Raw genomic sequence first — 42,369 nt, forward strand, 5'->3', positions numbered from 1 at the left:
GCAGATGGATCCGCAAGTGGATCATCTAACAACCTAACTATATTCGGTAATTCTCTTATGTACTGATCCTGTGTTACATTTATTTGTATATTTTCTATTCCAAGTCTGTCTGCAGTTTCTTTAGCTATATCAAGCTCATCATAGCCATCTATCCCAAATCCTATTGAAAATGATTTTATATCTGGATTTATTTTAGATGCTATTGCTGCTATTATAGAAGAATCTACACCTCCTGATAGAAACGTCCCTACCTCTACATCCGATACCATATGGCTTTTTATTGAATTATATATTACATTATATACATCCTCTTTTGTCACGCTTTCATTAGATTTATAATTAATATCATAATACTTTTCTATAATCATCTTGTTGTCTTTTATTTTGAAATAATGCCCAGGCATTATTTTCTTTATATCCTTAAACATAGTGTTCTCACCTACTGGGTACTGAAATGATAGGTATTGTTGCAAACTAAGTTTATTTAAGTTTCTATTGTCCAGCAAATTCACCAAAGACTTATACTCAGATGCAAAAGCTATAAAATCTTCTGTCTCTATATAATATAAAGGCTTTATACCAAATATATCTCTTGCACCGAATAAACTTTTATCTTCTTCATCCCATATTAAAAAAGAATACATACCCACAAGCTTATCTAACATTTCTTCTTTCATATCAATATAAGCTGATAATAAAACTTCCGTGTCTGAATCTGTATAAAATAAATACCCTTTGTTTTTTAATTCCTGTCTCAACTTTAGATAATTGTATATTTCACCATTAAATACCATTGTTGTGTTACCTTTATTAAAAGGTTGTTTTCCATTATCCACATCTATTATACTAAGTCTCCTAAAGCCCAAACTAACCTTTTCACTAATAAAATACCCAACATCATCCGGTCCTCTATGAAATATCTTGTTATTTATATCTTCTATAACATCCTCTTTTAATGAAGCGTATTTATTATTTTTATAATATATAGAAACATATCCACACATAATCACTTATTCCTCCTAAATAGATCTAATCACTTATTCTTATATGATTTTGTCCATATTTGGAATATAAATACATTTTAAGAAGAATAAAAATACCCAAACTAGATAACTTTATAGTAAGTTTCCTAATTTGGGCATTTTATTATTTATTCTATAAGGTGTTTTTTAATTTATTTTATAACATCTCTATAAATGCAGCCATTCTAGTATTTAATTGACCTATATCTGAAGTTGAGTAGTCAGTTTCTACACTCATATATGGTATTTTCTTTTCTTCATTTACAAATCTCTTAATTTTTAATGTTTCCACACTGTAAGTATGGCAAGCTGTAAGTATTACATCTATAACTGCATCTGCTTGATATTCGTCTACCATTTTGCTTAACATGTCTATTCTGTTAGGGTTTGGTGTCATTACAGAACATCCTATATTAAGATATTTATCTGCTAGTGCATCATAAACATCTTCTACATCTTCATCAACTAATCTTTCAATCGCTTTAGAACCCATACAGTTTTCAAACGCAACAACATATGCACCGTTATCCTCTATGGCTTTTACAACTTTCTCAGTTGCACCTCCTATTGGACATCCAGTAATTATTATTCTTGGTCTATCATCAAGTCTCTTTCCTTCATCGTATTCTTTTTTAATTCTTTCTGCAAGTTCAGTTACTTCTTTTATTGTATCTTCTTTATTAAATTTGAACGTACTTCCATATAATACCTTTAGTATATCTTGACCACTAATAGCTGCTGGCTTCAACTTTCCTAAATGATATAAAGATTTTAAAGCTTCTCTTTCTCTATTTTTTAATTTTATAGCTTCTTTTATTTGATCTTCTGTTATTGTTACTCCAAATTGTTTTTCAAGAACTTCTTTAAGTTTTATTATTTCACTTCTCCATAAATCTTTTGACTCTTGTTTTACCTGACTATTTGGTAATTCCATTACATGAACAGGTTTAAACTCTGCCATATATTCATACATCTTTTTCTTTCCATCGCAAGTAGTTTCCCCTACTACTATATCTGAGAAATAGAAAAATGGACATTTGTCAGTTTTACCAAATCCATAACTTGATTTTATAAGTGGGCAAAGGTTTCTTGGTAAATCTACCTCTGCATCTGGAATAGTTTCATCTGAAGTAGCACAAAGAGATACTACTGATGCCCCCATAGCTAAAGGAATTTCAGATGGCATATAAGTACAGAATGTACCTACCAATGGCACGTTTTTCTCTTTTAGATTTTTCGCTGATATAAATCCATTTCTTCTAGCTTCACCAAATTCTTCAAATATTTCTGGAAGTTCTTTTCTAAGTTCCATATCTACTTTCTCCCCTTTTGTGTATTTTGAGTTTACTATGCAATTTCTTGCACGTCGTTGTTAATTTTTTCGGGCAAATATTGTCTAAATGCCTACTATTCGACAATTTAATTCTATTCGGTTTTAGGTCTATAGTCCAATAGTTTGTATCTATATCTGTATAAATGAAATAGTTTTTTTCTATATACATAGATAATAGTCTTTTTTTATTTTATATAAAAATAAATTTTCCATTTAAATATCTAAATACAAAATAAGACTGGTCAATTTGACCAGTCTTACTTATAAAAGTTAATTATATTTTTTAATATTATTGTTGTTCAGATAATCTCTTGTAGTTGTTGTATCTTTCTTTAGCATTTTCTTCAGCCATATTAAATAATTCATCAGCTATATCTGGGAATTGTTTAGCTATTGCTGAGTATCTTACTTGATTTAATAAGAAATCTCTGAAGCTTTCACTTGGTTCTTTAGAGTCTAAGCTAAATGGATTCTTACCTTCATCTTTTAATTGTGGGTTGTGTCTGTATAAATGCCAGTATCCAGCTTTAACAGCTTGATCTTCATTTGCTATAGTTCTACCCATACCTTCTTTTAATCCGTGACTTATACATGGAGCATAAGCTATTATGATAGATGGTCCATCATATTTTTCAGCTTCTATTATAGCTTTTAAGAATTGGTTCTTATCAGCACCCATACTAACTTGAGCTACATATACGTTTCCGTAAGACATAGCCATCATACCTAAGTCTTTTTTCTTAGATCTCTTACCTGCAGCAGCAAACTTAGCCATAGCAGCAACTGGAGTAGCTTTAGATGCTTGACCACCAGTATTTGAGTAAACCTCTGTATCAAATACAAGTACGTTTACATTTTCTCCTGAAGCAAGAACATGGTCAAGTCCACCGTATCCGATGTCATATGCCCAACCGTCTCCTCCAACGATCCATTGAGATCTCTTAACTAGGTAATCTTTTCTTTCATCTATAGCTTTTACTAATTCTTGTACTTTAGCATCATCTGATTTAAAGTTAGCAAGAGCTTCAACTACTTTAGCACTTGGCTCTTTAGAAGCTTCTCCTTCGTTCTTAACTTCTAACCATTTAGTGAATGCATCTTTAAGCTCATCAGATATATTCATAGTTAATAATTCTTCCATAGCTTCAACTATTCTATTTCTCATTTGCTTAACAGCTAAATACATTCCGTATCCGTACTCAGCATTGTCTTCGAATAATGAGTTTGCCCAAGATGGACCTTTACCTTCATGGTTTATTGTGTATGGAGTTGATGGTGCAGAAGCTCCCCATATAGAAGAACATCCTGTAGCATTAGATATCATCATTCTATCTCCAAATAATTGAGTTACAACCTTGATGTATGGAGTTTCTCCACATCCTGCACATGCACCTGAGAACTCTATTAATGGTTGTCTAAATTGACTTCCCTTAACAGTTGTAGCAGGCATTACATCTACTTTTGGAGCAACTTTTTCTGTATCTACTGCAAATGCCCAGTTATCTACTTCGTTATCAAGTTGAGTGTCAAGAGGTTTCATAACTAAAGCTTTTCCTTTTGCTGGACAAACGTCAGCACAGTTTCCACATCCTGTACAGTCTAGAGGACTTACTTGTATTCTATATTGTAATCCTTCTAATCCTTTACCTAATGCTTTCTTAGTATTGAATCCTTCTGGTGCATTAGCTGCTTCTTCTTCAGTAACTAATACTGGTCTTATACATGCATGAGGACAGATATAAGCACATTGGTTACATTGGATACAGTTTTCTAATATCCACTCTGGAACATTAACAGCTATACCACGTTTTTCATAAGCTGCTGTACCATGAGGGAATGTACCATCTTCTATTCCATTAAATGCACTTACTGGTAAATCATTACCTTCTTGTGCTGTCATTGGTCTTAATATATTTTTGATGAAGTCTGGTTCTTTAACTTCTGCTTTCTTTTCATCAGTAGCATTTGCCCAAGAAGCTGGAACTTCAACTTCAACTATAGCATCTATACCTGCTTCAACAGCTTTATAGTTCATGTTAACTATTTTTTCACCTTTTTTACCGTAAGCTTTGTTTATAGAATCTTTTAAGTATTCTACAGCTTGCTCTACTGGTATTATTTCAGCTAATTTGAAGAATACAGATTGCATTATCATGTTTATTCTGTTTCCAAGTCCGATTTCTTGTCCTAATTTAGTAGCATTAACAGTGTAGAACTTGATTTCATTATCAGCTATGAATTTTTTAAGGTTAGCTGGTAAGTTCTCTTCTAATCCTTGTTGATCCCATATAGTATTTAATACAAATGTTCCACCTTTTTTAAGTCCTTTTAATAGGTTATTGTATTGGTAAACATAAGATTGGTTGTGACATGCTATATAGTCAGCTTCATCTATTAAATATGTTGATCTTATTGGCTCATCTCCAAATCTTAAGTGAGACATTGTTACCCCACCTGATTTTTTAGAGTCATAGTCAAAGTAAGCTTGAACATATTTTTCAGTATGGTCACCTATTATTTTTATAGCTTGTTTATTAGCTCCAACAGTTCCGTCTGATCCTAATCCCCAGAACTTACATCTTATAGTTCCTTTTTGAGCTATTCTTAACTCTTCTGATGGAGTTAATGATGTGTTAGTTACATCATCTTCTATACTTAAAGTAAATCTATTTCTAGGCTTTTCAGAAACTAAATTATCGAAAGCAGTTTTTATATCTGTAGGAGTAGTATCTTTTGATCCTAATCCGTATCTTCCACCTATTACCATTGGTGCATTTTCTTTTTCATAGAATGCTCCACGTACGTCTAAGTATAAAGGCTCACCAACTGAACCATTTTCCTTAGTTCTATCAAGTACACATATTCTTTCAACAGTTGATGGAACTGCATCTAAGAAATGTTTGATAGAGAATGGTCTAAATAAATGTACTTTAACTAAACCGAATTTTTCTCCATTAGCATTTAATGCATCTATTGTTTCTTCTATTGTTTCTGTTACAGAACCCATAGCTACTATTATGTGTTTAGCATCTTGAGCACCATAGTAGTCAAATAAACTGTGTTTTCTTCCTGTTAATTGACTCATTTTATCCATGTATTTTTCAACTATTCCAACTATATCATCATAGTATTTGTTAGATGCTTCTCTAGTTTGGAAGTATATATCAGGGTTTTGAGCAGTACCACGAGTAACTGGGTGGTTTGGAGATAAAGCTCTATCTCTAAATTCTTTAACTGCTTCAAAGTTTAATAAACTTGCATAGTCTTCATTTTCAAGTAATTCTACTTTTTGTATTTCATGAGAAGTTCTGAAACCATCAAAGAAATGTATAAATGGTAATCTTCCTTCTATAGCAGCATAGTGAGCTACTGGAGCTATATCAGCAACCTCTTGAACTGAACCAGAAGCTAACATTACACATCCAGTTTGTCTAGCAGCCATAACGTCTTGGTGGTCACCAAATATTGATAAGGCTTGTGATGCTAAAGCACGAGCTGTTACATGGAATACTCCTGGCAACAATTCTCCTGCAACTTTATACATATTAGGTATCATTAATAATAGACCTTGTGATGCTGTAAATGTTGATGTTAAAGCACCACCTTGTAAAGAACCGTGGAATGCACCTGAAGCACCTGCTTCTGATTGCATTTCTACAACACTAACTTTTTGTCCAAATATGTTTTTTCTTCCTTGAGCCGCCCATTCATCTACTACTTCAGCCATAGTTGAAGATGGAGTGATTGGATATATAGCAGCTACATCTGTAAATGCATAAGCTACATGAGCAGCAGCTGTGTTACCATCAACTGTTTTCATAAATTTAGCCATAATTATGTATCCTCCTTATATAACAACAATTGTACTTATTTAATTATAAGTCAATAGTTTTAATTATTTAGTCTATTTATGTATAGAGTACACAATGAACATCAAAATACATAAATATATACCTTTTATATATAATTCTACACCTTTTTCAAAAAACCTTCAAATTTTAAAATAAATTGGAATTTTATGAAAATTCTACAATTCTACGTTATTCAAGGTTTTTAACCATTACGTGTAGATTATACCCATAATTTGAATTTCAAAACCACCTTAGCCCCGATAAATTTTATTGTAGATAAAGTGGTTTATTTTTAAAAATTTTTAATAATAATCTATATTTCATCAATCATTAATATCAATCATTAATATCAATCATTAATATTAACATTAATCGTTAATATCTCTTTTAATAATCGCCTTTAAAATCGTTTTTCCCATTTACAATCGATACTGATGCACTAGCACCTATTCTCGATGCACCTGCATCTATTACTGCTATAGCATCTTCTCTATTTCTTACTCCTCCTGATGCTTTTACTCCAATGTTTTTGCCTACTACTTCTCTCATAAGCTTTATATCTTCTGGAGTAGAACCACCTGTTCCAAATCCTGTAGAAGTTTTTACATAATCAGTTCCTGCCTCTACAGCTAATTGACAAGCCTTAGTTTTTTCCTCATCAGTAAGGTAACAAGTTTCTATTATAACCTTTACAAGTGCCTCTTTATTGGCAGCATCAACTACAGCCTTTATATCTTTTAATACTAATTCATAGTTTTTTTCTTTTAAGGCTCCTATATTTATAACCATATCTACTTCATCAGCACCTTTGGCTATAGCATCCTTAGTTTCAAATGCTTTTACTTCTGGTGTGTTTGCCCCTAAAGGAAATCCTATTACTGTACATACTTTAACATTTGATCCCTTTAATTCGTTTTTTGCAAATTCTATATGTGTTGGGTTTATACATACTGAGAAAAATCCATTTTCCTTCGCCTCAGTACATATTTTTCTAACATCCTCTTTTGTAGCGAATGCTTTTAATATCGTATGGTCAATCATATTAGATATTTTATATTCCATATCTTATCTCCTTCTTAAATTCATATATTATATTCTCTAAATTTTTAAGTTAATATATCTTAGGTATAGTTTTATCAAATCATAATATAATTATTGTTTTTTACCTCAAATTCCATATCTTACCTCGATGTTAGTCTAGTGGTAATACAAAGAAGGCTATTATTTTCTAAATATTTTATCTAATTCGTTATACCTCCATTATGATATACCCTACTAATTTCTTTAGCAAGTAGGCACTTTTTATATATATAGTATATAAAAAGATACTGTAAAATGAAAGCCATATACCCTAATATTATTATTGTTGTTTGATGGTTTTATACCTAAATAAGTACCATATATATTTATTTTTTATGTACTCCATATTCTTATACTACGTATATTTTTTATAGATTTTTACTATTAAATAAATATATTTATGATATCATAGTATAGGAATAAAATTTCCGATTATCTATTGTATTGCATATATGCAATATAGTATTTAAACTATAATCATTTTAATGCGAGGTGTACACAATGGACAAAGCCATAGTATCACACGACAAATGCCGTATGAATGAGCGTTGTGCTAAAAATAAAACTTGTCCCATGGTACTAGTTCATAAACTAGTCTTTGGGAAATGGAAAATATTAATATTGTGGTACTTAAGTGGTGGTTGTTTAAGGTTTAGTGAAATCAAAAGAAAACTACCTGAGGTTACTCAAAAGATGCTTACAAATCAACTAAGAAGTCTTGAGGAAGATGGTCTAATAAGTAGGAAGGTGTTTCCTGTGGTTCCCCCTAAGGTAGAATATAGCCTAACTGAGATAGGGAAAAAAATGCTACCTCTTCTTGAAGAAATGTATTCATATGGAATCGAATACCAAAACAATAAAAAAGAAGAATAATAGTCTTACTATTACTACAAAAAGGGCTGTCTCAATATAAAAATTCGAGTCAGCTCTTTTTTATAGCAATAAAAACTTATTACTCTGCTATTAATTCTACTAATTCACCATTTCTAACCCCTGCTGCGTTTCCTTCTTCTATGTCAACGTGCATTTCTAGTGCGAATTTTTCATTAGCTCTTACTAATACATTTTCAAACACTATAGCTCTTGGTCCAAAAGTTTTAACTTTTACTATTTGTTTGTCTTGAACACCGAACTTAGCAGCATCGTCAAGACTCATATGTATATGTCTAGATGCAACTATAACACCTTTTTCTAATTCAACTTCTCCTGCTGGTCCTACTAATTTTAAACCAGGAGTTCCTTCTATATCTCCAGATTCTTTTATAGGAGCTTTTACACCTAAAGCAAATCCATCAGCTAAAGATATTTCTACTTGTGTAGCTGGTCTTGCTGGTCCTAAAACTCTAACTCCTTTTATAGTTCCCTTTGGTCCTACTAAATCTACTTTTTCTTCACAAGCGAATTGTCCTGGTTGAGATAATGGCTTGAAATGAGTTAATTGATGACCTGCTCCGAATAATGTTTCTATATCTCCTTGGCTTAAATGCACATGTTTATTTGATAATGCTATTGGTAATTTCATAAATTTTTCCTCCTCTTGTTACTTAATATATAATACATTTTTTAAATAGCAATACAATTATACATAATATCTGTTTTAAAATCAAATTATATTGAACTATATTATCCACACTAGATTGTAGAATTATAAACTATTTATTTTTATAAACTATTTATTTTTGCACATAGTTATTATTTCTATGATATCTTTTTCTATGCTATCATAATCCTGAATAAATTCTTCCACTTTGCCTAATCCTGTTGGCAAAATTAAATTCAACTTTCCAAATCCGTTTTTCTTATCATTTTTCATAATATTAAAAACTTCTTTTTCATTGGGTCCACTAAATCTTAGTGGTAAGCCATATTTTTGACATACATCTATAAACTTACTGTAGTAATCATTGTCAACAAACCCCTTTTTCAAGGATAAATTAAAAGCCATATTAATTCCTATACAAACAGCTTCTCCATGACTAATTCCACATAACTTTTCAACACCATGACCAAATGTATGACCTAAGTTTAGTATCTTTCTAAGTCCAGACTCTTTCTCGTCTTTACTTACTATTTCAGATTTTATTGTTGCACACTGTCTGACTATATGATTTAGCTTATCTGTGTCCCTATCTAGTATTTGCTGACTATTTATTATCAAATAATCTAAAATTTCATAGTCATAAATTAGACCATACTTTATGACCTCTGCCATGCCACTTATAAATTCTCTATCTGGTAATGTCTTAAGTGCATTTACATTTATATATGTAAGCTTCGGCTGATAAAAAGTACCTATAATATTTTTTAGTTTACCCAAATTTATTCCCGTTTTACCACCTATAGAAGAATCCACTTGAGATAGTAAAGTAGTAGGCACCTGTATAACATCAATCCCTCTCATATATGTAGATGCTATAAATCCAGATAAGTCGCCTACTACACCACCTCCTAAAGCTATTATTGCCGATCTTCTAGATAAATTTATCTGTATGCAGTATTTCATTATTTCCTCATATACATCAATAGACTTACTTTCCTCTCCAGCTTCTATAACGTATTTATATAGATTACTTTTATCTAAGTTTTCTATAAATCTATTTAGTTGAGTATCACACACATTTTGATCTGTTATAACCAAAATAGAATCGTATATACTGCTTATATCAAATTTTTGTACTGTAGACATTCCGCTCTTGTATATATTTTTTGTTTTTAACTTAGTTTCATATAAATCTTTATTAAAGTTTTCAAACCCGTTTTCTATAAATATGTTACAAACTTTACCCTCTACTCTAAATCCTTCTTCCATTTCTCCCCCGACCTTCTGTACTAATTTTTTTAACTAATCTATTGTTTTCTGTTCTTCATTTTCTTTATCTTCTTTATACCTTATACTATTTACACTGTTTATATAGTCCTTAATAGTATTATCAAGGTTACTTTTAAACCCATTATTTTCTAAAAAAGATAATCTATCTGTATTATTTATATATAAATTATATAAAAGTTTTGTATTTATACTTTTAAAGAAGAAGTCCATCACTATCTGACCACCTTTGAACTGAGTATTATATGGGTCACTTCCTCCAACTGAAATATACATACCTATACGCTTTTTACTTCTATCTATAGATGGTTTGTTTAAAATATACTTACTCGCATATATAGCCTGTGTCCTATCAACAAGTGTTTTTAGCTTTGCAGATACACAGTCAAAGTGTACCGGGCTTATAACTATACATCCAATAGACTTATCAAACATATCATACATAGGAGTCATATCGTCCTTAAACTTACAATATCCTGTCTTTTCACAAAACCCACAAGCAGTACAATACTCTATATACATGTCATATATATTAAATAATTTAAAACTTATATTATTTTCTGTTAGCTTTTTTATTACTTCATTAGCGATAGAAGCACAGTTTTTATTTTTTCTAGGGCTTCCGTTTATTATTAGAATTTCTGGACTTTTTTCCTCCATAAACACCCACCTATCTATCTTTTAACATGACTACTAAAATATCGTCATCATAGCTATCTTTAGCCGAGAATTCTTTTAGTTCTAATTTGAGATTTTCCACTATTTCTTTTTGATCTAATTTAAAGTTATCTTGTAAGAATTTTTCAAATCTAGCTATACCGTATTCTTCTTTATCTTTATTTTTTAATTCTAATATTCCATCAGTATACATACAGATCATAGAATAGTTATTTATCTTGTGGACATTGCCTAGATAATTAGCATCTTCAATAACTCCTAGTGGAATCCCCTTCTTGCAATTAAGACTCTTTTCTAATGATCCATCCTTTTTTACGATTATAGGACTATAATGGCCTGCATTTGATATATCTATAGTATTTTCTTTTGTGTCGACAATACACACTAAGCAAGTAGTAAATACCCCCATCTTATCAAATTCATCATATAAAATCTTATTTAAGTTTGTCATTATATCTCCAGATGTTTTGTACTGATAACTCAAAACTTTAAAGGCACCTTTAAGCATTGCGACTACATAGTTCGATACTATACCGTGCCCCATAACATCTGCCACTATATAGGCAACTTTATTTTTATCTATTTTCACTGCATAATAGAAGTCTCCTCCTACTACCTTTGCTGCTCTATGATAAAAATATAGTTCCTTTCCTTCGTTAAGTTCCATCTTTCCTTTATCCATTATAAGCTTCTGCTGTTTATTTAGTATATTCAACTCGTTTGCTAGCACTTTATGTTTTACCTCTTGTGTATTGTATTCATAAAGTTGCATAGCAACAGAAACCTGCTTAGCCAGTATGCTAAGTATATTTAAATCATCATCAGTATAGTTTTGGCTATTTGCGCAAACTATCCCTCCTACAATCTCATTTTTATTTTTTAATTTATAATAAATATAACTGTCTATTCTAACAGTACTGCTAATTTTATCTTTTACATTATTTAAATAAGAACCCATGCTTTCTTTTTTTAAGATTTTATTGGCAACGGGATATAAGTTGCTCTTTTTCTTTTGCTCACTATTGTAACAGTTAAACATTCTATTGTTGTTATTTACATCGTCTATTACTATTACAGATTCTTTGCTGTTAGTAATACTACATGCTTGTCTACTTAAATGTTCTAAAAATCCATTTATATTGTTATTAAGGTATAACCTCTTAGTCGCCTGATTTATAGAAGATATAGCTCCTCTTAATTTGCGAACTAATATTTGAGTGTTGTTGTTCTTGGTTGTTATTTCTATAGATAAACTTATTAACGATGCTACTGATGATATAAAATCTATATCTTGTTCTGTTAAAAAATCATCTTCATCTAAAAAACAAGTCATAAATCCTACAACAGTATTGTTTATTATAAATGGGAAAATAGCTCTGCCTATATATCCCTCTAACTTAGCTAAATCTCTCTCTTCTTCTGCTCTATCATCTTCAAATATATTTTTTACATATACTATTTTTCTTTCTTTTACAGCCTCGTGTATATACTTTGGATAAGTACTAAAGTCAATTTTTACCCCTCTCATATTGGTAATTGGAAATACCTTTGGCACATATTCTAAAGTCTCTGAACATACTAAGTATGCATGTTCATAATTGTTCTTATAAAATAAATTCACACAAGCTTTAGTTGGATGAACAACCTCTAGCATTTTATCTATTATTCTATCTTTTATACTAAAAAAGTCAGTTGACTCTGTCACCATAGTTGATATATCTACTAAATTTTTCATCTTATAATTGTCACTTGTCATATTATGTCATCTCCTCCCCCTGAATAGTTAATTTACTTTATATTACTATATATATCTTTCATAGTAAACAAGAAAACAACTATAAAGCAAGATACTATTGACCAGTTAAAACTCGTTATTATTCCTATAATCAACAATATAAACAATACATTTAAACCTGTTTTTGCGCTCTCTCCAACAAAGTTAATTTTTGATACTTCAATATTGTTTTTAAAGTTTTCTATTTGTTTTTTTATTTCTTTCTCCATATTTCTTTTGTATGCTATATAAGCAAACTCTATTAAGAAAATCCCTAATCCAAGTATTGTACTTATCTTAAATGAGAAAATTAATATAAGAAAAGCAAGCATAAGCTTCATAAATTTAAGTAGTATACTATCTATTTTTAAAGTTACGTTTTGTAAATCCTTATATTCGTCTCTAAGTGCATATTCACCAGACGGCAAATTTCTCATTTTCACTTTTACTACTTCTGAATAAAACAATTTAATTATTCCATCAATCATTTCTTCACATCCTAACAAATATTTATAAAATATAACTATATATTGGTAAAATTATAAGATTATATAGCTATATCCATATATTTGTAATTTTTACAATTATAATATTTTTTATACTTGTCAATAATAAAAAGTATACCTCTATAATTTATTTTATAAATTTATAGATTCATAAATTTAAGCAAAAGGAGTGTTTTATTTGGAAATAGAGCAGCTGGACTTAGAGACTCGAAGTAAAATATATAGCCAAACCAAAAAAATTTTGAGGAAATATCAAAAAGGAATAACAACAGGTAAACTTACTTCAGACAAATTTGCCGACAATCTTCTCACAAACGAATACATAAAAGACATCTTACCTGAGTCAATTTTAAACGAACAAAGCTTCAAGCAATCCTACATGCAATATATAGACACCTTAATTAATATTCAAAATAAAAATTTATCAGAAAGCAAAAAGAGAAAATACAGAGGGTTAGATACAAGCGATAAACCTAATATTTCTCAAAAAATCGAACTTCAAAAGCTACTAAAAAACAAAGGGTATACCTTGTCTATACCATATAAATATCTGACATTATCTGATGTTGAAGGTTTACTTAAGTATATGTCTACCGGCTATATAGATATAGGAAATGAAAGGATTTATAATTATGTTAGCAAGGATAATTTGCACTAATTAATTTGTTTTAATTTTTAACATAAAATAAGAGGATGACTTAGTTCATCCTCTTATTTTATGTAGATATATTATAAAATATATATTATTTATCCTAAAGCTTTTTCTAATTTAGATAAGTATTGTATAGGATAGTATCTAAGTAGCTCTTTAAATTGCTCTACTGTCAAACCTTCTGTAGTAGTGTAAATACGTATTTTTTCATCTAAGTCACTATTTATAAATCTAGTTTTTACTTCTTCAAAGTTTACTGAACTCATCATATCACTCCTCATATAAGTTGTATATTTCTTTATTATTCTATCCATCAATTTATAAAAATATTACAGTTATTTTGATTATTAATCGATTCTATGTTTATAAATGTTAATTTAATTAGAAAAAAGCAAAAAAAGAGTACCTTAAACTTAGTTTAAAGTACTCTCCTAACTATATAATCTAGTTATTCTATAGTTTTACTTCTATACTTTTCTATTGTTGTTGTTTTCCTGCCATTTGTTGTTCTGCCATTTCAACTAATTTTTTAGTCATGTATCCACCTACATAACCATTTTCTCTAGCTGTAAGGTTTCCTTTATCAACTTGTTGATAGTTACTCATACCAAGTTCATTAGCTATCTCTAATTTCATTTGGTTTAATGCTGCCTTTGCCTCTGGAACTACTGTTCTGTTACTGTTATTGTTGTTATTACTTGCCATGTTGATTACCCTCTTTCTGTTGATATTTTTGTTTCTTGGTAGTATTATGTGAAGTTATAACTATTTCAATTCAGGTAATTTTTGTAATAACTATAATAAAAGCCATCAGTTCCATTTTTTCTAATTTTTTAATATAATCTAAACCCTGTGTTAACAATTGTTTGCTAACAGTTTAAACCTGCTAAATAAGCCGTTGAAAATGCTATTTGAAGATTAAATCCTCCTGTATAAGCATCTACATCTATAACTTCTCCGGCAAAAAATAAACCTTGTACTAATTTAGATTCCATTGTACTTGAATTAATTTCGTTTACTTTTACTCCACCAGAAGTTATTATAGCTTCGTCAATCGGTCTATATCTTTTAATATTAAAAGTAAAGTTCTTTATTAAATGAACTAAATTCTTTCTCTCTTCTCTTGATATTTGATGTACAACTGTATCAGGATCTATTTCACTTAATCTTATTATTATAGGAATAAGCTTTTTAGGAAATAAATCATCTAGTGCATTCTCAAATTTTTTATTTGTATACTTTTTAAAATCTTTTTGAATTCTTTTATCTAATTTTTCTTCATCTAGAGCTGGTTTTAAATCTACTATAACCTTATAGTTGTCCTTGGTAGTATCTTTCATCCTACAGCTTGCTGATTTAATTATAGGTCCATCTATCCCAACCTTTGTAAACTCCATCTCTCCAAAATCATCGTACACTTTCTTATTTTTGCTATTTAATACTGATATAGAAACATTTCTAAGCGATAGTTTTTCTAATTCACAAACAAACTTTTCCTGAACTTCCATACCTATTAGTGATGGTTTTATATCTGTAACAGTGTGCCCTTGTGACTTTGCAAATTTATACCCATCTCCAGTTGATCCTGTTAGTGGATAGCTTACTCCTCCAGTTGCAACTATTACAGAGTCACATTTTATCTCACTCTTATCATTTAAAATAACTTTTTCTATCTTATTATTTTTAGAGACTATATCTATGACTTTTGAATTTAAAACTATCTTTACCTTTTTAGATTTAACTTGCTTTTCTAATGCCTTTACAACGTCTATAGCCTTATCACTATCTGGGAAAACTCTTTTTCCTCTTTCAGTCTTAGTTTTTACTCCTAAAGTTTCAAACATATCTATAACATCTGTATTTGTAAAAGTATAAAATGCACTATACAAAAACTTACCATTTTTATTTACATTTTCTATTAATTCCTCTATTTCGCAATTGTTGGTTATATTACATCTACCTTTTCCTGTTATAAGTAATTTCCTTCCAACTCTTTGATTTTTTTCAATAAGAGTCACATCAAGTCCTCTATCTGCTGCAACTGATGCTGCAATCATTCCTGCTGCTCCCGCTCCTATAACTACTACTTTTCTCAAACAATCACCCTTCCATCTATCTAAAACAAATAACTATTATAATCTCTAGGGATTTTAATAATACATTCTAAAACTCTAATTTTAAAATTTTAAACAATGCTGGGACACCTGCCACAGCATAAAATACTACTAAGAAGTACCTAAAATAATTAATAACAGTACTTAGTATAACATCATTTTCTAAAGCAAAATACATTAAAGTTAAAGAACCTAAATACTTAATAGCAATATAGACAAATCCCAATGTTATCATTCCCACCAAAAGTCTCAGTGCAAATACTGTTGGTTTACTAAATTTCTTGTTCCTATTGTTCGTTAAACTAAAATTGATTTTACCTCTTTTTTTATCATTAATCGTACTAAATCTTATAAATTTGTCTTCAACTATATAGCCAATCACAAATCCTGTTATAACCCCTAATACTTTTATGTAAAATCTACTCTTAAGTAAAACACCGAACACTAAAAATAACATCCATACTATTAATAACAATTTATAATTTTTTGTTTTATCTACATATTTAAATATCTCATCCAAAATAATAGTAAACACAACCCCAAATATAAACCCGCATATCACATCTATTGGCCAATGTACAGCTAAATACAGCCTAGATACCACTACCCCGATTATCATTATTGATCCTAATAAGTAAATCCATGCACTTTTAAATATTCTCATTAAGCTAACCCAAAAGGCTGTTGCACTCTGTGTATGCCCACTTGGAAAAGAATATCCCGTAGCAGTGTATACTCTAAGAGATTTTAATCCTTCTTTTCCAATCGGTCTAGGAGCCTTTACAAACTCCTTTATGCCTGTATTTATCATGGAATTGCCAATTAATGCAAAAATAATCCTTTGACCTTGTTTTTTATTTATACACCAGTACATAATAACTATAAATAACATCAACATTGGTAATTCCGCACTTTTTGTAAACGTCAAAAATATAGAATTTAATATAGGCGTTCTCATACTCTGAAAAAACTTCAATATTTCTAATTGAAAGTCCATAACTACTGTCCTCCTCAAATATCTTATATAAATGCAATTATACATAACTTTGTTGTATAAATACACTTATTTGTTAATATTATTGCACTTATTGCTAATATTTAACTGTATTAATGATAAATTAGTTAAAATTATATTGTTAACAACTTAATAAACATCAAAATAGGATGTAAATAATTTGACTGAACAAATTTACCTACACCCTAAATAAAAAGTTATGTTGTATTTTACTTCAATATTTTTACCTCGTATATTTTTGCACTATCAACATTTTTCTTGGTTTTTTTTATACAATTCTGACCTACCAAATTAACACCTTTAGATGGAAGTTTTAATAAAGCTTCTCCATATAAAGCATCCTCACAAAATCCAATCTCATTTATCTCTATCAATCCCAGATTTAATAAAGAAGATGTAGTCCTTCCACAAACATGGATTAAAGCTCTATCTCCTACTTTATCTTTTAATTCATTAATTATCTTTAAAGTTATTTCACTGTTTAGTTTAGAGTATGTTCTTTCTCCTAATATATCCATATTTCCCGTTGGATCTGCATAGGAAATAATCTTTGCTCCAGATTTCACACCCTCTACTCCATAATCTATAATAAAATCTTTTATAAACTCCAATATATCATCTAGCTTATCTTTTTCTTTTCTTATCGCCTTTATGACTTTTGTTAGGTCTATTAAACTCGTCAGTATAGTTATAGGGCCTTCAATATTTAAAACTATATCTTCACCTTCATCCGATAGTTTAGATACTGCTTTTAAAACCTCATTTACTAGACTAGAGCTTAAATCTAAATTTTTGATTTCCATTAATTCATCTATAGTTTTGTACTTATAGTCCTTCGCCCTTGGAGTGCTTATTTCATCAATTACAATATTTGCTCCTAAGCTTTGAGCTTCTACAGTATTGCATAAAGGTAAAGTGCAAACACAATCATTTTTATACTTTTTTAGAATTCTCGATGCATCAGCCATCTTATCAGACTTTAAATATGCATTTTCTATATTTTGTGTGCTTGATTTTATTATATCCATCTCTTCTAAGCTATCTTTATCATAAGTACACTTAAATATATAATTCCCTTTAATTTTAATCATCCCTTATTTTGATTTATTTTATAATTTTTATTTACTTTATAAAAGTTTGTTTATATCAAAACTCAAGCATTTAGCAAATAAACCTTCATAATTATCAAGCAATGAAAGCTCTAAATACCCGCAATTATCTAAAACATCCTTTACTTCTTCTCTTTTAGATTTGTCTAATAAGCACAATACAGCACCGCTTTTTGAAGAGTTTCCAATATAATTTACCTTATCCTCAAACTCTTTTGGCAACATTCCAATTCCTACTAAACTCTCTACTTTTAAATGTGCACCAAATTGCCCTGCGATTATCACCTTGTCTATATCCTTAGCAGTTAAATTTAAGTGGTTTGATAAAGATATAATCCCCGATAAAATAGCCCCTTTTGCTAATTGAACTTGCCTTATATCATTTTGAGTGATAATTATATCATCTACCAAAACTACACTTCTTTTCTTACCATCTTCTATTATTATGCTTTTTAAAAAATCATCTTCTAAGTCTTCTTTTTTCTTTATTCTACCCGACTTATTCACTAAATTCCTTCTATTAAGTTCTGATATAGCCTCTAATATACCACTTCCACATATTCCATTTGGATATTTATCCCCTATTACTTCAATACTTACACTATCATTTTCAATAGTAATTCCTTCAATAGCTCCAACCCCAGCGCGTACTCCACAGGTAATATTCATTCCCTCTAGGGCAGGTCCTGCTGCACAAGAACAGGCTATCATTTTGCCGTTATCAGATAAAATCATCTCTCCGTTTGTTCCTATATCAATAAACAGTACTCTTTCTTTTGTAGTATTTAGTTTTGAAACTATGGCACCTGCTGTAATATCTGCACCAATAAAAGCAGATACACTTGGCAAACAATAAACTCTAGTTTTATTAGATATTTTAAGATCTAAGTCTTCGCTCAAATAAGTTCTACCCTCTTTAAATATAGGTCTATAAGGATTTACCCCTAGACTCTTCGGATTTACCCCTAATAAAAGATGTAGCATAGTGGTGTTTGCAGCAATAGTTATATCGTAAATATTCTCCGTTGATATATTATTATTTATACACAATTCCTCAAACAATCCATTCAAACAGTCAATTACAGACTTACTTAATTCATAAGTGCCATTCTCTTCTTTACACGCATAGTTAATTCTGGATAACACATCCAAGCCATAGTTTTTTTGAGGATTTATAGATGATGCGTTATCTAGTTCTACTCCAGTATTCAAATCAATTAAAGACGCTACTATCGTTGTTGTCCCTATATCCACTGCAAAACCATATAAAGACCCTGTTGTATCTCCGTCTTCTATACAAATTATCTCTTTATCATATTTTACTAATGTGTATATATCTCCCTCTTCTAAATCTGACAATTTTCTAATTATATCAATTGGTAATGCTCTTTTCTCACTTTTTAAAATAGCTTCTATATCACTGGATGTTGCCAAACTATCATAAGAAAGCTTTTTACACTCCTTTTTAACCAAAGGATCAATTTTAAAATCAGGTAAATATCCTTTATCTAATATTTTTACTTTTTCTTCATTATCAATTAACTCTATACTAATATCATTTTTTGGAACATACAAACAAGACAATCTTATCCCTTTTTTAATTTCCTCTTCGCTTAAAAACTTTCTATGTTCTTGTAAATTATCATCATTTAAGCCCTCTAAAATTTGTACTTTACACTTACCGCAGTATCCCTTCCCCGCACAAGGATTTTCAATCATTATCCCATTTTTCTTGAGTATACTTAATAAGTTTTTTCCTACTTCAAAATCGAAACTTCCTCTTCCCCTGACACTTAAAATACTCATATTATCACCCACTAAATTATCCTAGGCATTGGTTTCCTTAGCTCCATTTACCATTGCCTGTATATTTTTAATTGAAGTTCTTGCCCCTATACCACATGCTGGTGATAAAATATCCACTCCATTTTTTATGCAGTTCTTGCCTATCGCTTTAACTTTTTCATTTGTTCCATATTCAAGAGCATAAGTACTCACGTTTCCCATTATAGCCTTGTCACTAACATTTTGAATAACCTGCTTTTCATCCGTTATAGAATCAAAACTTATTGATGAACTATTAATTTTATTCAATTGTGGATATATACTTTTTAGCCTTCCACAAATATGTACAATACTTAAAACTTTGTTATCTTCATTTAATTTATCGAGAATTCTATTTATATACGGAACTACAAACTCATCAAACTTCTTAGGACCTAAAATTTCCCCCGTAGCACTAGGGTCTGCAATAGCTATCAAATCAGCCCCTGCATCAATCTGGGCTCTCGCAAACTCTAAAATTCCATCAGTTACAAATTCTAAAAACTCATGAACAGTTTTTTTGTTCTTAGTCAAAGCCTTATAAAATATCGTAGGCTCAATAAGAGATGTTGCAACACTTATAGGACCAACCACATTGGCAATAACAGGTACATTTTCATCCTTATCTTTTAAATATCTAATTGCATCTAAAACAACCTTTGCCCTGCCCGTACTCACATCCATCTTCTTTAATTTTTTATAATCCTCAATACAATTCATAGGATAAAAATTAACCCTTGGCTCTGTTACTTTAGTTCCAAAATCCACTCTGGCCCCCATAGACTCCGCCTCTATAGTCATACAAAAAGGCACCCCACAATTTTCAAATCCACCATTTTCATATACACCATAAGTCAATTCTGCCATTTGATTAGGACTAAAGTGAGCATCCGGCCAACTAATACCCTTTATATCCATTACATCTTCTACAACCATATTCATCATTCCACCTGGACAAATACATGGTGGTCTATCCACTTTTTCTCTATTAAGTACCTTTATCAATCTCTCTTTACACGTGTCCAAAATATCCCTCCCATCTTCTACCTTCTTTATCTTTTTTGCTGATGATCCAGCCTATTAGCTTACACATACCATCTCTATTCTCGTACTTTTTCCCCATAAATCTATCTATAAATATAGTGTCCTAAATTAACTAACTAATTTTTTAGCAAGTTCTACAGCAGTTGTGGCTGAAGCAGAATATCCATCAGCACCTATTTTCTTGGCATAACTTTCAGAAATAGGTCCTCCTCCAATCATAACTTTGAATTTTTCTCTAATTCCCTGGGCTTTTAAATCTTCTATCAAAACTTGCATGTTGTCCATGGTAGTAGTCATCAAAGTAGACATAGCTATTATATCAGCATCTACCCTCTTAGCCTCCTCAATAAAACTACTCATAGGAACATCTCTTCCTAAATCATATACTTCAAATCCAGCAGTTTCTAACATTATTTTAACTATATTTTTACCTATATCATGGGTATCCCCTTGTACTACACCCATAACAACCTTACCTCTTTTATCTTCATCATTCTTTTTGATATGTGGCTTTAAGATATCAATTCCCGTCGTCATTGCATCAGAACATAGAAGAATCTCAGGTATGTAGTATTCTTCTTCCTCATATAACTCTCCAGCACGTTGCATCCCAACAGAAAGACCTTTTTCTATACCCTCTAGTGGATCAAATTCTTCTTTTAAATACTCATTTGCTACTTCTACCACTAAATCTTCTTCCATATCTACAACATTTTCTGCCAAACTATTTAATAACTCTTTTTTTCTATCGCACATATTTTATCCCCCTTAGATTTAGTTAAAACTGTTTAGTTTATATCAATTATATATCCAAATATATCTATTCAAAGTTTTTAGGATCTATCGGCCATTTACCGCACTTTCTACCTACTTCCATAAATTTGTAGATATTTTCAATAGGAGCTCCAAGAGGTATGTCACACCCCGGCCCTAATTGATAACCCAACTTACTATCATATGCCTTTTTAAAGCAAGTCTTTATAGCTTCTTCTACATCTTTTTCTGTACCAGAATGTACAACCTTCACAGGTTCAACATTTCCTACTATTATAACTCTATCACCTATTTCTTTTTTAGCTACTTCTAAATCAACTGCATTATCTAAGCTAACAGCAGGCATCCCAGCATCAGCCATACTAGACAATATAGAAGTAGTGTCCCCACATATATGGTAGCAAATTCCAGGACCATTAATTTCTTTTAACTTTTCAACAATTCTTTTTGTTGTAGGCAAAACAAACTTATCAAATTTCTTTTTGCCTAAAACAATTCCTGAAGCAACAGGATCTGGTATACATACTGATAGTCCTAAATCTTTGAAGTTTGTTGCTACCTGTATAATTGCCTTTTCACAAAAATCAAGAAGCTTAAATACACCTTCTTCATCCTTTCGAACAGCTTTTAATAATTTTTCAGTACCTATAAGCCCTGAAGCAACAGTAAATGGCCCAGTAAAACTTATACTAACAGATACCTCATCTCCTACTTTATCTTGAATAAAGTTAATTCCATCATATGTTTTTCTTAGTCCTTTATCATACTTAATATCTAATAAAGACAAGTCTATATTATCTATTTCATTTATTTCTTTTAAAGGTGGAACTAATATGGCCGGTATGCTTGTCTCTGGATCTGATACTTGTGCCCCCAAAGCTATTGGTATACTTCTTAAGTTAAAATCTGTAGAAAGACTATCATGCCCAAACAGTTCATATGCCTTTATTTGACTTTGTGCAAATACTTTAGCTGAGCTACGTAGCTCACGATTTGTAACCCCTATAAGATCTCCCCCATACACAGCTAAACTAAGGTCTATAGGTAATCTATCTATATCCTTTCCTTCAGATAAGGCCTTTGATCTTTCCTTTGGTGTCATCTGGTCATCTTTGTGCATATTGAATCATCCCCCAATAAATTATTTTTGATATTTGACAAATTTCTAGCCTAATTTTAACATTCTAATTAACCCCATTCAAATTCATTATATATATATGTGTGTGGATAGTTATAGGAATTATCTATATTCATTATAAAAAACACTAACCTTTTATAAAGATTAGTGTTTTCTAAAATATAATGTTCTCTTATTCACCAACAATACCTATATAAGGTAGGTTTCTATATTTCTCTGCATAGTCAATTCCGTATCCTACTATAAACTTGTCCTCTATAACAAATCCAATATAATCAACCTTTATATCTACTTTTCTTCTTTCTGGCTTGTCTAATAATGTACATAATTTTAGTGACTTAGGATTTCTTGTTTTTAAAGCTGCAACTAAATTGCTTAAAGTTAAACCAGAATCTATTATATCTTCTACTATTAATACATTTTTTCCCTCTATGTCAACATCTAAGTCTTTTAATATCTTTACAGTTCCTGAAGATTTAGTTGAGTTTCCGTAACTTGAAACACTCATAAAGTCTATATTTACATCTAAGTCTATACATCTTATTAAATCAGAAACAAATACACTCGCCCCTTTAAGTATACCTACTACCAATAATTCCTCACCTTTAAAGTCTCTTTCTATTTGTTTTGCTAGTTCATACACTTTTACTTTAATTTGGTCTTCCGATAGCATAACGTCTGTAACTTTAAACATATTAATCCTCCTGTTTGGTTATTATTATAATTAAGTATATCATACAAGCATACTAATTAGAATGTTTTTAATAAATCTTATAAAAATAGTTCGCTATTTATTTTAAATTTGGAATAACTTTCTGTTTGTATTATAATCTATTATAGGTATATTATTATACCCTATTTTCTTTTTGGAGGTATTTTTATGAGCGCAAATCATGGTGCCAATTTATACGATTTATCTAGTAAGTATGGTTTTTCAAAAGAGGAATTTATGGACTTTAGCTCTAATATAAATCCCTTTGGTTCATCTAAACTTGCTAAGGAATATATTATAAACAACATTGATATGGTTTCTATGTATCCAGACCCGGACTACACAAAATTAAAGGATTCTATATCTACTTACTGTAATTGCCTACAGGAAAATATAGTTCTTGGAAGTGGTGCAACTGAATTAATTTCGTCTTTTATAGAAAGTATCAACCCGAATGAAGCTTTGCTACTTTCACCTGCATACTCTGAATATGAAAAAGAACTCTCTAAAATTGGTTGCAAAATCACAAAGTACTTTGCTTTGAGTGAAGATAATTTCAAAATAAATGTCAAAGAACTTATTAAATCTATTAACGAAAATAATTACGATTTAATAGTTATATGTAACCCTAATAACCCTACAGGATTTACCTTCTCTGCAGATGAGATAAAGGAAATTTTAGAAAACACTAATAGCTTCGTTATGATTGACGAAACATACATAGAATTTACAGATAGAGAACTTTTCTCTTCTACTAAGTTAGTTGACAATTATAAAAATATATTCGTGATAAGGGGAACATCAAAATTCTTCTCAACACCAGGAATTAGACTTGGATATGGACTTATATCAAATGTTGAGGTAAGAAATAAAATAAACTCTCATCTAGATCTATGGAATATAAATATAATCGCATCTACAATGGGTGAAATTATGTTTGTAGATAATGAATTTATATCTAAAACTGAGGATTTAATGACTAAGGAAAGAAATTATCTCTATTCGGAACTCAACAAATTAAAGGAAATAAAAGTGTATGAAACTCAGGGCAACTTTATACTATGTGAAATTAAATCTAAGAAATTGACAGGAAAGCTACTTCGTGAAAAGTTAATACCTAATAAAATCATAATAAGAGATTGTTTTTCTTTTGATGGATTAGACGAATATTTCTTTAGGGTTTGTATATTAAAACCTGAAGAAAATAAATTATTAATAGAAAATCTAAATAAAATATTTGATTAGTCTTGTTGTTTAATTAGATCTTATTATAAATATAAAGCAAGCTATATTTAGATGGTTTTATCTCTCTAAATATAGCTCGCTTTAGGTATATACTATTTTCTCTTTTACTTTATTAATTATTCTTCGTCTCTTACTGAGTAGTTTACATCATCTATTATTCTTGGATCCTTACTTTCATTTATCATACGTTTATATTTCTCGATTTCTTCACTGACAATACCCAAACTCCAAATCAATACAAGGATATCATCTATAAATCCAAATGCTCCTATAATTATTTCTGGTATTAAATCTACACTAGATACTATATATAAAATAGATACTATAACCGCAAATATCAACCTAAGTTTGCTGAATATACTTACTCTTATATCTGTTAGAAAATCTGGTATTTTAAATATATTTATAAAAAAAAGTAGTCCAAACTTAGCATTTTTAAATCTGACTAAGATTTTTTTCAATTGATCTAATAGTACATTTATCACATTTAATAGAGTTTTCATATTTATCACCTCTCTACCTATTTTATCCCATAGGTATGTATAAGTCGAGATAATATCAATATAAAATTATAATAATTCAACTCCCATACTACTACATTCTCTTATCATATCCTCAGGCCAAATTCCAACTTGAACTTCTCCTATATGAGCTTTTCTTAAAAAATACATACATATTCTAGATTGACCTATTCCTCCACCAACTGTATAAGGCAACTCTCCATTTAAAAGCATCTTGTGATAATCAAATTTTTTCCTATCTTCGCAGTTTGATAGCTTAAGTTGTCTTTCAAGACTTTCTTCATCTACTCTTATACCCATTGAAGATAGTTCTAATGTATTACCTAAAACTGGGTTATAGAAAAGTATATCTCCGTTTAATTCCCAGTCATCATAATCTGGACTTCTACCATCATGCTTTTCACCAGAACTTAATACCTTTCCTATTTTCATTAAGAATACTGCACCTTTTGCTTTAACAATTCTATCTTCTCTCTCCTTAGGGGTTAACTCTGGATACATGTCCTCAAGTTCTTGAGAAGTTATAAATGTAATTTTTTCTGGAAGTATTCTCTCTATACTAGGATAAGTACTGCATACAAATTCCTCTGTATCTTTAAATACCTTATATAACTTGTTTACAACATCAATTAAAGTTTTTTCATTTCTACTTTCTTTATCTATAACTAATTCCCAGTCCCATTGATCTACATATAGAGAATGTATATTGTCTAAGTCTTCATTTTTTCTTATAGCATTCATATCTGTATACAGACCTTTACCTACATTGAATCTATATTTTTTAAGTGCTAATCTTTTCCATTTAGCTAAAGATTGAACTATTTCAGCATACTTATCCATGCATGGAATATCAAACGACACTGCTTTTTCTCCGTTTAAGTTGTCATTAGCACCTGTTTCAGGTAGTACAAATAATGGTGAAGAAACTCTTATAAGGTTTAATTCCTCACCCAATCTATGTTCAAAGTAATCTTTTAATTTTTTAATTGCGACTTGTGTTTCTATTACTCCTAGTTTAGTTTCATATCCTTTTGGTATTATAGTGCTCATTATATTCGCTCCTTTTTAAACTATTTTCTTAAGTGTTATATTTTTTTCTATTTTTAAATGCATTTAAAATTTTCAATTAAAAAATTCGCTTCGCTCATGTCGCCAACGACTTCGTCCGTTGCTCAAAAAATTTTTTTACTTGCAAGACCAGTATATTGAAGTATCTAAGTTGTATAAGTTATTCACAGTTTAAGATTAATTATAATTTCCTTATACGTAAAAAAAGCCCTTCATCCCTATTAAAAGGGACGAAAGACTTAAACTTCCGCGGTACCACCCTGATTAGTTTGAAATAAATCAAACTCAGCTTAATAATGTACAGATATAATATCGATACACTCCAATTTGATAACGGATTGGCTCCGGTTAAGTCTACTCTCCAAATTAGGATTTCGGTTAACAACTCCAGGATGTTCTTCAATATAGACTTCGTACTGGACTCTCACCGTCACCAGCTCGCTATGACTACATTCTATATATACTCTTCCTATCACAGTTTTTACTTTCAACAATATTTAGAATTGTTACTATTTTTGATTATATAATATATGTTATGAGTTTTTCATATATTTGTCAACTATTTTTTATAAAATATATATATATAATTTCTATTTGCCTTTTATATATTATAATTTCTAATATCCATATTTTTATTCGTATCTTTATATTTTTATCATATTTTATAATAAACAAAAAATCTATCTCAAAGTAATTTAATTAAATTGAGATAGATTTTTATATTTAAATTTATATTATACTGTTAATATTATCCTGCTAATTTGTCATTTTTGTCTGATTTTTTTCCATATTTCTTTTCGTATATTGTAAATAATACAAATCCAATTATTGCAAATAATAATGGTCCAGCTAACATTGTTATAGTCTTACTTATGCCTTCTGGAGATGTAAGTGTAGGTTCTGCTATAGTAAATAAATTCGCAAACCCTATTACCGCAGTTACCATTATAGATGCTATAACTGCACCTTTATGTGATTTGTATACCATAAATGGCTTTTCTATCTCACCATTAAGCTGCTTTTTCTTAAATGCAGGGAATGCAGAAGATAAGAACATATATGGTATCGTCATAGCAACATTAGTCATAAGAGTAAGTATTGCGAAGAATTCAGCCGCATTATCCCCTCCAAAAGAAACTACAAGTATCATTACTATAACTATAGATGCCTGAACTATCATTGCGTTTATAGGCATTCCATTTTTTATTTCTCCTAATTTTCCTGGCCAAACTTCCTTAGGAGCACCTTGTATAAGAGTTTTTAGTGGTGAATAAGTCAGTGTAAAGAATGCTCCAGTTAAAGATAAGAACATTGAAAACCCTACAAATCTAGCTGTCCAAGCTCCTACAGTAAGAGCACCAGCCTCAGCCATCCCTAACCCTAAACCTATTTTATAGCCTAAGTTACTCATAAGCAGATAAGTAGCATTAGCCATATTAACATGACTTCCACCTAATACCTCGCTCCAATTTGTAAACATACCACAAGCAAATATACCAAGTGCATACCCAACTGATATTATTATCGCTGATATAGCAATTCCCTTAGGGAAAGTCTTCTCTGCGTTCTCAGTTTGGTCAACAAGTCCACCTAAAACTTCAAGCCCTCCAAATGCAAACACTGCAAATGTTAGGAAAGATAATATTCCAAATGTAGTTTGATAACTAGGGTTTGGAGATGTAGTAAACGACTTTCCTATATTTGATATAGGCTCTGCTAACTCACCAGTTAAAGCTACTACTAATATTCCACCACCTAATAACACTACATTAAGTAAAGTAACAGCCGTTCCACCTACAGAAGTTATCTTGCTTATTTTGTCTACTCCTTTAGTAGAAACAAAAGTAACGACTGCAATCCATATTACTCCTAATATACCTAGAGTTTTTACAGATCCTAATCCAAATAAAGACCAAGTAGAAGTAACATCTGCTCCAGCTACTGCATTTGATAGTGGTATCCAAATACTTGAAGATACACTTACCATCCATATCATATAAGATGCATACCACATGAATGTACCTACAAAAGCATATTTAGGTCCAACTGATTTTTCCATCCACGAATACATTCCTCCACTTTCATTTTTAAAAGCTGATCCGTATTCTGCCATCATAAATGCATATGGAATAAAGAATAATACCGCACTAAACACATACCAAGGTATTGCTGAATATCCCATTAAATAGAATGCTCTTGGCATATTAGCAAATCCAAATACCGATGTAAAAATCATAAGTATTAATGGTACTAACGTTAGTTTTTTTGTGTTCTCTGACATATGAGTCCCCCTTATTTTTGTATAGGTTTTTTTTGACATAATAATAACGATTTCCTCGTTATTTTTTTGTCGATTTAGTACTTTCTAATAATAACATCATTTAAATTCATTTGCAACACAAAATGGTTTTTACATAAAATTAAGATTTTTTGGATAATTTTGAATTGTTACAAAATTTACTTAGTTATTTTTTTATCAATATTTTTAAGTGAATATCTAGTTAAAAACAAAAAAATAATAGATACTACAAGTATTTTGTAGTATCTATTATCTTAGATTACATATCCTTAAATGCATCCTTAACTCTGTCTAGGAAATCTTTTAAAGTTGATTTAGGACAGGCAGCATTTACCCTCTCAAATCCAACTCCCTCTTTCCCAAATATATAACCTTCATCTAATAATACATTTGCTTTTTTAAACATAATATCCTCTAACTCTACTTCATTTAATCCATAAGCTGTAAAATCCAACCAGGCTAGATATGTTCCCTGTGATTTAACAAGCTTTACCTTTGGTAGGTTTTCTTTTAGATATGTATCTATAAATTCCATATTTCCATCTAAGTACTCATTTAGTTCATCTACCCAATCTTCGCTCTCATTGTAAGCTGCAATTGTAGCTACTATAGCAAATGGATTTGGAGACATAGATACTCCTGTAAACATCATTTCATTTTTATATTTATCTCTCAACTCTTTATTAGATATTATTATGTTGGATAATTGCATTCCAGCTAAATTAAATGTTTTGCTTGGAGCTGTACATACAACAACCCTATCTTTGTAATCCCCACATATAGAATGCATCGGAGTATGCTTAACACCTTTTCTAAGCAGGTCAGAATGAATTTCATCTGATATAACCCACAAATTATGTTTTTTACATATTTCAATAATTTTTTTAAGCTCTTCTTCTTTCCATACCCTCCCCACAGGGTTGTGTGGACTACATAGTATAAGTAATTTATTTTCTACAGATTTTGCCTTTTCTTCTAAGTCCTCAAAATCTATCGTATATTCACCATTTTTATATATTAGAGGGTTATCTACTACCCTTCTCTTGTTAATCTTTATCTTGGCTTCAAATGGATGATACACTGGTTTTTGAACTATAATTCCATCCCCTTCTTCTGTTAGTATTTTTATAAGAAGAGAAACCGCCGGTACTACACCTGGTGTAAATACTATATCTTCCCTATTTATATCCCAATTAAATCTTCTTTTATACCATCCACAAACAGCATCGTAGTATTCATCCGTTTTATTAGAACTATATCCAAATATTTTGTGGTCAACTAATTTATGCAGTGAATCTATTATTGGATCTGCACATTCAAAGTCCATATCGGCTATCCATAGAGGAAGTCCATCCTCCTGTGCCTTAGGAGAACAGTTTGTTCTAAAATCCCATTTAATAGAGTTTGTATTTAATCTACTTACCTTTTTGTCAAAATCATATTTTTTCATTGTTATTCCCCCCAATACTCTTTTTAAGATACTATTTATTAGTATATTATTTGTTCAATAGTCATCAATTGATAATTGTCTATTTCTTCATTTGCTTTTTCAAATATTGCCCCTATTCCATATTTTTCTTCTGCAAACTTTTCTAAGTAGTCAGGGTCAGAGACATCTTCTTGTGTCAAATCTTCTTCCACCATTTGAACAGCAATATGAACGGATAATTCTGTTAACAATAGACTTGTTGGCATAGGTACTCCACCTAATCTATTAGAAATACCTTTTTCCTTTGCTTTCTCACTTATCATATCGTTGACTTTACTAAAATTTTGGCTATCCTTTTTAGATAACTTTATTCCCATAGCAGCCGGATACCCATCTACTGGAGATGGATTACTCTGCTGTGCAACTATATATTTTAATTTTATTGCATTTTTTATTATAATCTCATCCATCGAGTCACTCGCTCCAAGTATATTTATATCCTTGCCGTATTGATCGACCTTCTTTTGTATGTCTTCCTCTAAAAATTTCTGCATATCTGACTTCCCTTTTTCTGTCAAGTATTCAGGAGTTAAGACCTCTATAAATTTAACATTTTCATTTTTACAAGTTTCTTTTATCTTATTTCTTCTGTTATTTATTTTTTCATCTGCCAAATCACTCTTAGATGAATAATATATAAAAGTTTTCGCCCCAAGTTCTTTAGAAAGAGTGACTATATTTTCCCCTATTTCTGACATATTTGTATCTATACATAAATCTACCCATTCGCTGATTTTAGCTGGTTCTTCCGGTGTTGATGCGCATACAGTAACAATATCTGGTCTCTTCTCTCTTATCTGCTTTAAGGCAGGTAACATACCCGGTCTATCTGTTGCAAGTACTATACCTCTAATATCTTCATCTTTAGATAATTTTACTATTTTTTTATTTGCTTCATCTGTATTTTTAGGAAGAACAATATGAATCACGCTGCCTTCTACCTCTTGTGCTTCCTCTTTCTTTCCTTCTTTTTTATTATCACTTGAATCTTCATCTTCTTCATCATTTTTGCTGTATTCTTTTACCATATTTTTAGCTGCTCTATACTCTTTTTCAGCCTCATCAAAAGCCTCAGTTGCAACAACTACTTTTAAAACTTTCTCCTTCTTTTTCTCGGACTTTTTATCTTCTACTAAATTACATCCTGAAAGTCCAACTACTAAACATATAGACATCATAAACGCTATGATTTTCTTACTCATAATTACCTAGCTCCTTATTAATTCCTTAATTATTTGATTCTTTGAATTTTCCATATTTACATAATAATTCTATCATATTTGATAAAAAATTCATATGTACAAAGTAAATATAAGAATTCACTTTACTAAAATTATTGGATAATGAAGTATTTTTTATACTCATATTGTTTTATACACTTTAATATACATTAAATATAATCTATAATTAACTTGAACAACTCATAACTTATAGAGATTGAGGATTTGTACATAAAAATTTATTTAAAAGGAGCCAAACTATGTTAAAAAAATTAGATGAGATAGTACAAAAAGAAAATGTACTCATAGTAGAAGCCACGAACAGTAGGAAGCTTCCTAACTTACTTTGGGCACTAATATTATCTATTATAATACTAATATCCGGGGGAATTATTGGAAATTTATTATTTAAACCTGTTTATAATTTACTAAACTCAAATCAAAATTTATCAGCCTATAAAGACTTTATTTTAATTTTTATTCAGTTAATTAGCTGTATATTTACTTGTATGGTAGTGTTTTTTAGAGTTTCAGTGATTGAAAAAAGAAAAGTATCGTCAATTGGATTTTACAAAAACAATGCCTTAAAAAAATATATTTTTGGATTTTTTATAGGTCTACTTATGATGAGTTCAGTTGTTTTGATACTCCTAGCCTTAGGTTGTATAGAGGTTGGATCAAATACATCTCAGCCTACAGGTGCATCAGCTCTTATATCTGTACTTATAATCCTGATAGGTTGGATAATCCAAGGTGCAACTGAGGAAATCTTGACTAGAGGTTGGCTTATGAATGTTTTAAGTGCAAAATACAATGTATGGATTGGTCTATTGACTTCTTCACTTTTCTTTTCATTTTTACATTTATTAAACCCTAGTGTTAATTATATTTCTTTAATAAATATAGCATTAGTCGGATTTTTCTTTGGTTTGTATGTGATAAAAAGTGGAGATTTATGGGGTGCCTGTGCTATACACACAGCCTGGAATTTCGCCCAAGGAAATATATTTGGACTCCAAGTTAGCGGTATAAGTGTCAATGTCGGCACTCTAGTAGATTTAAATTTAGTAGGAAATGAGCTTATCACAGGTGGAGAATTCGGACCTGAAGCTGGACTTTGTGCTACACTAATCTTGATAATTTCAATACTGGTATTAATTTATATACCTAAAAATAAATTCGAATTATGATAACTTAAAAATTTCCTATTCATTATAAAAAAGAGGAATATTCTAGTAGTCTGGCAAATAGCCCAAACTAAAGAATATTCCTCTTAATTTTATTACTTTTTTTATTTTTATTTTATTATTTTTAATTAATTAAAGTAATCAAGATAATTACATAATTTTATATACTATTTTCATCTAAAATAAACCTCATTTTTAGGTGAAAATGATACTTTTATCAAATCATTTTCATTGTATAAGTTATTATCGCAAGTGGCCTTCAATATACTATCCTTGATTTTTATATTGTAATAAGTCTTCTCACCTGCATATCTCTTTTTTAGAATTTTACCTTCTACTCCTTCATCAGAATCTACCGGCTTTAGTTCTAAGTCCTCTTTAGATATCATAACCTCAACAGATCCTAAATCCTCTTTTATATTAGATTTAAAATTTATCAACTCACTCTTAAATAGCCCATTTTGTAAAGTTCCTCTTATATAGTTTCTTTCACCAAATATATTTGCAACTTCTTTGCTATTTGGCCTTTCATATAGATTATTTGGAGTATCAAACTGCTTTATTTGTCCACCGACCATTACTGCTACCTTGTCACTCATCATAAGTGCTTCCTCTTTATCATGCGTAACTAAAATTGTAGTTATTCCGGTCTTTTTTTGAATAGAAAGAACAAAATCCCTCATTTCACCTCTTAAGTTTATATCCAAATTTGAAAAAGGTTCATCCAAAAGTAATATTCTAGGGTTTACTGCCAAAGCTCTTGCTATTGCTACTCTTTGTCTTTGTCCTCCAGATAATTCTGATGGATAACTATTTTTGTATTCCTCTAGTCTTACCAATTCCAAAAGCTCTAAAACCCTTTTTTGTCTTATGGACTTTTTTACCTTCCTCATTTTCATTCCGAATTCTATATTTTCATATACATTCATATGTGGAAATAATAAATAATCCTGAAATACTATGACAGCATCCCTTTTTTCTGTGGGTATATCTAGTGCCGACTCTCCATTAAAAAGTATATCTCCACTATCAGGCTTTAAAAGGCCAGCAATCAGCTTTAATGTAGTGCTCTTCCCACAACCTGATAATCCTAACAGTGAAATAATTTCACCATCATTTACCTGTAAGTTTATATTATCTAGTATTTTCTTATCTCCAAAATACTTTGTCAAGTTAACGAGATTAACTGATGACATCTTAATTCTCCTTTTTGTACCTAGTCTATTATCTACCAATTATATTTTACGAAAATTCTATCTAAACACTTCTATAAATTTATAAAAATAAAGAGTTATCTTCGTTATTACCGTATCTTTTCTTTATACTATTTTCTATCAATATTAAAACCACAACACCTACTATTAAAAACACCATACTATATAAAGATGCAATTGTTCTGTCTCCACTTTGGATGTAGGCAAGCATAATCATTGGATATGTAATTATACTTCCACCACCTATAAGCAGCGTCAAAAAATACTGGCTAAATGAAATTATAAAACACATACTAGATGCACCTATTATTCCAGGCAATATAAGTGGTAGGGTAACATATCTAAAAGTATTTATCTTATTTGCACCTAACATCTTAGATTGTAGCTCTAAATTGTTTCCAACCAGTTTATATACATCTCCTATTATCCTAATTGCATATGGAATACACGGCAAGATACTTATAATAACTACTCCCATCAGTGTATTTGCAAGTCCTAATCTAATAAATATTATCTGTATTCCCATAGCTACAGAAATCAAAGGAATTATCACAGGGGATAGTATTAGCATCTTAAAAAAATTCTTCCCCCTAAACTCATAAAACTCCATAGCCTTTGCTGCTGGAATACTTATTAGAACAGTTATCAAAACTACAATAAGAGATATAAATATACTATTTAATAGTGTTTCTAAACTATCGGGACTTATAATATATTCAAATCCTCTAAAAGAATAATTTTGTGGAAGAAGATGTGGAAATGGCCACGAAGTAGTAAATCCCCACATCACTAATAAAAGAAGTGGAGATATAAATATTATGAAAATCATATCTAAAATTAAATTTTTTAAATTCTTCCTCATGATTCTACCACCTATAATTTATATTTATAAAATTTTTCAAATACTCTGTTGTATACAATAAGTAATACAAAGCTTATTAAAGATAATGTTACATTCATAACCATTGCATCTGGTCTTTGAAATAAATCTGAGCTTGAATAACTCAAATAAGCTTGAACTGCTAGTGTCTTCGGAGTGGACGGTCCAATTAAAAAAGGAACCTCAAAAGATCCAAAAGCAAATGCAAATAACATAATAAATGCAGATATTATACTTGGCATAGCAAGAGGTAGGATTATATACCTAAAACTTTGAAGCTTATTTGCTCCTAGGTTTATTGCTACACTTTCCAGCTTATCGCTCATATTTCTTAGAATATTGTAAGTTGTAATCGTAGTATAAGGGATACCCTTCCACAAATAAACCATGATTATTCCTATACCACCCTGATCAGATACTATAGATATAAATTGTGATGAGGTATCTATTATATTTAACTTATATAACACCCTCGAAACCATACCACTTTGAGAAAAAGTTATAAACATCAAAAGAACAACAACTATATGTGGAACTACAATAGGAGTATTTAAAATTAACCTTCTAAATTTAGAGAATTTTTCCTTCATAAGTACATAAGATAGCCAGACCCCTAAAATTACTGATAAAGATGCCGATATAAATGATGTCTTTAATGTAAATAGGAGAGACTTTAAGAAAGTCGTATTCCTTAAAACCTCTCTATAATAATCAAATGTTAACTCTGTAAGCCCTATCTGTGGAAAGTATCCTAAGCTTTGTGCAATACAATTAATTACCCCCACACCCATTACCCCCAGTAATATTATAGTTACTGGGAGTAGTAATAAGTATGGTTTTAACTTATTTTTCACTTTCTAGGACCTCTTCTGTCCATATTTTTTCTATTATTGGAACTAATCCAGCCTTTAACTCTGGAACTGATTTTTCTATTTTCACAGTTTCACTGAATTTCTTTTTGTCTTCACTAGATACTTTGTCCATATCTAAAACTGTACTATCTCCCCAGTTTTTAGTATCCGTTTTTGCACCTTGTGCATCTGTGCTTGTCAAGAAATCTATAAGAACCATAGCACCAGCTTGATTTTGTGAATTTTGAGGTATAGCCAAGAAATGGGTATTACTTATATTTCCTTTATCAAATTCTAAAACTTTTGTATCCTTGTTGAATTCTCCACTATCTATTCTTCCCAACAATGTATTAGGTGAATAAGTCATTGTAAAGTAAACCTCTCCATCTGAATACATATTATCTAATTGAGATATAGTTGAAGGGTATGTTTTTCCCTCTTTCCATAAATAAGGTTTTATTTCATTTAAGTAGTCTATAGCTGGTTGTATAGCTTTTTTAACTTCCTTTTCATCTTCTGGTAGGTTCGCTACATTTTCATATCCAACTATATCGTATATAACATTTCTTACAAAAGCACTAGCAGTAAAATCTGGTAAAGCTGGATAAGTAAATTTACCTGGGTTAGCTTCAACAACTTTCTTTAAATCCTCTGTATTAACTATTTCACTCTTTACTTTAGATGTATCTACTACAACAGCGAATTGGGCTTTCCCCCAAGGAGCTTCCATTCCATCTACTTTTGTTCCAAAATCTGTAATCATATCTTCTGAAGTTGTATCTATGTATTTTTTATAGTTTGGAAGTTTTTCTACAAATGGTCCAAATAAAAGTTCATTATCCTTTGCTGTCTTGAAGTTTTCTCCATTTATCCAAACAACATCTATTTTACCTTTAGAATTTTTAACTTGCTTTTCTGAAAGCATTTGATTCATTATATTTTCTATGTCCATACCAACTCTTTTTACAGTTATATCATATTCTTCTTTCATTGTCGGTACAACATAAGAATCAAACCATTTATTCATTACCTCATTTCCACCATATCCGTAGAAATTAACAGTACTACCCTTAGCCGTTTCTAAAATCTCATCGTAACTACTATTAAGTATTTTTTTGGCCTCATTAGAAGCTTCGCTTTCTTTTGCTGGTTTTGAGCACCCTACTAAGCTGATAACTAACATCACACATAGTATCAATGATAATCTTTTTTTCATATTAATGTCTCCTTCTAATTATTTTTGTGTTTTTCATTCCAAATCTTTTTTATAAGATAAATTAATATACTGATAGCAAATAGTGTAAGTATTCCCATCATCATTAACTTAGCTCCACCTGTAAGCATTCCACCTACGTATGAATAAACTATTGTAGCTGGAAGTTGTCCTAATCCAGTAGCAACAAAAAAGGACAAGAATCCCATAGATGTAAGGCCTGCTGCGTAACTTACCAAGTCAAAAGACATAAATGGAAGTAATCTCGCTATTAATATAGTATGTCTTCCGTATTTTTCAAAAAACTCGTCTATATTATCTAAAGCAAACTTACTAGTTAACTTTTCTACTGTATCTCTCCCTAAGAATCTAGCTATATAAAAACAAATTAATGCTCCTACCATAGCACTTATCCAAGAAAGTATTGCACCATTTACCCAGCCAAATAATGCAGCATTGGCAAAAGTTATCAAAAACGCTGGAAGTGGTGCTGCCACTGACTGTAAAATCATAAGCAGAAATGATACTATTGGAGCCCATATCCCAAATGATAGTATGTACTCTTTTAGTCCTTCTAAATCCAAAGTTGTTAAATATAGGATAACTTTGTTTATAGTATTATTTACTTGAGGTACAAAAGTATAAATACATCCTAATAATACGATTAATGCCAGTGTAATCCAGAATGGTTTCTTTAATTTCCTTGAATTCGTTGAGTTCTTTTTTTTGTTATTATGTTGTTTTTTTATAATAATACACATCCTTTTAAATTTTATATAGTTTTATAATATCTTTCTAGCCTCTAAAAATCTCTGAGCTGCTGTTATTAATACAATAGCAGAAAATAAGTTTATTGTTATCCTCAAATACATAGGAAATAAAATCATAATTGAGAAAAGTATAAAACCCTCGCTCCTTTCAGCTAATCCTGCTTGATAATAAAAAGATTTCATTCCTTTTTTTTCAGTCAATGCCCCTACTGTCAAAAATATAGTCATGGACATAAGTATACTAGCTAGTAATATTATTAAATTCATCCTCATATCAACAAATTTTATACCAATAGCCAATATAATACCTATTTCAACTATTCTATCAAACGTAATATCCATCAATGTTCCTACAGCTGAAGATTGCTTACTTTTTCTGGCCATGGATCCATCCACTGCATCTAAATACCCTGAAAGCCATAATGATATTACAGCCATGATACCCATATCAAGATATATAAACACAGATACCCCAATACCTATTAAAAGCGCCAATAATGTAACCTGATTTGGAGTTAACTTTAGTCTCAGGAAAAAATCAGCACCTCCTTCTATTATCCCGTTTACATATTTTCTAGCGTGCGTATCTAACATTTGTCAACCTCCTAGCCCTATTTGTCGATGTCATAGCCTTCACTTTTCTTTGAATTTAAGAATTTTTTCTTGAGTACCATAGATGTAAATAAAAGTAATATCAAAGCTGCAATAGAAGCATAAAAGCTACTACTACCTATATCAACAGACTTCGCTCCTATATTTGTAAAAACCAATATACCAGGTATAGTACCTAAAACTGTTGCAATAGCAAAATCTCTGTACTTTATAGATGTAAATCCTGCTCCATAACTTATAACGTCAAATGGAAACAGTGGTATAAGTCTAAGTAAAAATACTATCGTAAACCCTTTTTCATTTATCATGTTCTCAATATTGTCCAGCTTGTCCTTTGTTAGTTTCTTTACAACATCTCTACCAAAGTACCTTGATATATAAAAAGATATCGTTCCTCCTATCAATGCACCTATAGTTGTAAAAATATATCCTTTGGCCAACCCAAAAATTAATCCTCCAGAAATAGCTATTATTGAATCTGGAAAAAGAGTCAATGGTACTAAAGCAAAAATTAGTATATACACTACAGGGGCAAGTCCACCAAAACCTTCTACATAACTTTGTATTTCCTTTATTCCTATATTCATCCTTGATATTTTATATATCAAAAAAACAATCGCTCCGACAACCCCTACACTTAATGTGTATTTAATTATATTTTGATGAAATTTCTTTGTATTAACTTTTTCATTATCACTATTTTGTATCATTTTTCCCCTCCATTTCTCTCTTAAGTTTATACCTATTTGCCCATTTTCCCAGAAAAGACACTTCTCTTTGAGTAAACTTTTTCTTATTTATAACATCATCATTAAAAATAAAATCTAATACATGAAGTGTTGATTTCCCACAACTAAGCATAGACTCGCAACAGGACTCACAGTAGGTCACAATATTATCTGTCTTTGCCTCACTGGCTCTCTTATTGGTTTGCCTTACAGAAATTTCACTATTTGTAACTCTAACCATTCCACCTGAACCACAGCACTCTGTGTTTCCTCTATTATTGTCAAACTCAGCAATATTAACTCCAAGAGAATTGAGTATACTTCTTACATCTTTATGTATTTCTACTTCTTCTCTTATTGGGCATGGATCGTGAAGTGAAAATTGTATGTCTAAGTCTTTATAATGATTTTCTAAAGACTTCGTTACACCGTACTTGTTAATAACACTCCATATAGGTGTAACTACTAAGCCAGGGCTGTTTCTTTTTATTGTGTTAAAACAATTGGGACAGGCAACTATAACTTCCGATATTTCATTGTTTTTAAAAAGCTTGTCTACCTCAGAATAATATTTTTCAAATTTACTGCTATCACCTATATCCAAAGTTGGCTTTCCACAACACCCAAACACTATAGATATATCCTCTATATGTTCTTTTAGATATTCATAGGTTTTCATCACTAATTCTCTACTATAACTTGAAAGGCTACACCCCGGGAAAAATATTTTTTGGCTACCTTTGTCTATAAACCCCTTAGAAAATACTGGGGAGAAACTACTTTTTTGATGGAATTTTATTTTATTATACCCTAAATCCTTTAATTCCTTAGGATTTTGCTTTGTAATTTCTGTCCTGATATCATAAAACATAGATTTTAAATCGATATCCTTTGGACAATTCGTCACACATGCATTGCATAGCATACATGAAAATGGAATATTTTTATCTATCCCCTTTTCAGTATATATTGACTGCAATATACTTTTAGGAGAGTCTCCATATTCCTTCATCATCGGACATATATTAAAACACTTCTTACAATCAACACAATCATTTTCATTTAGATTGACTTTCTCTAAAGTGTCTCTATTTAAACTTATCTTCTGCATACTTATTAATCCTCCTAGCTAAAATTCCACCAGTTTTATCTACAAAAACCCATATAATATAAATTTTATATATATTTTTTTGCAGATTTATCCCTATATTCTATTATACAAGTATATGCTCTTATATCCATAGTGCTTAATCAAAATATACTTTTTATAGAAAATATCGATATAACTCTTTATTTTATCGAAATTTTCTATTGTATATACAAACAAAGCTATTGTACCAGTACAATTAGCATTGCCTTTTAAACTGTAATGCAATAGAATTTATATATATGAATTTATTGGATTATAATTTTGGAGGATTTTATTATGAATTACAAAACAAAAAAAATTGTATTAAACGGACTTATGACAGCTTTAGTTTGTATAGCTACAATGGTTATACAGGTTCCTACACCTGGAACTAATGGGTATGTAAATGTAGGAGATGCAGTTATATTTATTACATCTATATTGTTTGGACCACTTGCAGGAATGTTGGCCGGTGGAGTTGGTTCGGCTCTTGCAGATCTTCTAAGTGGCTATCCTCATTGGGCATTGTTTACACTTATAATAAAAGGGCTTGAAGGATACTTAGTAGGAATAATAGTCGGTAAAAGCAATACAATTTCAAGAAATATATTTTCAATATCAATCGGTATTGTGGTTATGGTGATTGGATACTTCTTAGCAGGAGCAATACTAAAAGGTAGTTTTATAGTTTCTGCTGCATCTATACCATCAAATATAGTTCAAGGGATTGTCAGTATGATTATTGCAGTTCCTTTAGCTTTGTCTCTAAAAAATGTCGAATATATTAAATCATTCAATAAAAGTAAAACTGCTTAATAATTAAAACAAGACTATATGTAGGCTATATAGGTAGAATCAACTACTTTATATAGTCTATTTTTTAGTTTTAATTATATTGCATTAAACTTTATTTTGTTTAATGCAATATAATGTATACTATTTACTATTTCAGCTGAAAATTATATTGTAAATATGAAAATATCAACAATATAATATACATTATTCACTGTATTCCTTTAATATTTAAGTATTTTTCTTGTTTTCCAATAATTGTGTTACACAGTTTATTATTTTTATGGTATTATTTGAATTAAATAGTGATTAACTACAAAAATCATAATGGAGGTTGGGGCAATTGAATAGAAAAGTAGTGCAATATAATTTTTTAGGAATCGAAAATGAGCCATACTCATTAGATCACGCTATAGTATTAAGTTCGGATAATAATAATTTAAAACTACTCCCGTTTACAAATGATTTTAAACCTGAGTCTGATACTACTATCTGCCTTGGAAAAATTTCTAACTTTTTAAATGTAGATAACGATACATTTGTGGAAAGTAACTGCTCAGTATTATTAGATAAAATTATAGAAGTTCCAAAAAATAAGGTAAGACCAATATATAAACAAGATTTGGACGGTTCTATTATAAAAGATAAAAATGGTGATCTTGTTCCTGTTGAAATAAACAGCCAACAGTATGAATATCTAGCAGCAAAGTCAAATTTGTTTTATGCTTAATTAGATTATATAACTACCTTATAGATATACTCGCCTAAGTATATTATAATAGTAGATATATCTATATTTAGGGGGTAGCTATGAACGTAAAAACATACTCATATTTAAGTATCTTAGTTTGTGTAGTTGTGGGGATTGTAATAATCTATACTGGTTCTTTAAACAGTGGTATTGGAAAATTTGGACTAATTTGTTCATCGGCTTTTGCTTATCTATCAATAATGAGACTTAGAGACTTAAAAAAAGGCAACAAAGATGACAAATATAAAAGCAACAAAAGAAAATAAATATCGAAAATATATCAAAACTAGGAATTTATTATAAATATAGTGTTACAAACAAATATATCTAATATATTTTAAAACAATATAATCTTCACACAAAAAGGAGTTGTTTAAATAGCTAAGCCATTTAAACAACCCTTTTTCATTTCTATTATTTTATTTATACTATTTTCTATTTAAGTATAAATCCATGTTTTAGTGGATCTTCTTCATCTATTACAAAGTGGTTGAATCCTGTTATATACGCAGAACCAGATATTTTTGGTATTACTGCATCAAACTTATCTACTTTAGTAGTTTCTACTATTTCACCTTTGAATAAAGTTCCTAATATACTTTCGTATACGAATTTTTCTCCAACTTTTAATTCACCTTTAGCGTGTAATGTAGCAAGTTTTGCACTTGTTCCAGTTCCACATGGAGATCTATCAACTTGACCTTGACCAAATATAACTACGTTTTTGTAAGTAGCTTCTGGATGAGTTGGCTCATCATATATTTCAACTAAGTCTACAGTTTTTATATGATCTAAAGTTGGATGTTGTATTTCTATTTCTCTGTTTATTATATCTCTTAATTCTAAAGCTAATTCAGTTAATTTTCCTGCATTCTTAGGCTCAATTTTTAATCCTAATTGACTTGCATGAATTATAGCGAAGAAGCTTCCTCCGAATGATATATCAA

At 30.2% G+C, this 42,369-nt stretch carries 40 protein-coding genes and 1 other annotated feature (1 of these 41 cut by a window edge); of the genes, 7 read left to right on the forward strand and 33 right to left on the reverse strand.

What is annotated here, in order from left to right; genetic code table 11:
- From asnB to deoC, 4 genes are all read right to left on the reverse strand, one after another.
- Nucleotides 1-1,004, reverse strand: the 5' portion of a protein-coding gene (gene asnB / locus BUB34_RS04830) for an asparagine synthase (glutamine-hydrolyzing) (RefSeq protein WP_073124828.1). Its footprint begins 847 nt before the window's first position; 1,004 of the gene's 1,851 nt are visible here — the first part of the coding sequence; its start codon is at nucleotides 1,002-1,004; the stop codon falls past the left edge of the window.
- A 175-nt stretch (nucleotides 1,005-1,179) separates the two neighbouring features.
- Nucleotides 1,180-2,334, reverse strand: a complete 1,155-nt coding sequence (locus BUB34_RS04835; protein ID WP_073124830.1) for a double-cubane-cluster-containing anaerobic reductase — start codon at nucleotides 2,332-2,334, stop codon at nucleotides 1,180-1,182.
- A gap of 310 nt (nucleotides 2,335-2,644) precedes the next feature.
- Nucleotides 2,645-6,187 (reverse strand): pyruvate:ferredoxin (flavodoxin) oxidoreductase, encoded by a 3,543-nt coding sequence (gene nifJ, locus BUB34_RS04840; protein ID WP_073124832.1) that lies wholly within the window; start codon nucleotides 6,185-6,187, stop codon nucleotides 2,645-2,647.
- Nucleotides 6,188-6,593: 406 nt separating this feature from the next.
- Nucleotides 6,594-7,268, reverse strand: coding sequence for a deoxyribose-phosphate aldolase (gene deoC, locus BUB34_RS04845; RefSeq protein ID WP_073124835.1), 675 nt, complete (start codon nucleotides 7,266-7,268; stop codon nucleotides 6,594-6,596).
- Between the two features lie 519 nt (nucleotides 7,269-7,787).
- Here deoC and BUB34_RS04850 point away from each other — a divergent pair.
- A complete protein-coding gene (locus BUB34_RS04850; protein ID WP_073124837.1) occupies nucleotides 7,788-8,159 on the forward strand; it encodes a winged helix-turn-helix transcriptional regulator in 372 nt (123 codons plus the stop codon).
- Between the two features lie 79 nt (nucleotides 8,160-8,238).
- On the opposite strand, the gene pduL is transcribed toward BUB34_RS04850, so the two are convergent.
- The 5 genes from pduL to BUB34_RS04875 all read right to left on the reverse strand — a co-directional run bounded on the left by pduL (nucleotide 8,239) and on the right by BUB34_RS04875 (nucleotide 13,053).
- Nucleotides 8,239-8,808, reverse strand: coding sequence for a phosphate propanoyltransferase (gene pduL, locus BUB34_RS04855; protein ID WP_073124840.1), 570 nt, complete (start codon nucleotides 8,806-8,808; stop codon nucleotides 8,239-8,241).
- 147 nt (nucleotides 8,809-8,955) lie between these two features.
- Complete coding sequence (gene aroB / locus BUB34_RS04860) at nucleotides 8,956-10,095, reverse strand: 3-dehydroquinate synthase (protein WP_073124842.1); 1,140 nt, start codon at nucleotides 10,093-10,095, stop codon at nucleotides 8,956-8,958.
- A gap of 33 nt (nucleotides 10,096-10,128) precedes the next feature.
- Nucleotides 10,129-10,773, reverse strand: a complete 645-nt coding sequence (locus BUB34_RS04865) for a flavodoxin family protein (protein ID WP_073124844.1) — start codon at nucleotides 10,771-10,773, stop codon at nucleotides 10,129-10,131.
- Between the two features lie 10 nt (nucleotides 10,774-10,783).
- Nucleotides 10,784-12,547: a GAF domain-containing SpoIIE family protein phosphatase gene (locus BUB34_RS04870; RefSeq protein WP_073124846.1), complete on the reverse strand. Its 1,764-nt coding sequence runs from the start codon at nucleotides 12,545-12,547 to the stop codon at nucleotides 10,784-10,786.
- Between the two features lie 32 nt (nucleotides 12,548-12,579).
- Complete coding sequence (locus tag BUB34_RS04875; RefSeq protein WP_073124848.1) at nucleotides 12,580-13,053, reverse strand: hypothetical protein; 474 nt, start codon at nucleotides 13,051-13,053, stop codon at nucleotides 12,580-12,582.
- 196 nt (nucleotides 13,054-13,249) lie between these two features.
- On the opposite strand from BUB34_RS04875, the gene BUB34_RS04880 reads away from it, so the two are divergent.
- On the forward strand, nucleotides 13,250-13,729 hold the full coding sequence (locus tag BUB34_RS04880; RefSeq protein ID WP_073124850.1) for a hypothetical protein: 480 nt from the start codon (nucleotides 13,250-13,252) through the stop codon (nucleotides 13,727-13,729).
- An 89-nt stretch (nucleotides 13,730-13,818) separates the two neighbouring features.
- Here the strand turns inward: BUB34_RS04880 and BUB34_RS13055 are convergent, their stop codons facing one another.
- From BUB34_RS13055 to hpt, 10 genes are all read right to left on the reverse strand, one after another.
- Entirely contained in the window at nucleotides 13,819-13,989 is a 171-nt protein-coding gene (locus BUB34_RS13055; protein ID WP_143153314.1) for a hypothetical protein, read from the reverse strand.
- Nucleotides 13,990-14,200: 211 nt separating this feature from the next.
- Entirely contained in the window at nucleotides 14,201-14,428 is a 228-nt protein-coding gene (locus BUB34_RS04885) for an alpha/beta-type small acid-soluble spore protein (RefSeq protein WP_073124852.1), read from the reverse strand.
- 164 nt (nucleotides 14,429-14,592) lie between these two features.
- Nucleotides 14,593-15,819 (reverse strand): BaiN/RdsA family NAD(P)/FAD-dependent oxidoreductase, encoded by a 1,227-nt coding sequence (locus BUB34_RS04890; RefSeq protein ID WP_073124855.1) that lies wholly within the window; start codon nucleotides 15,817-15,819, stop codon nucleotides 14,593-14,595.
- A 67-nt stretch (nucleotides 15,820-15,886) separates the two neighbouring features.
- On the reverse strand, nucleotides 15,887-16,834 hold the full coding sequence (locus BUB34_RS04895; RefSeq protein WP_073124857.1) for a phosphatase PAP2 family protein: 948 nt from the start codon (nucleotides 16,832-16,834) through the stop codon (nucleotides 15,887-15,889).
- Nucleotides 16,835-17,061: 227 nt separating this feature from the next.
- Complete coding sequence (locus BUB34_RS04900) at nucleotides 17,062-17,943, reverse strand: uroporphyrinogen decarboxylase family protein (protein WP_073124859.1); 882 nt, start codon at nucleotides 17,941-17,943, stop codon at nucleotides 17,062-17,064.
- 36 nt (nucleotides 17,944-17,979) lie between these two features.
- Nucleotides 17,980-19,767, reverse strand: coding sequence for an ASKHA domain-containing protein (locus BUB34_RS04905; RefSeq protein WP_073124915.1), 1,788 nt, complete (start codon nucleotides 19,765-19,767; stop codon nucleotides 17,980-17,982).
- Between the two features lie 21 nt (nucleotides 19,768-19,788).
- Entirely contained in the window at nucleotides 19,789-20,811 is a 1,023-nt protein-coding gene (locus BUB34_RS04910; RefSeq protein WP_073124862.1) for a methylcobamide:CoM methyltransferase MtbA, read from the reverse strand.
- Nucleotides 20,812-20,937: 126 nt separating this feature from the next.
- Nucleotides 20,938-21,585: a corrinoid protein gene (locus BUB34_RS04915; RefSeq protein WP_073124864.1), complete on the reverse strand. Its 648-nt coding sequence runs from the start codon at nucleotides 21,583-21,585 to the stop codon at nucleotides 20,938-20,940.
- Between the two features lie 64 nt (nucleotides 21,586-21,649).
- The gene (locus BUB34_RS04920) at nucleotides 21,650-22,723 is read right to left on the reverse strand and encodes a uroporphyrinogen decarboxylase family protein (RefSeq protein ID WP_073124866.1); all 1,074 of its coding nucleotides are present in this window, start codon (nucleotides 22,721-22,723) and stop codon (nucleotides 21,650-21,652) included.
- A gap of 190 nt (nucleotides 22,724-22,913) precedes the next feature.
- Complete coding sequence (gene hpt / locus BUB34_RS04925) at nucleotides 22,914-23,435, reverse strand: hypoxanthine phosphoribosyltransferase (protein WP_073124868.1); 522 nt, start codon at nucleotides 23,433-23,435, stop codon at nucleotides 22,914-22,916.
- A gap of 186 nt (nucleotides 23,436-23,621) precedes the next feature.
- Here hpt and BUB34_RS04930 point away from each other — a divergent pair, with 186 nt between their 5' ends.
- The gene (locus tag BUB34_RS04930) at nucleotides 23,622-24,698 is read left to right on the forward strand and encodes a pyridoxal phosphate-dependent aminotransferase (protein WP_073124870.1); all 1,077 of its coding nucleotides are present in this window, start codon (nucleotides 23,622-23,624) and stop codon (nucleotides 24,696-24,698) included.
- 116 nt (nucleotides 24,699-24,814) lie between these two features.
- Here BUB34_RS04930 and BUB34_RS04935 read toward each other — a convergent pair whose 3' ends face one another.
- The 5 genes from BUB34_RS04935 to BUB34_RS04955 all read right to left on the reverse strand — a co-directional run bounded on the left by BUB34_RS04935 (nucleotide 24,815) and on the right by BUB34_RS04955 (nucleotide 31,277).
- Nucleotides 24,815-25,201 carry a YkvA family protein gene (locus BUB34_RS04935; protein WP_073124872.1) on the reverse strand — a complete coding sequence of 129 codons (387 nt, stop codon included), beginning with the start codon at nucleotides 25,199-25,201 and terminating at the stop codon, nucleotides 24,815-24,817.
- 66 nt (nucleotides 25,202-25,267) lie between these two features.
- Nucleotides 25,268-26,269 (reverse strand): aspartate--ammonia ligase, encoded by a 1,002-nt coding sequence (gene asnA / locus BUB34_RS04940; protein WP_073124874.1) that lies wholly within the window; start codon nucleotides 26,267-26,269, stop codon nucleotides 25,268-25,270.
- A 241-nt stretch (nucleotides 26,270-26,510) separates the two neighbouring features.
- Nucleotides 26,511-26,772 (reverse strand) — a binding site (T-box leader).
- A gap of 263 nt (nucleotides 26,773-27,035) precedes the next feature.
- The gene (gene yjeM, locus BUB34_RS04945; protein ID WP_073124876.1) at nucleotides 27,036-28,568 is read right to left on the reverse strand and encodes a glutamate/gamma-aminobutyrate family transporter YjeM; all 1,533 of its coding nucleotides are present in this window, start codon (nucleotides 28,566-28,568) and stop codon (nucleotides 27,036-27,038) included.
- 277 nt (nucleotides 28,569-28,845) lie between these two features.
- On the reverse strand, nucleotides 28,846-30,036 hold the full coding sequence (locus BUB34_RS04950; protein WP_073124878.1) for a MalY/PatB family protein: 1,191 nt from the start codon (nucleotides 30,034-30,036) through the stop codon (nucleotides 28,846-28,848).
- A 38-nt stretch (nucleotides 30,037-30,074) separates the two neighbouring features.
- Complete coding sequence (locus BUB34_RS04955; RefSeq protein ID WP_073124880.1) at nucleotides 30,075-31,277, reverse strand: DUF3798 domain-containing protein; 1,203 nt, start codon at nucleotides 31,275-31,277, stop codon at nucleotides 30,075-30,077.
- Between the two features lie 278 nt (nucleotides 31,278-31,555).
- Between BUB34_RS04955 and BUB34_RS04960 the strand changes: the two genes are divergently transcribed.
- Nucleotides 31,556-32,485, forward strand: a complete 930-nt coding sequence (locus tag BUB34_RS04960) for a CPBP family intramembrane glutamic endopeptidase (RefSeq protein ID WP_084120200.1) — start codon at nucleotides 31,556-31,558, stop codon at nucleotides 32,483-32,485.
- Between the two features lie 170 nt (nucleotides 32,486-32,655).
- On the opposite strand, the gene BUB34_RS04965 is transcribed toward BUB34_RS04960, so the two are convergent.
- The 8 genes from BUB34_RS04965 to BUB34_RS05000 all read right to left on the reverse strand — a co-directional run bounded on the left by BUB34_RS04965 (nucleotide 32,656) and on the right by BUB34_RS05000 (nucleotide 39,861).
- The gene (locus tag BUB34_RS04965) at nucleotides 32,656-33,678 is read right to left on the reverse strand and encodes an ABC transporter ATP-binding protein (protein ID WP_073124882.1); all 1,023 of its coding nucleotides are present in this window, start codon (nucleotides 33,676-33,678) and stop codon (nucleotides 32,656-32,658) included.
- Between the two features lie 79 nt (nucleotides 33,679-33,757).
- Nucleotides 33,758-34,558, reverse strand: coding sequence for an ABC transporter permease (locus tag BUB34_RS04970; RefSeq protein WP_073124884.1), 801 nt, complete (start codon nucleotides 34,556-34,558; stop codon nucleotides 33,758-33,760).
- Between the two features lie 11 nt (nucleotides 34,559-34,569).
- A complete protein-coding gene (locus BUB34_RS04975) occupies nucleotides 34,570-35,430 on the reverse strand; it encodes an ABC transporter permease (protein WP_073124886.1) in 861 nt (286 codons plus the stop codon).
- The gene (locus BUB34_RS04980) at nucleotides 35,420-36,643 is read right to left on the reverse strand and encodes an ABC transporter substrate-binding protein (RefSeq protein ID WP_073124888.1); all 1,224 of its coding nucleotides are present in this window, start codon (nucleotides 36,641-36,643) and stop codon (nucleotides 35,420-35,422) included. The genes BUB34_RS04975 and BUB34_RS04980 overlap by 11 nt, the downstream gene beginning before the upstream one ends.
- Before the next feature lie 14 nt (nucleotides 36,644-36,657).
- Nucleotides 36,658-37,401, reverse strand: a complete 744-nt coding sequence (locus BUB34_RS04985) for a TVP38/TMEM64 family protein (RefSeq protein ID WP_073124891.1) — start codon at nucleotides 37,399-37,401, stop codon at nucleotides 36,658-36,660.
- 21 nt (nucleotides 37,402-37,422) lie between these two features.
- A complete protein-coding gene (locus tag BUB34_RS04990) occupies nucleotides 37,423-38,004 on the reverse strand; it encodes a CDP-alcohol phosphatidyltransferase family protein (RefSeq protein ID WP_073124893.1) in 582 nt (193 codons plus the stop codon).
- Nucleotides 38,005-38,021: 17 nt separating this feature from the next.
- Nucleotides 38,022-38,732, reverse strand: coding sequence for a TVP38/TMEM64 family protein (locus tag BUB34_RS04995; RefSeq protein ID WP_073124895.1), 711 nt, complete (start codon nucleotides 38,730-38,732; stop codon nucleotides 38,022-38,024).
- A complete protein-coding gene (locus tag BUB34_RS05000) occupies nucleotides 38,719-39,861 on the reverse strand; it encodes a (Fe-S)-binding protein (RefSeq protein ID WP_073124897.1) in 1,143 nt (380 codons plus the stop codon). Before BUB34_RS05000 ends, BUB34_RS04995 begins: the two co-directional genes overlap by 14 nt.
- Before the next feature lie 315 nt (nucleotides 39,862-40,176).
- On the opposite strand from BUB34_RS05000, the gene BUB34_RS05005 reads away from it, so the two are divergent.
- The 3 genes from BUB34_RS05005 (at nucleotide 40,177) to BUB34_RS05015 (ending at nucleotide 41,688) form a co-directional block, all read left to right on the forward strand.
- Nucleotides 40,177-40,695, forward strand: coding sequence for an ECF transporter S component (locus tag BUB34_RS05005; RefSeq protein ID WP_073124900.1), 519 nt, complete (start codon nucleotides 40,177-40,179; stop codon nucleotides 40,693-40,695).
- A gap of 319 nt (nucleotides 40,696-41,014) precedes the next feature.
- Nucleotides 41,015-41,401: a hypothetical protein gene (locus tag BUB34_RS05010; protein ID WP_073124902.1), complete on the forward strand. Its 387-nt coding sequence runs from the start codon at nucleotides 41,015-41,017 to the stop codon at nucleotides 41,399-41,401.
- Between the two features lie 80 nt (nucleotides 41,402-41,481).
- Nucleotides 41,482-41,688: a hypothetical protein gene (locus tag BUB34_RS05015; RefSeq protein WP_073124904.1), complete on the forward strand. Its 207-nt coding sequence runs from the start codon at nucleotides 41,482-41,484 to the stop codon at nucleotides 41,686-41,688.
- 169 nt (nucleotides 41,689-41,857) lie between these two features.
- On the opposite strand, the gene BUB34_RS05020 is transcribed toward BUB34_RS05015, so the two are convergent.
- The coding region (locus BUB34_RS05020; protein ID WP_200787859.1) for a proline racemase family protein at nucleotides 41,858-42,369 on the reverse strand (512 nt) is incomplete at its 5' end.

Source organism: Asaccharospora irregularis DSM 2635, from assembly GCF_900129815.1.
GTDB classification, from domain to species: Bacteria; Bacillota; Clostridia; order Peptostreptococcales; family Peptostreptococcaceae; genus Asaccharospora; species Asaccharospora irregularis.

What these genes read in the sequence shown, in the direction of transcription:
- BUB34_RS04835 (WP_073124830.1), bottom strand. Translation starts at nt 2,334, where the DNA reads ATGGAACTTAGAAAAGAACTTCCAGAAATATTTGAAGAATTTGGTGAA.
- nifJ (WP_073124832.1), bottom strand. Translation starts at nt 6,187, where the DNA reads ATGGCTAAATTTATGAAAACAGTTGATGGTAACACAGCTGCTGCTCAT.
- deoC (WP_073124835.1), bottom strand. Translation starts at nt 7,268, where the DNA reads ATGGAATATAAAATATCTAATATGATTGACCATACGATATTAAAAGCA.
- BUB34_RS04850 (WP_073124837.1), top strand. Translation starts at nt 7,788, where the DNA reads ATGGACAAAGCCATAGTATCACACGACAAATGCCGTATGAATGAGCGT.
- pduL (WP_073124840.1), bottom strand. Translation starts at nt 8,808, where the DNA reads ATGAAATTACCAATAGCATTATCAAATAAACATGTGCATTTAAGCCAA.
- aroB (WP_073124842.1), bottom strand. Translation starts at nt 10,095, where the DNA reads ATGGAAGAAGGATTTAGAGTAGAGGGTAAAGTTTGTAACATATTTATA.
- BUB34_RS04865 (WP_073124844.1), bottom strand. Translation starts at nt 10,773, where the DNA reads ATGGAGGAAAAAAGTCCAGAAATTCTAATAATAAACGGAAGCCCTAGA.
- BUB34_RS04870 (WP_073124846.1), bottom strand. Translation starts at nt 12,547, where the DNA reads ATGACAAGTGACAATTATAAGATGAAAAATTTAGTAGATATATCAACT.
- BUB34_RS04875 (WP_073124848.1), bottom strand. Translation starts at nt 13,053, where the DNA reads ATGATTGATGGAATAATTAAATTGTTTTATTCAGAAGTAGTAAAAGTG.
- BUB34_RS13055 (WP_143153314.1), bottom strand. Translation starts at nt 13,989, where the DNA reads ATGAGTTCAGTAAACTTTGAAGAAGTAAAAACTAGATTTATAAATAGT.
- BUB34_RS04885 (WP_073124852.1), bottom strand. Translation starts at nt 14,428, where the DNA reads ATGGCAAGTAATAACAACAATAACAGTAACAGAACAGTAGTTCCAGAG.
- BUB34_RS04895 (WP_073124857.1), bottom strand. Translation starts at nt 16,834, where the DNA reads ATGGACTTTCAATTAGAAATATTGAAGTTTTTTCAGAGTATGAGAACG.
- BUB34_RS04900 (WP_073124859.1), bottom strand. Translation starts at nt 17,943, where the DNA reads ATGATTAAAATTAAAGGGAATTATATATTTAAGTGTACTTATGATAAA.
- BUB34_RS04905 (WP_073124915.1), bottom strand. Translation starts at nt 19,767, where the DNA reads ATGAGTATTTTAAGTGTCAGGGGAAGAGGAAGTTTCGATTTTGAAGTA.
- BUB34_RS04915 (WP_073124864.1), bottom strand. Translation starts at nt 21,585, where the DNA reads ATGTGCGATAGAAAAAAAGAGTTATTAAATAGTTTGGCAGAAAATGTT.
- BUB34_RS04920 (WP_073124866.1), bottom strand. Translation starts at nt 22,723, where the DNA reads ATGCACAAAGATGACCAGATGACACCAAAGGAAAGATCAAAGGCCTTA.
- hpt (WP_073124868.1), bottom strand. Translation starts at nt 23,435, where the DNA reads ATGTTTAAAGTTACAGACGTTATGCTATCGGAAGACCAAATTAAAGTA.
- BUB34_RS04930 (WP_073124870.1), top strand. Translation starts at nt 23,622, where the DNA reads ATGAGCGCAAATCATGGTGCCAATTTATACGATTTATCTAGTAAGTAT.
- BUB34_RS04935 (WP_073124872.1), bottom strand. Translation starts at nt 25,201, where the DNA reads ATGAAAACTCTATTAAATGTGATAAATGTACTATTAGATCAATTGAAA.
- asnA (WP_073124874.1), bottom strand. Translation starts at nt 26,269, where the DNA reads ATGAGCACTATAATACCAAAAGGATATGAAACTAAACTAGGAGTAATA.
- yjeM (WP_073124876.1), bottom strand. Translation starts at nt 28,568, where the DNA reads ATGTCAGAGAACACAAAAAAACTAACGTTAGTACCATTAATACTTATG.
- BUB34_RS04950 (WP_073124878.1), bottom strand. Translation starts at nt 30,036, where the DNA reads ATGAAAAAATATGATTTTGACAAAAAGGTAAGTAGATTAAATACAAAC.
- BUB34_RS04955 (WP_073124880.1), bottom strand. Translation starts at nt 31,277, where the DNA reads ATGAGTAAGAAAATCATAGCGTTTATGATGTCTATATGTTTAGTAGTT.
- BUB34_RS04960 (WP_084120200.1), top strand. Translation starts at nt 31,556, where the DNA reads ATGTTAAAAAAATTAGATGAGATAGTACAAAAAGAAAATGTACTCATA.
- BUB34_RS04965 (WP_073124882.1), bottom strand. Translation starts at nt 33,678, where the DNA reads ATGTCATCAGTTAATCTCGTTAACTTGACAAAGTATTTTGGAGATAAG.
- BUB34_RS04970 (WP_073124884.1), bottom strand. Translation starts at nt 34,558, where the DNA reads ATGAGGAAGAATTTAAAAAATTTAATTTTAGATATGATTTTCATAATA.
- BUB34_RS04980 (WP_073124888.1), bottom strand. Translation starts at nt 36,643, where the DNA reads ATGAAAAAAAGATTATCATTGATACTATGTGTGATGTTAGTTATCAGC.
- BUB34_RS04985 (WP_073124891.1), bottom strand. Translation starts at nt 37,401, where the DNA reads ATGTGTATTATTATAAAAAAACAACATAATAACAAAAAAAAGAACTCA.
- BUB34_RS04990 (WP_073124893.1), bottom strand. Translation starts at nt 38,004, where the DNA reads ATGTTAGATACGCACGCTAGAAAATATGTAAACGGGATAATAGAAGGA.
- BUB34_RS04995 (WP_073124895.1), bottom strand. Translation starts at nt 38,732, where the DNA reads ATGATACAAAATAGTGATAATGAAAAAGTTAATACAAAGAAATTTCAT.
- BUB34_RS05000 (WP_073124897.1), bottom strand. Translation starts at nt 39,861, where the DNA reads ATGCAGAAGATAAGTTTAAATAGAGACACTTTAGAGAAAGTCAATCTA.
- BUB34_RS05005 (WP_073124900.1), top strand. Translation starts at nt 40,177, where the DNA reads ATGAATTACAAAACAAAAAAAATTGTATTAAACGGACTTATGACAGCT.
- BUB34_RS05015 (WP_073124904.1), top strand. Translation starts at nt 41,482, where the DNA reads ATGAACGTAAAAACATACTCATATTTAAGTATCTTAGTTTGTGTAGTT.